A 42,059-nucleotide genomic window follows, 5' to 3' on the forward strand; every position below is an offset into this window, starting at 1 on the left:
AGACATTACTCACCCGTCCGCCACTCGTCACCCAAGGAGCAAGCTCCTCTGTGCTACCGTTCGACTTGCATGTGTTAGGCCTGCCGCCAGCGTTCAATCTGAGCCATGATCAAACTCTTCAATTTAAGTTTGATGCTCGTGAATTAAACTTCGTAATGAATTACGTATGTTCACTCAGAGACTTGGTATTCATTTTTCGTCTTGCGACGTTAAGAATCCGTATCTTCGAGTGCCCACACAGATTGTCTGATAAATTGTTAAAGAGCAGTTGCGATGCGCTTTAGCGCTCTGTCGCGAGGTCCCGTATATTACGTTTTCCTCATTCAGAGTCAAGCATTTATTTTTGCTTTTCTCTACGAGATTCTCAGTGGAACCCCGCTGACCCGGCGGCGTGTAATCCGTTGTTCCGTGTCAGTGGAGGCGCATTATAGGGAGTTATTTCAGGCTGACAAGGGGAAATTTAAAATAATTTTCCGAGTGCGTACTTTTTCACCAAAACAGACTAAATCGCCAGTTTTTCGAGCGTTTTGAAGCCATAGCGCTGCAACACTGGCAATAATTGTTCAGCCTCTGTTGTCATTGCCATGCAGAATGCCACATTCTCATCGGCTGATTTTGCATCTGGCGCTTCGTGTTCCAATAGCCAGGCCGTTCGACGCGCAATCGCTGCACCGGAATCCACCAGTCGCGTCCCTTCCGGGAGAACTTGTAATAGCTCTTCCTGTAATAGAGGGAAGTGGGTGCATCCAAGGACCACCGTATCAGGGGGTTCCGACATCCGCAGCCACGGTCGCAGAATTCGACGTAGCTCTTCCAGCGAGACGGGCTCACCGTGCAGCTTCGCTTCTGCCAGTTCCACCAGCTCAGCGGATCCCAACATCGCTATCTGACACTCGTTAGCAAACCGCGCAATCAATTCGTGTGTGTACGAGCGTTTCACCGTCGCGCGCGTCGCCAGTAGCCCGACAATACCATTCGCGGTGAGCCGCGCCGCGGGTTTAATCGCAGGCACCACACCGACAACCGGAAAAGCGAACTTTTCACGTAATGCGGGGAGTGACACCGTGCTGGCGGTATTGCATGCGATAACCGCAAGTGCGAGGGGATAGCGTTGCTGAACTGCCGTCACAATCTCAACAACACGCTCAACGATAAACTCTTCGCTTTTCTCACCATAAGGAAAAGCGACGTTATCGAAAGCATATATATAGTGGAGATCCGGCAGGAGATTCCGGATCTCATTGTAGACCGACAACCCACCGACGCCGGAATCAAACACCAGCACGGTAGGACGTGAATCAGAAGGTGTAGCTGCCAGACAAGGTGTATTCCCGTCCTGCAGTTGGGTAGCCATAAACTGTCTCGTAATCTTTATCGAACAGGTTGGCGATTTTACCACGAACTGTCAGCTGTGAGGTGATCGGATATGACACTGCCAGATCCCACAAACTCACACCACCCAATTTTACCGGTTGATAAGTAACGTAGTCCGTATCGTATCGCGTCCCCAGATATTGATATGTCAGGCCCCAGTCAAAATCATAGACCTGCCAGTCGAGTTGGTATTTCACCTGCTGTTTAGAACGACGAGCCAGTGGCTCGTTGGTAATCGCATTACGCGAATCTACGTAGTCGTAGCTAAGCGTATGCGCCAACGGCCCGGTGTCGAAGTTTGCAGTCGCTTCGATACCTTTAATACGCGCTTTGCCTTCGTTGTAGTACTTCTGAGTGTGAGTGTTGTAGTCGATCATGTCATCGATATCGTTGCGATACCCTGACACGCGCCAGTTAACACCTGATGTTAACCCTTCAAACGCCCCTTCCCACTGCTTACTCTCTTCGGGGTCAAGGTTTGCATTGCCGTAATAGCCATGCAACTGCCCCAGATTTGGCGCTTTGTAAGATGTGCCATAGGAGGCAATGAAACGATAGCCTTCGATAAACGCCCATCCAGCACTGGTTTGCCATGTACCATGGCGACCAAACTCGGAGTTATCATCACTACGTGCCGCACCTTCGAAGGTGAAGTCACCAAGCTGCTGCAATCCCGTCAAATAGAGGCCAGTATTACGTTGGTCGTAACCGTCCGTAACATACCCAGTGCCAGGCTCCGTGGTTTGCTTTTGCCAGTCCACGCCTGCACCAATGTTACCGTGGCCAACAACTATGCTGTTTGACCACTGAACATTATATTGCTTCATATCATCCAGCGTGGCCGAGGAATCATAGCGGCCATAGTTCGGATCATAGTTGTAGTCTTTACTGTGGCTGTAGCTCGAAACCAGTTGTGACTGAATAAGCTCGCCATTAAAACGTAACCCAGCGTCCCAGCTCTGGCTATAAAGCTGTCGGGTATCAAGTAGTGCAGAGCCAGGAGAATAATACGAGTCATAATCTGTGCGGTTATCATAACCATAACCACGAACGAACCCGCTCCATGTCTCGGAGAAGTTGTGCTCCAGTGCGCCATACAGCGTCTTGCTTAAGAAACCGTCTTTATCCGGTTGAGCCTGTGCACCAGTGCTACCGTAGGCCACGACATCGAAGCCTTTGGTGTAGGCATAATCGCCCATCAACGTGACACGCGTATTTTCGCCAAGCTGTTGCTGGGTTGAGATATCGTAATTCTGATACCCATTGCTTCCCACGCCGGCGGTCAGTTCCGTCCCTGGTTTTTCGCGCGTAGTAATGATATTCACCACACCGCCAATCGCATCCGAACCATATATAGCGGAACGCGGCCCGCGGATATACTCAATACGTTGCACCAGCGATACCGGGAACTGGCTAAGATCGGCCGAGCCGCTAACTCCCGCTAAATTAAGACGCACACCATCTATCAACACCAGAACATGGCTGGCGTTAGTGCCGCGAATAAAAATAGACGAGTTTTGCCCCATACCGCCGCTTTGCGCGATATCAACACCAGGCAAACGACGCAGTACATCGTTTACCGAGGTAGATTGCCAGCGATCAATGTCCTGACGTGTAACGACGGTGATGGGTGCAAGTACTGCGCTTAGGGGCTGCTGAAAACGGTTGGCAGTGACGACGAGAGTATCTGGGCTAGCATCCTGCGCCCAACCAGAAGATGCCGCGACGGAAAGCGCCGTCAACAGCAACGATTTTTTAATCATTGTAAAGCATCCACAATATAAGAAGGATGCCGCAGGTCCACCGATAGTACGCGATAGTGAAAACCAGATGCGACGTTAGCCGGCAGGTCTTCGGGCTTGGAAGGTTATTCAGGATACCGAATAAAAAGAAATGAAGACTTCCCACCCACAGGCAGTGTCTGCTTTACGCTCTCATTTCACCTTTCCTTACCGCTGCGCGTCAGCTCCAGATTCACACTGGATTCCCTTTTAACTCACAGGACCGGAAAACGGATGCTACAGTTTGTTACAACCTACTGTCCAGACCGGATATCACAATATCGGAAATCATCAATAACTGGACATCTGATGAGCAATCCCTACAATCCCCGCGTACTTTTATTTTTCAGGACGCATCATGACCCCCGAACACCTTCCGACAGAACAGTACGACGCACAGTTAGCTGAAAAAGTGGTGCGTCTGCAGAGCTTAATGACGCCATTTTATGCACAGGCTCCGGAAGTGTTCCGCTCACCGGTTAGCCATTACCGTATGCGTGCCGAGTTCCGTCTGTGGCATGACGAGGATGACCTGTACCACATCATGTTCGACAGCCAAACGAAAAAACGTATTCGCGTCGACAGCTTTCCGGCGGCCAGCGAGCTTATCAATACGCTGATGGCGGCAATGATTGAAGGTGTACGCAACAACCACATCCTGCGTCACAAACTGTTCCAGATTGATTACCTCACCACCCTGAGCGATCAGGCGGTGGTATCCATGCTGTACCATAAAAAACTGGATAATGAGTGGCGCCAGGAAGCCGAAGCGCTGCGGGATGCGCTGCGGGCGCAAAACCTGAATGTGCACCTGATCGGCCGGGCGACCAAAACTAAAATCGAGTTGGATCAGGATTATATCGACGAACGTTTACCGGTCGCGGGCAAAGAGATTATCTACCGCCAGGTTGAGAACAGTTTCACGCAACCGAATGCTGCAATGAACATTCAGATGCTGGAATGGGCGATTGATGTCACCAAAGATTCAAAGGGCGATCTGCTGGAGCTGTACTGCGGTAATGGCAACTTTTCATTAGCGCTGGCGCAGAACTTCAACCGCGTACTGGCCACCGAAATCGCCAAGCCGTCCGTTGCTGCAGCCCAGTACAACATCGCCGCTAACCATATTGATAATGTACAAATTATCCGTATGGCAGCCGAAGAGTTTACGCAGGCAATGAACGGTGTTCGCGAATTCAACCGTTTGCAGGGGATTGATCTGAAGAGTTATCAGTGCGAGACCATTTTCGTTGACCCACCGCGCAGCGGTCTGGACAGCGAAACGGAGAAAATGGTGCAGGCGTATCCGCGTATTCTGTACATCTCCTGCAACCCGGAGACACTGTGTAAGAACCTGGAAACATTAAGCCAGACGCACAATGTTTCACGTCTGGCGCTGTTCGATCAGTTCCCGTATACGCACCATATGGAGTGCGGCGTACTGTTAACGAAGAAGTAAGACTGAACGGAGGCCGGATAAGCACTACCGGTTCAGATTGCCGGATGGCGGCTTTGCCTTATCCGGCCTACAGCTACAACGGTTACTCCGCGATTTCCTGCTTACGGTTACGCACTTTAAAGCCGATCCAGAACACCAGAATCACCGACAGTACCGCCGGGAAGAAGTTAGAGCCAATATCCGGATATTCAGCACGTACAACGGTGCTGTACAGCAGAACACCGAGAATAAAACAGGCTGCAGCCAGGCCCGGTAACCCCACAGGCATGGTGCGATTCTGGTAACGTTGATGCAGACAGTAAACCGTCAACACCAGCGAAATAATCGGGAATACAGAGAAAGGCACAATGGAGCTAAACAGCGCCGCGAATGTGCCATTAATCGATAAGCCGGCAACCAGCGCCAGCAGCAGCGTACCTTTATCTTGACCTGACTGTTTCATTGCTCGTCCTTCTCGTTACTCGGAGTGGTGCGTCATCTTCTCTTGTTCACGGCGGTACCAGTAAAATGCGCCTTTGGCGATCATGCGCAGTTGCAACACCAGCCGCTCTTCCAGTTGCCGACGCTGTTCAGCGCCAACATCCAGTGCTTCTGCCCCGGCACTGAACACAATCGTTACCATGGCTTCGGCTTGCGCTTCAGTAAACGCGCGAGGCATATGGTTTTCGAGTTCAAGATAATCCGCAAGTTCCGCAATGAAGTGCTGAATTTCACGCGCAACCGCTGCACGAAACGCTGCGGAGGTGCCCGAACGCTCGCGCAATAATAAACGGAAGGCGTTGGGATTGTTGCCGATGAACTCCATAAATGTTGAGACCGAGGTACGGATCACACTACCGCCTTTGGCGATACGCTGACGAGCCTGACGCATCAACTGGCGCAGCATCAGACCGCTCTCATCCACCATCGTCAGGCCGAGCTCATCCACATCGCGGAAATGGCGATAAAACGAGGTTGGCGCAATGCCCGCTTCACGAGCAACTTCTCGTAAACTTAGGCTGGCAAAACTACGCTCAGCGCTGAGTTGACTAAATGCGGCTTCTACCAGCGAACGCCGGGTTTTCTCTTTTTGTTGCGCTCTAACGCCCATCACGATGTCTGAATCCTTCCACATACCTTGCTGGCACTATACCAGAGATTAGGCGGTTGGCATGGCTTTGTGAATGATTGTTTACGCGCAGTTTGTGCTTCGACTTCGCAAAAAAGCACAACGATAATTGGGTTATCCCAACAACGATGTTACTATTCTGTTGCTTTTATGTATAAGAACAGGTAAGCCTGACCATGTCACATTCCTACGATTACGATGCAATAGTAATAGGTTCCGGTCCCGGCGGCGAAGGCGCTGCGATGGGTCTGGTTAAGCAAGGAGCGCGCGTCGCGGTTATTGAGCGCTATCATAACGTCGGCGGAGGCTGTACCCATTGGGGCACCATCCCGTCGAAAGCGCTCCGCCACGCAGTCAGCCGTATTATCGAATTCAATCAGAACCCACTTTACAGCGACCATTCCCGACTTCTTCGTTCTTCTTTCGCCGATATTCTCAACCATGCTGATAACGTAATTAATCAGCAAACGCGTATGCGGCAAGGTTTTTACGAGCGCAACCACTGTGAAATTCTGCAGGGGAATGCCCGTTTCGTCGACGAACACACCCTTGCTCTGGAATGTCACGACGGTACAGTGGAAACACTCACCGCAGATAAGTTTGTTATTGCCTGCGGCTCACGCCCTTATCATCCAACTGACGTCGATTTTTCGCACCCACGCGTTTACGACAGCGATTCTATCCTCAGCCTGCATCACGAACCTCGCCATGTTCTGATTTATGGCGCAGGTGTGATTGGCTGCGAATATGCGTCTATCTTCCGAGGAATGGACGTAAAAGTTGATTTAATCAACACCCGCGATCGTCTGCTGGCATTCCTCGATCAAGAGATGTCCGATTCACTCTCATACCACTTCTGGAACAGCGGCGTGGTCATTCGCCACAACGAAGAGTATGAGCGGATTGAAGGCCGTGATGACGGCGTCATCATGCACCTGAAATCCGGTAAAAAGCTGAAAGCAGACTGTCTGCTGTACGCCAATGGTCGTACCGGTAATACCGATTCGCTGGCACTCGAAAATATTGGCCTGAAAACGGACAGTCGCGGGCAGCTAAAAGTAAATAGCATGTATCAGACCGCACTGCCGCATGTGTATGCCGTTGGCGATGTGATAGGTTACCCAAGCCTGGCATCTGCAGCCTACGATCAGGGACGTATCGCCGCTCAGGCACTGGTCAAAGGCGAAGCCACCGCACATCTGATCGAAGATATTCCCACCGGGATTTATACCATTCCTGAAATCAGCTCCGTCGGTAAAACCGAACAGCAGCTAACGGCAATGAAAGTCCCATACGAAGTCGGTCGCGCCCAGTTTAAGCATCTGGCACGAGCGCAAATCGTCGGAATGAGTGTCGGAACGCTGAAGATTTTGTTCCATCGCGAGACCAAAGAGATTTTGGGGATCCATTGCTTTGGGGAACGCGCAGCCGAAATTATTCATATCGGTCAGGCGATCATGGAGCAAAAAGGTGGTGGTAACACCATCGAGTACTTCGTTAACACCACCTTTAACTACCCAACCATGGCAGAAGCCTATCGGGTAGCCGCGCTAAACGGCTTAAACCGCCTGTTTTAACGCTTTGTCGAAATGGCCATCCATTGCCCCACGGATGGCCTCTGCCAGCTGTTCATAACGGCTGCGTAACGGCGATCCCGGACGATAGACGAGACCAATAGTACGGCGCGGTTCCGGCTTAATGCACGGCAGATAGACCACACCATCACGCTTACGCTCTGGCGGAACGGCCAGTGCAGGCAGCAAAGTAATGCCACTACCTGCCGCAACCATATTGCGCAGCGTTTCCAGACTGGTTGCCCGGAAATGGGTGTCTTCATCGGCACCTGCTTCAAAGCAGAAGCCCATCGCCTGATCACGCAGACAGTGCCCATCTTCCAGCATTAACAGTTTTTCACCTGCCAAATCTGACATCGGCACACAGTCGCGGTTTGCCCATGGGTGATCTTCATAGATCGCCAGCATCATAGGCTCATCAAACAGTGGCACTTCAATGAACGCCTCACTTTCCTTGACCAACGCCAGGATCACGCAGTCGAGCTTACCGCTATCCAGTTGCGCCAGCAGTTGATGCGTCTGCGCTTCATGCAGATACATTTCCAGTTTCGGGAAGGTCTGGTGCAACATAGGGATAATATGCGGCAACAGGTATGGCCCCACCGTTGGGATCAAACCAATGTGCAGCGGGCCAGACATTGTCTCGCCTTGTTGGCTTGCCATTTCCTTGAGCACTTTGACCTCGCGCAGCACGGTACGCGCCTGATCCACCAGCAGTAAACCTGCCTGAGTGAACAGCACTTTACGACTCGTACGCTCCAGCAGCATAACACCAAGCTCATCTTCCAGTTTGCGGATTTGCCCGCTAAGCGTTGGCTGGCTGACGTGGCAGGAATCCGCCGCTCGCCGGAAGTGACGATGCTCGGCTAGCGCCACCAGGTATTCAAGATCACGAATATTCATTATTCATCCTCCATCGCCACGATAGTTCATGGCGATAGGTAGCATAGCAACGAACGATTATCCCTATCAAGCTTTCTGTTTAATAATGCACCACAGAAACGGAACGGTACCCTTTAACCCTTGAAGCACCTGTCCGTTCTCATACTCGAAATAACTAAAGCCAACGTGAACTTTTGCGGACCTCTGGTCCGCATTTTTTTGCATAAAAAAGCCCGGCTTAATGCCAGGCTCTGATAACTTTTTACCTGATGGCGCTACGCTTATCAGGCAGAACGGCGCACAGTGCCGGATGGCGGCTTCGCCTTATCCGGCCTACAGACGTGCCTTCGCATAGTCGATTGCCTGCGCAACCTGCTGCGGTGATACGCCACCTTTCGCTGCACGTTTGTCCAGACAGGATTGCAGGGAAAGTATCGGATAGACATCATCGCCAATGACGCTGCTGAACTTTTGCAAGTCGGCCAGCGACAATGCTTCCAGCGGTTTACCCTGACGAATCGCCTCAACCACCGTCTCACCTACGATATGGTGTGCTTCGCGGAACGGAACACCTTTGGCAACCAGATAATCCGCCAATTCAGTGGCGTTGGCATAACCCTGCTGCGCCGCTTCCTGACAACGAGGACGTTTCACCTGAATGCCGTCCAGCACCAGCGCGGCCATGTGCAAACAGTCCAGCCAGGTATCGAGCGCATCGAACAGGCCTTCTTTGTCTTCCTGCATGTCTTTGTTGTACGCCAGCGGCAGACCTTTCAGTGTCATCATCATACCGGTCAGCGCACCTTGTACGCGGCCACATTTGCCACGGATCAGCTCTAATGCATCCGGGTTTTTCTTCTGTGGCATCAGGGATGAACCTGAGGTTACACGATCGGATAATTCAACAAAGCCTGCTTCGCCAGTGTTAAAGAAAATCAGATCTTCAGCAAAGCGCGACAGATGCACCATGCCGATAGAGGCATCAGAGAGCAACTCCAGGACATGGTCACGATCAGAAACGCTGTCCAGGCTGTTGCGGGTTGCCGAGGAAAAACCCAACCAGCCAGCCAGTTGCTCACGATCGATTTCGTAGGCGGTACCCGCCAGTGCACCACAGCCTAACGGGCTAACGTCCAGACGCTTAAGCGCATCCTGCAGACGGCTCTCATCACGCGCCAGCATTTCGACATATGCCAGACACCAGTGCGCAAACGTCACCGGCTGTGCACGCTGCAAGTGCGTGTAACCCGGCATAACCGCGTCCTGGTTATTTTGCGCGGTATCGACTAACGCGCTTTGTAACTGACGATTCGCAGACAACAGTTCCATGACCGTGTCTTTGCACCACAGTTTAAGGTCAGTTGCGACCTGGTCATTACGGCTACGCCCGGTGTGCAGTTTTTTACCTAACTGCCCGACTTTATCAATCAGCTTGCCTTCCACCCAGCTGTGAATATCTTCCGCATCACTTTGCAGGATCTGCTGCGGGTCCAGGCGTACCTCTTCCAGCAGATTATTCAGCGCGTCTTCCAGCTGTAGTTGTTCATCCGCAGTCAGTACGCCGACGGTTACCAGCGCTTTGGACCAGGCCACAGAGCCGACAATATCCTGCTCTGCCAGGCGGTAGTCAAAACGCAACGAGTCGTTGAACTGTTTGAACCGCTGATCTGCTGCCTGTGTAAAACGCCCACCCCAAAGTGCCATAACGAATTTCCTTAATATGATATTTTTGCCCGGTGGCGCTGCGCTTACCGGGCCTACAAAACCCATGTAGGCCGGATAAGGCGAAGCCGCCATCCGGCACATTAATAGTTAAGCCAGAATACGCGTACCAATCGGCGTGCCGTTAAACAGCGCCGGGAGTTGCTCAGCATGACGCCAGGAAGCGATATCTACCGGGCGGCCCAGCGTACGCGCAGCATCCAGTGCCGCGTTGACCTTCACGATCATGCCATCGGTAATAATGCCCTGCTCAATCAACTGTTCCGCTTTCGTCGCGGTCATTTCGGCAATACGCTGGCCTTTACCATCCAGAATACCGCTCACATCGGAGAGCAGGATCAGATCAGCACCCAGCGTTGCCGCCAGCGCCGTCGCCGCCTGATCGGCATTGACGTTCATCAACAGCCCATCCTCAGTAACGCCAATGGAACTCACTACCGGCAGAAAGCCCCCTTCCAGCAGCGTGTTAATCAGCTTAGGCGAACCCGGCTGCGCCAGTCCAACGTGACCTAACTCTTTATCGAGTGGCGTCACTTTTACACTGTCGCCATCGCCAAGATACAGACCCACAGAGGCAATTTGGTGTTTTTTCGCCCAGGCCAGTAAGGTTTTATTCGCGGTCCCCGCCAGCGCCCCGGTGATGATGTCGATTTGATCGGCTGGTGTAACACGCAGGCCATTTTTCTTTTTCACCGGCAGATTAAGTTGTTTCATCAGCTCGTCGACGACACAGCCACCACCGTGCACAATGACCAGCGGACGCTGATGCGACTCGCGATAATTTACCAGCGCGGTAAACAGACGCTCCAGCGCCTCTTCACTATCCAGTAAAACGCCGCCCAGCTTGATAATTAATGGATTCATCATTGCACCCTTAAATAAGAGACTGTGTCTCAGCAAAGCCGAAACGGATATTTGCGCACTGCATGGCCTGTGCCGCCGCGCCCTTCAATAAGTTATCTTCAGTCGCTACCACAATCAGATGTTCGCCCTGCACAGCAAATCCGATATCACAGAACGGTAAGCCAACCACATTTTTCAGTGCCGGAACGCCTTTTTCATACAGACGCACCAACGGTTTATCGCTGTATGCCTGTTGCAGCGTCTGCGCGACCTGAGCCTGAGTGACACCCGAATTCAGACGGCAGGTAATAGTTTCCAGGATCCCACGCGGGAAATTACCCAGATGTGGAGTGAAGATCACCTCCGTACCCAGGTGAGTAGCGATTTCCGGCTGATGGCGATGAGTAAACACGCCATACGGTTGCAGGCTCACTTCACAAAAGCTGTTCGAAATAGCGGCCTTACGGCCCGCACCGCTCACCCCACTGGTGGCGTTAATCACCGGCCACTGAGTAAGGTCCAGTAGCCCGGCATCAATAAGTGGTTTCAGCGACAATTGTGCCGCCGTCGGGTAACAACCCGGAACAGCAATCAAATTCGCGTCTTTCAGTCTGTCTACGCTCCACTCAGCCAGACCGTATACCGCCTGTTCCAGCAGTTCAGGATGCTGATGGGTAAAGCCATAGTATTTCTCATAGAATGCGCCGTCGTTTACGCGAAACGCACCCGAGAGGTCAAACACCACACAACCGGCACGCAGAAACTGCGGAGCCAGATCATGACTGACCTCATGAGCCGTCGCGAGGAACACAACGTCCACCCCTGCGCTAAACTCGCTGATATCGGACATTGGCTGTAACGGCAAATCGACAATGCCTTTTAGCTGCGGATGTAAATCGGAGATTAATTTTCCTGCATCATTGCTTTGCGCTGAGACGGTCAAAGCGGTTATGGTCATATCAGGATGGCGATTTACATAGGTCACAAGCTCTGCGCCAGCGTAGCCACTCGCGCCCACAATCAGCGTATTCAACATCGGAGCTGTTCACCTTCTTAGATTCGGTTGCCAGGTATAAGCCTTTATCACCTCACCTTACACTTGGTGGGTTTTATTACGCTCAATGTTATTGTATTTTTATTCACAAATACTGCATGAATATTGATACTATCATGACCCGAGGTGTGTCAACAATGAAAAACAATTTACCGCCATTTATCGAGATTTACCGCGCTCTGATTGCCACACCGTCGATTAGCGCAACCGAAGAAGCGCTCGATCAAAGCAATGCAGGTTTAATCACTCTGCTGGCGGACTGGTTCAAAGATTTAGGTTTCAATGTTGAGGTTCAGCCTGTTCCTGGTACGCGCAATAAATTCAACATGCTGGCGAGTGTCGGGCACGGTGCCGGCGGTCTGTTGTTGGCAGGCCATACCGATACCGTACCTTTTGACGATGGGCGTTGGACGCGCGATCCCTTCACCCTCACCGAGCACGACAATAAGCTCTACGGTCTGGGCACCGCGGATATGAAAGGCTTTTTCGCCTTTATTCTCGATGCACTGCGCGGTGTGGATGTCACAAAACTGAAAAAGCCGCTCTACATTCTGGCCACCGCTGATGAAGAGACCAGCATGGCCGGCGCTCGTTACTTTTCTGAAACGACTTCGCTCCGCCCGGACTGCGCAATCATTGGCGAACCGACATCTCTGCAGCCCGTTCGCGCGCACAAAGGTCATATCTCTAACGCCATTCGAATTTTGGGTCAGTCGGGTCACTCAAGCGATCCGGCACGCGGCGTGAATGCGATTGAACTGATGCATGATGCTATCGGCCATATCATGAAGCTGCGCGATGGCCTGAAAGAACGCTATCACCATAACGCTTTTACCGTGCCGTACCCCACGTTAAATCTGGGCCATATTCATGGCGGCGATGCCGCTAACCGTATCTGCGCCTGCTGCGAACTGCATATGGATATTCGTCCACTACCCGGTATGACGCTTAACGATCTAAATGGGCTACTTAACGATGCGCTGGCCCCGGTCAGTGAGCGTTGGCCGGGTCGCCTGACGGTATCGGAATTGCATCCGCCCATTCCTGGCTATGAGTGTCCGCCGGACCATCAACTGGTCGAGGTGGTTGAGAAACTGCTGGGCGCACAGACTGAAGTGGTGAACTACTGCACCGAAGCGCCATTTATCCAGACGCTGTGTCCGACGCTGGTATTGGGTCCCGGTTCTATTAATCAGGCACATCAGCCGGATGAATATCTGGAAACACGCTTTATTAAGCCAACCCGCGAATTAATCACCCAGGTTGTGCACCATTTCTGCTGGCACTAATGAAACTTGCCCGGTGGCGCTACGCTTACCGGGCCTACCCCGTCTTGTAGGCCGGATAAGCGCAGCGCCATCCGGCATCTCTATGTCACATGTTCATAAGCTTTTCTTATTTGGCACGATGTGAATTAACTTTAATAAATTGCCGCGATTTATTGGTTTGCTGAAGCGATTTCGCAGCAATTGACGTCACGAGTTTTACGTGGCTTTATAAAAGACGGCGAAAAAATTAAGTCCGAGAGATTTCGAGCGCAGCCAACACCGCTGTGGCGCGAAGGATACAGGACACATAAATTAAAGATGGGGTGTCTGGGTTAATATGAACGAACAATATTCCGCGTTGCGTAGTAATGTCAGTATGCTCGGCAAAGTGCTGGGAGAGACCATCAAGGATGCGCTGGGAGAGAACATTCTTGATCGCGTAGAAACAATCCGTAAGCTGTCCAAATCATCTCGCGCTGGCAATGAAGTTAATCGCCAGGAACTGCTCACCACACTGCAAAATCTGTCTAACGACGAGCTGCTGCCCGTTGCCCGCGCATTTAGCCAGTTCCTGAATCTGGCCAATACCGCCGAGCAGTACCACAGTATTTCGCCAAAAGGCGAAGCTGCCAGCAACCCGGAAGTGATTGCTCGTACTTTGCGTAAACTGAAAGACCAGCCCAACCTCGATGAAGCCACCATCAAGAACGCCGTGGAATCGCTGTCTCTGGAGCTGGTACTGACCGCACACCCAACCGAAATCACCCGCCGCACCTTGATTCATAAAATGGGTGAAGTAAACGCATGCCTCAAACAGCTTGATAACAAAGATATCGTTGATTACGAACGCAATCAGCTGATGCGTCGTCTGCGCCAGTTGATTGCTCAGTCCTGGCATACGGATGAAATCCGTAAACTACGACCAAGCCCGGTTGATGAAGCCAAATGGGGCTTCGCAGTGGTTGAAAACAGCCTGTGGGAAGGCGTACCTAACTACCTGCGCGAGCTAAATGAACAGTTGGAAGAACATCTGGGCTATAAGCTACCTGTTGATTTTGTTCCGGTACGTTTTACCTCCTGGATGGGCGGCGACCGTGATGGTAACCCGAATGTCACCGCAGATATCACCCGCCATGTGCTGCTGCTTAGCCGCTGGAAAGCCACTGATCTGTTCCTGAAGGACATCCAGTTCCTGATTTCCGAGCTGTCGATGGTTGAAGCCACGCCGGAACTGATGGCGCTGGTCGGTGAAGAAGGTGCGGCAGAACCTTACCGCTATCTGATGAAAATGCTGCGTTCGCGTCTGATGGCAACTCAGGCCTGGCTGGAAGCGCGTCTGAAAGGCGAAAAACTGCCAAAACCTGCTGGCCTGCTAACCCAAAACGAACAGCTTTGGGAGCCGCTGTACGCGTGTTACCAGTCTCTGCAGGCCTGTGGTATGGGTATCATCGCCAATGGTGAGTTGCTCGACACCCTTAGGCGCGTGAAATGTTTCGGCGTACCGCTGGTACGCATTGATATTCGTCAGGAAAGCACTCGTCATACCGAGGCACTGGGCGAATTGACCCGGTATCTGGGCATTGGTGACTACGAAAACTGGTCAGAAGCGGATAAACAAGCCTTCTTGATCCGTGAACTGAACTCCAAGCGCCCGCTTCTGCCACGTAATTGGGAACCCAGCAACGATACCCGTGAAGTGCTCGATACCTGCCGGGTGATTGCCGAAGCGCCTTATGGCTCCATTGCTGCCTATGTAATCTCAATGGCGAAAACACCGTCTGACGTACTGGCCGTGCATTTGCTGCTGAAGGAAGCCGGCATTGGTTTTGCTATGCCGGTCGCACCGCTGTTTGAGACGCTGGACGACCTGAACAACGCCGATGATGTTATGAGCCAGCTACTGAATATCGACTGGTATCGCGGCTTTATTCAGGGCAAACAGATGGTCATGATTGGCTATTCTGACTCTGCAAAAGACGCCGGCGTGATGGCCGCTTCCTGGGCACAATATCAGGCACAGGACGCGCTGATCAAAACCTGCGAAAAAGCCGGTATTGAACTGACGCTGTTCCACGGTCGCGGCGGCTCTATTGGTCGTGGTGGCGCGCCTGCCCACGCGGCACTGCTCTCTCAACCACCAGGTAGCCTTAAAGGCGGCCTGCGCGTGACAGAACAAGGCGAGATGATCCGCTTCAAATACGGCCTACCGGAAGTCACCATCAGTAGCCTGTCGCTGTACACTGCCGCGATTCTGGAAGCTAACCTGTTACCGCCGCCGGAACCAAAAGATGGCTGGCGTCATATCATGGATGAGCTTTCAGATATCTCCTGCGATCTCTATCGTGGGTATGTTCGTGAAAATAAAGACTTTGTACCTTACTTCCGTTCCGCAACACCAGAGCAGGAACTGGGCAAGTTACCGCTCGGCTCACGTCCGGCAAAACGTCGCCCGACCGGGGGTGTAGAGTCTCTGCGTGCTATTCCGTGGATCTTCGCCTGGACACAGAACCGCCTGATGCTTCCGGCCTGGCTGGGTGCAGGTACTGCGCTGCAAAAAGTAGTTGAAGACGGTAAGCAAAGCGAGCTTGAAGCAATGTGTCGTGACTGGCCATTCTTCTCCACGCGTCTTGGCATGCTGGAGATGGTGTTCTCAAAAGCTGACCTGTGGCTGGCGGAGTACTACGATCAGCGCCTGGTCAAAAAAGAGCTTTGGCCATTGGGTGAAGAACTGCGTCAGCGTCTGGAAGCCGATATCAATGTGGTGTTGGCAATCGCCAATGACTCGCATTTGATGGCCGATCTACCGTGGATTGCCGAGTCTATTCAGTTAAGGAATATTTATACTGACCCACTGAACGTCTTACAGGCCGAATTATTATATCGTTCGCGCCTGGCAGAAGAGCAAGGCCATGCACCAGACCCACGCGTCGAACAGGCGCTAATGGTGACAATTGCTGGCGTTGCTGCCGGTATGCGTAACACCGGCTAATTTTTATGCCTGTCACCCTCGTGCTATTGTGCGAGGGTGACATAAAATACTGCTGTCATAACCACCTCATTTTTAATATATTCCTGTCTGCATTTTATACATCCAATGGATATTTGTTAGCAAAACGCGATATTCGACTCGCATTGCTTCAGATCCTCTTAAGGTTTAGCCGCTAACGTTGGCGCTACGATTAAAGACAGGCTCACACTATGCAATCCTTACAACTCCAGTCTAAACCCAAATTTAGCTGGAAAGCCCTGGGTTGGGCACTCCTCTATTTTTGGTTCTTCTCTACCTTACTCCAGGCCATTATTTATTTTACGGGCTATAGCGGAACTAACGGATTACGCGACTCAATACTGTTCAGCTCATTGTGGTTGATTCCGGTATTCTTATTCCCGAACCGTATTCGCATTATCGCCGCCGTTATTGGTGTGGCACTCTGGGCGGCTTCATTGGCCGCGCTGAGTTATTACGTTATTTACGGACAAGAATTCTCACAAAGCGTTCTGTTCGTTATGTTTGAAACCAACGCCAACGAAGCCCGCGAATATCTGAGCCAATATTTCAGTCTCAAGATCGTACTTATCGCACTGGCCTATACAGCAACCGCAATCCTGCTGTGGACGCGTTTACGCCCGGTCCATATTCCGTCGCCATGGCGTTATCTGGTGTCATTTGCGCTGTTGTACGGTTTAATTCTGCACCCAATGACCGTCAATACGTTTATCAAGCATAAGCCTTTTGAGAAAACGCTGGGCGGCCTTGCATCGCGCATGGAGCCTGCCGCGCCATGGCAGTTCATCTCTGGTTATTATCAATACCGTCAACAATTGACCGCATTAAATAGCCTGCTGAATGAGAACAACGCATTGCCACCACTGGCTAACTTTAAAGACAATTCTGGTGATGCGCCGCGTACGCTGGTGCTGGTGATTGGCGAGTCAACTCAACGTGGCCGCATGAGCCTGTACGGCTACCCACGTGAAACCACGCCGGAACTGGATGCGCTGCATAAATCCGATCCAAACTTCACCGTGTTCAATAATGTCGTGACCTCACGTCCTTACACGATTGAAATCCTGCAACAGGCGCTGACCTTCGCAAACGAGAAGAACCCGGATTTATATCTGACGCAGCCGTCGTTGATGAATATGATGAAACAGGCGGGTTATAAAACGTTCTGGATAACCAACCAGCAAACAATGACCGCCCGTAACACCATGCTGACCGTATTTTCCCGGCAGACAGACAAGCAGTTCTATATGAACCAGCAGCGTACCCAAAGTGCGCGTGAATACGACAGCAACGTGCTGGGACCGTTTAAAGAAGTCATGGCCGACCCGGCACCGAAAAAGTTCATCATCGTTCACTTGCTGGGTACGCACATTAAATACAAATTCCGCTACCCGGAAGGCCAGGGTAAGTTTGACGGTAATACCGAGAACGTACCTGCAGGTCTGAGCAGTGATGAACTGGAGTCATATAACGATTATGACAATGCCAACGTCTATAACGACCATATCATTGCCAGCCTGATCAAAGACTACAAAGCAACTGATCCGAACGGCTTCCTGCTCTACTTCTCTGACCATGGTGAAGAAGTGTATGACACGCCGCCACATAAAACGCAGGGCCGTAATGAAGATAGCCCAACGCGCCATATGTATACGGTACCGTTCCTGCTGTGGACGTCTGAAAAATGGCAGGCTGCGCACCCACGCGACTTCTCACAGGACGTTAATCGTAAGTACAGCAGCTCTGAACTTATCCATACCTGGTCAGATTTGGCAGGCTTTACGTACGATGGTTTCGATCCGACCCGTTCTATTACCAGCCCGGAGTTCAAAGAGACGACCCGCTGGATTGGTAATCCGTACAAGAAAAACGCCCTGATCGATTACGACTCCCTGCCTTACGGCGATCAAATCGGGAATCAGTAACGCTCTCTCAGGCCACTCTTTAAGAGTGGCCTTTTTTTATGATGACGGTTACTGTTTCCCTGTCCACGATCTGTCAGGGATTCACATGTATCACAACATCAGCCACCTACTTTCCCGCCTGATTAACGGCCCCTTACCGCTGCACCAGGTTTACTTCGCCAGCAGTAATGCCGTAACGCCAGAACTGGCGTATAAGGTAGATTTTCCACGACTGGAAATCGTGCTGGAGGGGCAACTTTCGGATACGGGTATCGGGAACATACTTGTTCCCGGGGACGTTCTGTACGTCCCCGCAGGAGGCTGGAATCTTCCGCAATGGCAAACGCCCGTCACTATGCTGACGATTCTGTTCGCTAAGCAGCAGTTAATCTTTAGCGTTATGCAATGGGATGGCCGCCAGTTCCAACATCTCGCCAATCAACATGTGGCACGCCGCGGGCCGCGTATCGGCTCCTTCCTGCTACAGGCGCTCAATGAAATACAAATGCAGCCCCAGGAGCAGCAAACCGCGAAATTAATTATTGCCAGCCTGTTCAGCCATTGCCGTGACCTGCTCGGTAGCCAAATCCAGACAGCATCGCGTAGCCAGGCACTTTTCGACGCCATTCGCGACTACATTGACGAACGCTACGCCTCTCCGTTGACCCGCAAATCCGTCGCCCAGGCCTTTTACATCTCACCGAATTATCTTTCGCATCTGTTTCAGAAAACCGGAGCCATTGGTTTTAACGAATATCTTAACCACACCCGACTTGAACAAGCGAAAACGCTATTGAAGGGCTACGATCTGAAAATTAAAGAAGTTGCACACGCCTGCGGGTTCGTCGACAGCAACTACTTCTGTCGCCTGTTTCGCAAAAATACCGAACGCTCACCGTCTGAGTATCGTCGGCAATATCACAGCCAGTTAACGGAAAAAGAGACGTCCCCACATTAAGGTGAAGTCGCGACAAAACCCACAGAGGACAAAAAACATATTTACTGGATTTTTGTAATATTAAAAAGAAACTCGTATCCCCAGCCATCAGCATAAACTGACCAACCAAGAACATGTGAAGTATCTCCCACTTTCACCGACACATTACATTTGTCCAGCTTTTGACAGATTTGTCAGATAGCGCAGCATGCCGAAACACTCTTATCCTGAGCACAGCAAAGTATCCCGGTAACGGGCTGCTAACGAGAAATTAAGAGGGTGTTTTATATGGAACTGTACCTGGATACCGCTAACGTCGCGGAAGTTGAACGTCTGGCTCGCATCTTCCCCATCGCCGGGGTCACAACCAACCCCAGTATTGTCGCGGCCAGCAAAGAATCCATCTGGGATGTACTACCACGTCTGCAAAACGCCATCGGCGAAGAGGGCATTTTGTTTGCCCAAACCATGAGCCGGGATGCACAAGGCATGGTGGAAGAAGCCAGACGCCTGAGCAACGCCGTCCCCGGTCTGGTGGTGAAGATTCCCGTCACGGCTGAAGGCCTGGCTGCCATCAAAATGCTAAAAAAAGAGGGTATCACCACGCTGGGAACCGCCGTTTACAGTGCTTCTCAGGGTCTGCTGGCCGCACTGGCTGGGGCAAAATATATCGCACCATACGTTAACCGCATTGATGCTCAGGGTGGTGACGGTATCCGCACGGTGCAGGAGCTGCAAACGCTTCTGGAGATACATGCGCCAAACAGCATGGTGTTGGCAGCCAGTTTTAAGACACCGCGCCAGGCGCTGGATTGCTTACTGGCAGGATGTGCCGCAATCACCCTGCCATTAGACGTAGCGCAACAAATGCTCAATACCCCTGCGGTAGAGTCAGCTATAGAGAAGTTTGAGCAGGACTGGAACAACGCATTTGGTCACATCAACCTGTGAGGGAAATAAAGTATGGATCGCATTATTCAATCACCTGGTAAGTACATCCAGGGCGCTGATGTTATTACCCGTCTTGGCAGCTATCTCAAACCACTGGCAGAGCGCTGGCTGGTCGTTGGGGACAAGTTTGTCTTAGGATTTGCCCAGGACGCACTGGAAAAAAGCTTCCATGACGCCGGTCTGGCACTCGAGATTGCACCATTTGGTGGTGAATGTTCACAAAACGAAATCGACCGCCTGCGTGGCGTGGCAGAAAAAGCGCAATGCGGTGCAGTGCTCGGTATCGGCGGGGGTAAAACGCTGGATACCGCCAAAGCGCTGGCGCACTTTATGGGTGTACCGGTTGCCATTGCGCCAACCATCGCCTCTACCGATGCGCCATGTAGTGCGCTGTCCGTCATTTACACCGATGCCGGTGAATTCGATCGCTATTTGCTGCTGCCAAACAACCCGGACAGGGTCATTGTTGATACCAAAATTGTCGCGGGTGCGCCTGCGCGGCTGCTGGCAGCAGGTATCGGCGATGCGCTGGCAACCTGGTTTGAAGCACGCGCCTGCTCACGTAGCGGCGCAACGACCATGGCGGGAGGTCAATGCACTCAGGCCGCGCTGGCACTGGCGGAGCTATGCTTCAATACGCTGATTGAAGAAGGCGAAAAAGCGATGCTGGCCGCCGAGCTACATGTGGTAACGCCTGCGCTGGAGCGCGTCATTGAAGCCAATACCTATCTGAGCGGCGTGGGTTTTGAAAGTGGTGGCCTGGCCGCTGCACACGCGATCCATAACGGTCTGACGGCAATCCCGGATGCACATCACTACTACCACGGTGAGAAGGTGGCTTTCGGTACATTGACGCAACTGGTGCTGGAAAACGCGCCGGTAGACGAAATCGAAACCGTGGCTGCACTGTGCCATTCCGTTGGTCTGCCTATTACGCTGGCACAACTGGACATCAAACAGGATGTTCCCGCGAAGATGCGCATTGTGGCAGAAGCAGCTTGTGCCGAAGGCGAGACTATCCATAACATGCCGGGCGGTGCCACACCAGATCAGGTTTACGCTGCGCTGCTGGTGGCCGATCAGTATGGCCAGCGGTATCTGCAAGAGTGGGAATAAGCACACCATAAAAAATCCCCGCAATGGCGGGGATTTTTCTGTCTGGCAGGCCGGATAAACGCAAAGCTTATCCGGCATTTTCGATTACAGCAGATCGAAACGGTCCAGGTTCATCACTTTCACCCATGCCGCGACAAAGTCCTTCACGAACTTCTCGTGGGCATCGCTGCAGGCATAAACTTCTGCCAGCGCACGCAGTACCGAGTTAGAGCCAAACACCAGGTCGGCGCGGGTTGCGGTGTATTTCACTTCACCGTTCAGACGGTCACGACCTTCAAAGACCTCTTTCGATTCGTCAGTCGCTTTCCATTCGTTACGCATATCCAGCAGGTTGACAAAGAAGTCATTGCTGAGCACGCCTGGACGATCGGTAAAGACGCCATGCTGACTACCATCGAAGTTGGCACCTAGGACGCGCATCCCGCCTACCAGCACGGTCATTTCCGGTGCCGTCAGGGTCAACTGCTGCGCTTTATCGATCAGTAATGACTCGGTGGTCGACACGTCAGGACGGGCACGATAGTTACGGAAACCATCTGCAATAGGCTCCAGCAGCTCAAACATCTCGATATCGGTTTGGTCCTGACGCGCATCTACGCGGCCCGGAACAAAAGGTACAGTGATGTTAACACCCGCCGCGCTTGCCGCTTTCTCAACACCTACCACACCGGCCAGCACGATAATGTCAGCCAACGAGGCGGTATGAGCAGATTTATAAATACCTTCCAGCACAGGCAGAACACGTGCCGCAGTCGCATTCACATCCCAGCCGCGTTGTGGTGCCAGCGCCAGGCGAGCACCGTTAGCGCCACCACGTTTATCACCGCCACGGAAAGTCGATGCGGAGGCCCACGCCACCGATACCAACTCACTGACAGAAAGTCCGGAAGCTGCAATGGTCGCCTTCAGGTTAAGAATGTCTTCTTCGCTTGGGTTGAAGAACGCATGCGGCAGTGGGTCCTGCCAAATCAGATCTTCTTGCGGTACTTCCGGTCCGATGTAGCGCGATTTCGGCCCCATATCACGGTGCGTCAGTTTAAACCACGCACGGGCAAAGGCTTCGTTGAACGCTTGCGGATCGTTAAGGAAACGACGAGAGATCTTCTCGAACTCAGGATCAAAGCGCAAGGTCAGGTCGGTGACCAGCATTGTAGGCTTGCGTTTTTTCGACGGATCAAACGGATCGGGGATAATCTCCGGTGCGTCAACCGCTTCAAACTGAATAGCGCCTGCCGGGCTGCGCGTTTGCACCCACTCATATTTGAACAGGTTCTCGAAGAAATAGTTGCTCCACTGGGTCGGCGTCTGCGTCCAGACGACTTCCAGACCAGAGGTGATGGCATCTGCACCCGAGCCGCTGCCGTAGCTGCTGGCCCAGCCCAGTCCCTGCGCTTCAATTGGTGCTGATTCTGGATCAGGACCAACATGGGATGCTGGTGCGGCACCGTGGGTTTTGCCCAACGTATGACCACCACCAATCAGCGCGACAGTTTCTTCGTCGTTCATCCCCATATTACCGAAGGTCGCACGAATAGCCGCTGCCGCAGAAAGCGGCTCACCACTGTGATCAGGACCTTCCGGGTTAACATAGATAAGACCCATCTCGGTTGCGCCAAGCGGAGCTTTTGCCAGCTCTTCAGGATGACGGTGGGTCAGCCAGGCTTTCTCATCACCCCAGTTTACGTCCAGATCCGGTTCCCAAACATCTTCACGCCCTGCGCCAAAACCGAAGGTGCGGAAGCCTGAGTTTTCCAGCGCCACGTTACCCGCGAGGATAAACAGGTCGGCCCAGGAAATTTTCTGCCCATATTTTTGCTTGATTGGCCACAGCAGACGACGCGCCTTATCAAGGCTAACGTTGTCCGGCCAGGAGTTCAGTGGTGCAAAACGCTGCTGTCCGCGACCCGCGCCACCGCGTCCATCGATGGAGCGATAAGTCCCTGCACCGTGCCATGCCATACGGATGAATAAACCGGCATAGGTACCCCAGTCGGCAGGCCACCACGGTTGAGATTCGGACAGAAGGGCTCTGAGATCCCCTTTCAGGGCAGAATAGTCGAGTTTGCTAAATTCTTTGCGGTAGTTGAAGTCCTCGCCCAGTGGGTTCGAACGGTTGGAATGTTGGTTCAGCAAATCTACACGGAGTTGATTAGGCCACCAGTCGCGGTTGTTCGTTCCTGCTCCCGCGCTCTGATCGTGACCGCCCTGATGAAAAGGACACTTACCGGCAGTTGATGCGTTATGGCTATCGTCGGACATGCTCATCTATATGCTCCCTTTACAGTGTTCTGACTACGATATACACCACCAGAGATAAGATATAGTCGAAATAACCCACAGATTCGATAGCTAATTCCTTTTATATTTTAAGTTACAGAGATGTAGATCAAAATGATCAATAAAAAGCCCTCCGTAGAGGGCTGGGGCATCTGTTTAATTCGGTCTTACACCCAGTGTGTGACAAATAGCGTAGCTCATCTCAGCGCGGTTGAGCGTATAGAAGTGAAAATCTTTCACCCCTTCGCGACTGAGGATCTTCACCATGTCCATGGCGATATTCGCCCCTACCAGCTTGCGGGTTTCGGCATCATCATCCAGACCATCAAACATTGTCGACATCCAGGAAGGGATACGAACATTGGTCATATCGGCAAATTTCTTCGCCTGCTTAAAGTTAGAGACCGGCAGGATACCCGGAATAATTTCCACATCGATGCCTGCTGATACGCAACGGTCGCGAAAACGCAGGTAGCTTTCCACATCAAAGAAGAACTGGGTGATCGCCCGATTTGCGCCGGCATCAACCTTACGTTTCAGGTTAAGCAGGTCTGCCTGGGCACTCTTCGCTTCCGGATGAACTTCCGGATAAGCGGCAACAGAGATATCAAAATCTGCGACGTCTTTCAGCAGGCTCACCAGATCGGCAGCATACATATCTGGTTTACCGCCACCCGGAGGCAGGTCGCCACGCAGGGCAACAATATGACGAATACCGTTATTCCAGTAATCCTGAGCAATGGTGCGCAGTTCATCGCGAGTGGCATCAATACAGGTCAGGTGCGGAGCCGCTTCGAGGCCCGTGCGATCCTTAATCCCTTTAATAATGCTGTGCGTACGGTCGCGTTCACCCGAATTTGCCCCGTAAGTCACGGATACAAACTTCGGTTTCAGGCTGCTCAGGCGATCGATGGAGTTCCACAGGGTTTGCTCCATTTCACTGGTGCGCGGCGGGAAAAACTCAAACGAAACGTTAATCTGACCCTGCACTTCTGCCAGGCTCTGATTCAGGGCTTCCCGCTGGTTGGCGTGAAAAAAGCTCATACCTTACCTCATCAATCTTATGTCGTTATATGTTGTGTTGTGAACTGCTATACGTTTAGACGTCTAGATGTAAAAATGACGGAAAAGCGTGCTGCCGTCAACACAAAAATCATCGATAAAGGTGAGGAATACTCAGCCAACGTGAAAAAAATTCACATCAGCTTGAAATGGTGAGGGATTGCATCATGAGTTCTTGCAACCACTGCAACCGGCTCTCATTCTCAGGCAACATCACTAACCCGGCACGGATACACAGCTCAGCATTGCTCAGTGGATGGAATACCACACCCTGGCGCTGGATAGCGGCAAATGAAGCCGGGAGCAAACTTAGACCATCGCCCTGGGCAATCCGTGCAAGCAGCACATCATGCTCCAGGGGTTCTTCAAGACAGTAAGGAGAGAAACCAGCACGATGGAAAATCTGCCGGGTATAGTCAAAGAAAGCCGGGTTACGTTCCCGCTGGAACCAGAACAACGGTCGGTGGTTGAGTGCCGATAAGGAAAGAGAGGCCGTACAAGCCTCTGACCAAAAGGAGGGTAATGCAGCAATTATCGGCTCTTGCCAGGCTAAAGGGGTGACGGTAAGCCCAGATGCCTCAATAGGCAAGGCTACCAGCGCCGCATCCAGTTTGCCTCGCCTTACCTGACGAACAAGTTCAGGTGAGCCGTGACGCGTGACACGCAGCATTTTTACACGAGCATTTAGCGTTGATTCAAGCGCCACAAAAACACCCTGTTCAAACGCCGTGCTTAATCCTAAACGCAGAGGTTGCACCTCCATCTGCGCTAGCTGGCTCAATGCAAGATAGGTCTTGTCCTGTAGCGCCAGCAGTGGACGCACCATTTCTAATACGTGCTGACCCTCCTCCGTCAACGTCAGCCCACGGGTATGGCGGACAAAAAGCGTCACCCCCAGGCGTTCTTCAAGCTGGCGAATATGACGGCTTAGCGGCGGCTGCGACATAAAAAGACGTTGCGCCGCACGGCTCATGTTGTTCTCTTCGGCCACCACGGTGAAGTAGCGCAGCAGACGGATATCCAGAGAGTGCAGGGGCGATATTGTCATACCAAAAAAGTATCACGGAAACGGTATTATCCCAATCATTCTGCCCGCTCTATCCTCATGGCATACACCGCACTCACGAGGAAGAGATAATGAATTCAGAACGCTTTATTACCGGTCAGTTGATGCTGCAAAAAGTGGATGGTAAAGGGGGCGATGCGGTCGTCGAAAGTCTGCAAGATATTGCGCCAGACTTCGCCCGCTACCTGATTGAATTTCCTTTTGGCGACATCTATTCAAGACCGGGATTGGATTTACGCAGTAGAGAGATTGCTACCGTCGCGGCGTTAACGGCGCTGGGCAATGCCGCCCCGCAATTGAAGGTGCATATTGGCGCGGCATTACACGTGGGCTTAACGCAGGATGAGATCATTGAAGTGATTATGCAAATGGCCGTGTATGCAGGCTTCCCCGCGGCACTCAACGGCTTGTTCGCCGCGAAAGAGGTGTTTGCCTCTCAATAACACTGCCGGATGCGACGCTAACGCATCTTATCCGGCCTACGTTACGCACGAACCGTAGGCCGGAACATCCGGCAACAAAAACTACAGCAGTTGTGCCAGGCGATTGATGTCTGACTGAATAGCACCGGCGGTCACATCACGACCTGCGCCCGGCCCGCGGATCACCAACGGATTATCACGATACCAACGGCTTTCAATGGCGAACACGTTATCGCACGGCAACAGCGCTGCCAGCGGGTGTTCAGCACGGACCGCTTCAACACCCACACGCGCTTTACCATTGGCGTCAAAACGCGCCACGTAGCGCAACACCAGCCCCATTTCACGCGCAGCTTCCAGGCGTTGCACCATCTGTTCGTTCAACTCATCACCATTTTCAAAGAAATGGTCAATGGAGCCTTCTTCACAGTGTGCAGGTACCAGTGACTCAACGCGAACCTGGTCCGGCTCAATATCGTAACCTGCTTCACGCGCCAGGATCACCAGCTTACGCATAACATCTTTGCCAGAAAGATCGACGCGCGGGTCCGGTTCAGTTAGCCCTTGCTGCCAGGCTTGATCCACCAGATCGGTGAATGGGACCGTGCCATCAAATTGCAGAAACAGCCAGGATAACGTGCCGGAGAAGATCCCGCTGATCGACAAAATCGTATCACCGCTATCAATCAGATCGCGCACAGTATGGTTGATCGGCAAACCTGCCCCCACGGTGGCGTTATACAGCCAGTGGCGGCCGGTTTTTTCGAACGCATCATGAATTTGGCGATACTTATCACTGGTACTCGCCCCCGCCAGTTTATTGGCGCTAATGACATGGAAACCATGGCTGGCGAAGTCCAGATACTGATCGGCCAATTGTTCACTGGCCGTCACATCCAGCACCACTAAATCATCATACGGGTGGGCGCGCATCCACAGGAATAGCGCCTCTTCATCCTGCTCTACCGCTTCGTCGTCGAAGAAGGCCAGAGCACGGCTGGCATCCAGTCCTTCATAGTTCAGCAGGCTACGGCGGCTATCCACCACGCCTGCCAGCACGAATTCAAACCCGGTACGTGCGGAAAGCGTTGTTTGTTCGCGGGCGAACAGTTCCAGCCAGCGTGAACCAATATTCCCTTTACCGAATAGCACCAGACCAATACGTTTTTCTGCACGGAAAATAGACTGATGCAGGCCCTGAATCAGGCTTTCGGTCGGGCCGGTACGCAGTACCGCAACCAGACTGATCCCCTCTTCCGACTGCCAGGTAAACTCGACTGGCTGGCCTTTTAACTGCTGCCAGAAACGGTGGCAATGCAGTGGATTGCGCGTTACGCCAGCCCCAACCATCGCCACCAGCGCCAGCCCCTGGCGCAGACGCAGCTCGCCCGGCAAACCGGCTTCATCAAGAATTTTCAGTGCGCCATCAGCCACTTCAGAGGTATAGCAAAATTGCAGCAGCTGACGGTCCGGATGCACGCCAACCGCCAGCGGACGCACCTGCGTGCGTTTTAAAATCTGGTCGATATCTTTGTAAGCCAGCTTAAAGTCCTGGCCAGTGGGAACCTGAAACTCAATCAGACAGACGTCGTCATGGCTGGTCACAATGCGCGCCCCGGTACCAGAAGCCAGTACACGCTCAATCCGCGTTGACCCCTGATCCGGCGTGTAACTGCAGCGCAGCTGGAGGTCGATATCGCTACCCGAAACCGGCTGTAAGGTGCGGGCGTGCAAAACCGGAGCCGCAAGACGCGCCAGCTCGCTGGCTTCATCAAGACGCAGCAGCGGCAGCAGGCAGGCATCTTTGACTTTACGCGGGTCCGCACTATAAACCCCGGCGACATCGCTCCAGATAGTCACGCGGGAAACGCCTGCCAGCGCACCCACCTGCGTAGCTGAATAGTCAGAGCCGTTACGCCCCAGCAGCACCGTTTCACCCGCATTGCTACGGCTGATAAACCCGGTAACCACCAGGCGCTTGCCTGGATGTTGAGCCAGCAGTTGTTGCAGCAACGGATATGACAGACCTTCATCCACCTGCGGCTGGGCACCGCGTTCAGCACGTAAAAACTCACGCGCATCCAGCCAGGCAGACTCCAGTCCCTGCTGGTTAAGGACAGCAGACATCAAACGCGCCGACCACACTTCACCATGCCCCACCACTTCGGCATAGACGGCTTCATTCACACCGCTGTCGAGCAATCCGGCCAGACGCTCCAGATCGTGAATAAACGCACCGATCAGCCCATCAGCCACATCTGGTGGTAACAGGCCACTAATCAGCTCACTTTGATAACGGCGTAACGCCTGCTGAACCTGATGCGCAGAAAGACGATCGGTCTGGCTTAACTTAAGCCAGCTAATCAACTGGTTAGTGGTACTGCCCGCGGCGGAAACAACCATCATGTCGTCAGGCTGCGAGTACTCCGCCATAATACCTGCGACACGCAAATAACATTTCACGTCTGCCAGACTACTACCACCAAATTTGTGCAGTTGACGACCCTTCGCCCCTGCCTGCGCAATCACACTCATGTTTACCCCTTGTTTGCAGCCCGGAAGCCATTTTCCAGGTCGGCAATTAAATCTTCGCCATCTTCAATACCGGTGGAGATACGCAGTAGCGTTTCAGAAATTCCGGCAGCAGCACGCGCTTCTGGCGCCATACCCGCGTGTGTCATGGTCGCGGCGTGGGAGATCAGACTTTCAACGCCCCCTAATGATTCCGCCAACGTAAACAATGACAACCCGCTCAGGAAGCGACGCAATGTTTGCTCGTCGCCATTCAGTTCAAAACTCAACATCGCGCCGAACCCTTTTTGCTGACGCGCGGCAATCTCATGCCCCTGATTATCCGGCAGTGACGGATGATACAGTTTTTTCACCAACGGCTGGGTTTGCAGGTAGTCCACAATAGCCTGAGCGTTACGTTGTGCCACTTCCATACGCGGCGACAGAGTACGTAGGCCACGCAACAGCAGATAGCTATCAAATGCGCCGCCAGTTACGCCAATATTATTCGCCCACCATGCCAGCTCAGTGACCGTCTCCGGATCTTTCGCTATCACCACGCCAGCCACCACATCCGAGTGACCGTTTAAATATTTCGTGCATGAATGCAACACCAGATCGGCGCCCAATGCCAGTGGATTTTGCAGTGCAGGGCTTAAAAAAGTGTTGTCGACAACGCTCACCGCACCCGCCTCACGCGCCAGTTGGCAGATTTTTGCAATATCCACCACACGCAGCAACGGATTGCTTGGACTTTCGATCAGTACCAGCTTTGGTTTTTCCGCCAACGCCGCTTTCAGCGCCTGCTCATCACCCTGATCGACAAACAGCACGCGATAGCAGCCACGTTTTGCCAGACTGTCAAACAGGCGATAGCTACCACCGTAACAGTCGTGCGGTGCGACCAGCAGATCGCCAGGCTTCAGGAACACCGTCGTCACCAGATGAATCGCCGACATGCCGGTATTGGTCAGCACTGCACCAGCGCCACCTTCCAGCTCCGCCAGCGCACGCTGAACCACATCACGCGTCGGGTTGCCACGGCGTGAATAGTCATGAGCGCGCGGCTCATTAAAACCGGTGAAATTATAGGTACTGGAGAGGTGAATCGGTGGGACAACGCAACCGTACTGCTCGTCGTCATTTAATCCGCTACGCACTGCAATGGTGGCCTGTTTACGCGTCATATTGAGGAGATCCTGGCTGAGTCGGTGAAAAGTCAGACACCAGAGTAATCATTGTTACAATAGCCGTCAATACATCTGGACATCTAAACTTCTTTGCGTATAGATTGAGCAAACAGGAAATAGCCGTTAAAATTATATGCATTAGCGTACATTTGCGTCGGCTAACTTCGTGTCAGGGCCGCGCCACTACGATAAACTACGCGCAATTATGGTCCGGGCTCAGGTTCTGGCCTCAATATTAATGACGAAGAGGATTAAGTATCTCATGGCTGAATGGAGCGGCGAATATATCAGCCCATACGCTGAGCACGGTAAGAAGAGTGAGCAAGTCAAAAAAATTACGGTTTCCATTCCTCTGAAGGTGTTAAAAATCCTTACCGATGAACGCACGCGTCGTCAGGTGAATAACCTGCGCCACGCCACCAACAGCGAGTTGCTGTGTGAAGCGTTTCTGCACGCCTTTACCGGGCAACCGTTGCCAAACGACGAGGATCTGCGTAAAGAGCGCAGTGATGAAATCCCGGAAGAAGCGAAGATCATCATGCGTGAACTGGGGATCGACCCGGAAACGTGGGAGTACTGATCGGCTGACGGTTAGAAAAATGAGAAAAGGCGGGATAACCCCGCCGTTTCTCACAACATTATTTTCTAATACCATTGATTTTATTCAATGTTTCTTCCATTTTGAGCGTTTCTTTGCGGTTCAATGGATAGAGATAAATCAGTATGACTGCCGCCAAAAACAGACATAAGGCCGGCAAGAGATTTGCCATCGTATAAATATTTTCCTGCACGATGCTGGTTTGCACAGCGCCGCCCGTTGACGAAGATTGATAACCAATGATGGCCAGCATAAAGCCACCAATCGCCCCTGCGCACGCCTGACCTACCTTGCGGGCAAAGAAGTTTACGCCGTAAACCGTACCATCCTCACGATCGCCGGTGACATACTGATGATAATCACAAACATCGGTCATAAACGCCCAAATCATCAGGTTGAATAACCCTGCCCCCAGCGTCGCCAGGAACAGGAAAACCAAATAGACTTTCGCGTCCGTAATATGGATGAAGTACATAATCAGATACATCGCCACCGCAAAGAGTAATGCGCCGACGCTGGCCTCTTTTTTACCAAACCGCTTCGTCAGCCAGGATGCCGAGGGAGCCAGCAAAACCAGAGAGCCGAAGGTAAACAGCAACGCCACGGACATGGCCTCTTTGTTGTGGAAGTAGTCATTAAACAGGTAAGTCATGTTGGTACCTGACAACCCCTGGTTAATCACAATCAGCAGATCCACCACAACTAAAACGATCAGTGCTTTATTGCGTAACAATCCCTTCAGCAGCACCGATACGGGCATGCTCTCTTTTCTCTCCACGCGCACACGTTCTGTTGTTAACTGACAGGTCAACGTTAAAAAGATAAAGCCCAGTACGGCACAACCAATAGCAATCCAGAAGAAGTGTTGCCCGGAAATCACCTGGCTTCCGTCCACCAGGGTGGTGTACATCAGAATCGGGATAAAAAAGCCGGTTGCGCCGCCGCCGATGGCGGAACCCACGCTTCGCCAGGTTGACAGTGACACTCGGTCTTCCGGATTCGAGCTAATCGCCGCAGACATGGCGCCATACGGAATGCTGACTGTCGATAACAGTGAACCGTAAACAAAATAGGAGAAGCAGATATAGATAATTTTCGCCGTATAAGAAAAATCATTCACAAACGGCAGAAACAGGACCACCGCAACGATACAGAATGGATACTTCATGCGACGCACCCAGGGGTTGAAACGTCCATGTGCCGTCAGTTTAGACGTATCGCATAAGCGACCTACGCCAACATCGACAAACGCATCAAAGAGTTTGGTCACAAAATAGAGCGAGCCGACAATGACACCAGAAATGCCGAGGACGTTCGTGTAATAAATCATTAAAAAACTATTTACCAGACCAAGAATAAAACAGGTTCCCAGGTCACCACACAAATAACCAATCTTATCTCTGAATCCGAAAGGTCTGACGACAATACTTTGATTGCTTCCGCTCACCGTTCCATCATTAGACATGATGTCAACTCCTTAGACATATTATTCACGCAAACTATGCGTATATCCTGGTGCTCAACGTAATAAACCAATACGAAGAGTATTAACAATCAAAAGTTATAACCGAGACCGACACGATAGCGTGTCTGACGATCGTCAGTCGTGGTGGTGTCATAACCCGAGGAGACGTTACCAATCTCAATAAATGGAACCCAGGAATCTATTTTATAAGCAACACGGAAGTTATATTCATAATCGTCTTTTCTGTTGTTGTATAAATCTTCGCTGTCAGCAATTTTATAAATGCCGTTTAGTTCAAACATCCAATTATTGACGTTATAGCCAAGCCACGCTTCAGGACGGTAAACCATACGGTCATCTTTACCATCGGCGTTTCTGCGCATATACTCCTGGCGATAGCGGAATGCCGTCCACCAGCTGTCATTGATATTATATTGCACACGAATATAAGGCTTATAGATCGTGATGTTATCGCCCGTTTCAACCGCAATACCCGGCTGCCAGATAAGGTCCTGCCAGGTAAACTGGTAACTTGCCGTATACTCGTTACCGTTACTTTCCATATTATTCCAAGCATCATTCGATTGCGTATCTTCAGAACGTGAAATGGCCTCTACCGCCACACCAAAACCTGTAGCAAAACGATGAGACATATAAACACGATCGTAATTTCGCCCGTCATCATAATATTCATGACGATAATCGACATAACCCGCCTGCGCGGCCGCAGATAGTAATGGAATAAGTAACAAGGTAGATTTAAATTTCATGACAATCCCTTTTCACACTAAATAAATAAAATTCACCATCACATTCCTGAATGTGAACAGGAAAGTAATAGAGACGTAAGGATAATTTTATATTTCCGCGAAAGTGTATTTTAGAAAGAGGGGATAAACCTTTGAAATTTTGCCAGGAATTGTCATGAGTGGCAAAGAACGGAAGATAAAAATGACGAAGATCACCAGTGGGAATATTTTATCATAAAAAATAAAAACACTGTTTCATTTATTGAATATGAAATATTATTCAATACATCAATATAAATTTTATTATCAAGTACAGATACAAAAAAAGCGCCATAAGGCGCTTTTTTCTGACAGCAGGAACTTATTTGCTGCCCGGGATGTTGAAACGCTTGTTGAAGCGATCAACACGGCCACCGGTAGCAACATCACGCTGCTTGCCAGTATAGAACGGGTGGCACTGACCGCACACGTCCAGGTTCAGATCGTGACCGACGGTAGAGCGGATTTTCATGACGTTACCGCAAGAGCAGTTTGCAGTAATTTCTTCGTATTTCGGGTGAATATCTTTTTTCATGGGAAAACCTCGGTTTAAGGCCGCGTCGCTCTTCCAGCCCTAACGCCAGACACCACGCGATGTTAATTATTCCCCGTCACCTTTCACACTGCATCAACAGCCTGAAATTCTCGGGTAATGGTCATTATTTGACGCAATCAATTTGCATCAAAGGCGGCGAATCATACAGAAATTAACCCGCTCATGCAAACTGATCCGCATTCTACCCTTCACTAATGTGTATACTAACCCGCCAGATTTCAAGTCAGGATGATTCAATGCCCGTTGCGCATGTTGCCTTACCCGTTCCGCTACCTCGTACCTTTGACTATCTCCTGCCGGAAGGTATGAGCGCCAAAGCTGGGTGTCGCGTACGCGTGCCCTTTGGCAAGCAACAGGAGCGCGTCGGTATAGTCCTGTCAGTCAGCGAGCAAAGTGAGTTACCGCTCAACGAATTGAAAGCCGTTCGCGAGGTATTGGACAGCGAACCGGTCTATTCGACCTCCGTCTGGCGTTTACTGCTGTGGGCTGCTGATTACTACCATCATCCCATTGGCGATGTGCTGTTCCATGCCCTGCCGATCCTGTTGCGCCAGGGCAGACCCGCCGCCAACACGCCCATGTGGTACTGGTTCGCCACCGAAGAAGGCCAGGTCATTGACCTCAACAGTCTGAAGCGCTCTCCAAAGCAGCAACAGGCGCTGGCTGCGCTTCGGCAGGGAAAAATCTGGCGCGACCAGGTGGCCGAACTTGAATTTAACGATGCTGCATTGCAGGCGCTACGTAAAAAAGGCCTGTGCTCCCTGGCGAGCGAAACGCCTGGTTTCAGCGACTGGCGTACCCACTACGCCGTCTCTGGTGAACGACTGCGTCTGAACACGGAACAGGCTACCGCCGTTGGGGCCATTCATAGTGCGTCGGACAGTTTTAGCGCCTGGTTGCTCGCAGGTGTGACGGGTTCCGGTAAAACAGAAGTCTATTTAAGCGTGTTGGAAAATGTTCTCGCCCAGGGCAAACAGGCACTGGTAATGGTGCCGGAGATTGGCCTGACGCCACAAACCATTGCCCGCTTTCGCGAACGCTTCAATGCCCCGGTCGAAGTCCTGCACTCGGGTTTAAATGACAGCGAACGTCTTTCGGCATGGCTGAAAGCAAAAAATGGCGAAGCGGCAATAGTCATCGGCACGCGCTCATCGCTGTTTACGCCGTTTAAAAATCTTGGCGTAATTGTCATCGACGAAGAGCATGACAGCTCTTACAAGCAACAGGAAGGCTGGCGGTACCATGCCCGCGATCTGGCGGTTTACCGCGCCCACAGCGAACAGATCCCGATTATTCTCGGTTCAGCAACCCCCGCGCTGGAAACGTTGTGCAACGTGCGGCAGAACAAATACCGCATGCTGCGCCTGACGCGCCGAGCCGGAAACGCACGCCCTGCCACTCAGCACGTGCTGGATTTAAAGGGTCAGCAGGTGCAGGCCGGACTGGCTCCGGCGCTGATCACCCGCATGCGCCAGCATCTGCAAGCAGATAATCAGGTAATTTTGTTTCTTAATCGTCGGGGTTTTGCGCCTGCGCTACTGTGTCACGACTGTGGCTGGATTGCCGAATGCCCACGCTGCGATCACTACTACACGCTGCATCAGGCGCAGCATCACCTGCGCTGCCACCACTGCGATAGCCAGCGCCCGATACCGCGCCAGTGCCCCTCCTGCGGCTCTACGCACATGGTGCCGGTAGGACTCGGCACCGAGCAACTGGAACAAGCTCTGGCACCCTTTTTCCCCGGCGTGCCAATTTCGCGTATCGATCGCGACACCACCAGCCGTAAGGGATCGCTGGAGCAGCACCTGGCAGAAGTCCATCGCGGCGGCGCTCGCATTCTGATCGGTACACAAATGCTGGCGAAAGGACACCATTTTCCGGATGTCACGCTGGTTGCACTGCTGGATGTTGACGGGGCGCTGTTCTCTGCCGATTTCCGTTCGGCTGAACGTTTCGCCCAACTTTATACCCAGGTTTCTGGACGAGCTGGGCGCGCCGGGAAACAAGGCGAAGTGGTGCTGCAAACGCACCATCCTGAACATCCGCTACTGCAAACCTTGCTGTATAAAGGTTATGACGCATTTGCCGAACAGGCGCTGGCCGAACGGCAAACGTTACAGTTACCGCCGTGGACCAGCCACGTGATCGTGCGGGCAGAAGATCATAACAATCAGCATGCGCCGATGTTCTTACAACAGCTGCGAAACCTGATTCAGGCCAGCCCATTAGCTGATGACAAACTCTGGGTACTCGGCCCGGTTCCGGCGCTGGCCCCCAAACGTGGCGGTCGCTATCGCTGGCAAATTTTGTTGCAACATCCGTCACGCATTCGCCTACAGCATATCGTCAGCGGAACGCTGGCGTTGATAAATACGCTACCCGATGCACGTAAGGTGAAATGGGTGTTGGATGTCGATCCCATCGAGGGATAACCCCTCATGATGCGAGGCGGATCGTAAAATTAAAGATCCATCACACTTTTTATGAAAATTCTGTAACCGCTTCCATTAACTATCTGATAAAAATGTTTCAGATGAAGGTTATCCAGGGACAGGTCTGTGCCAGCTGCACCCTGGCGAGGAGAAAGAGTGAAACCGAATAAGCAGGTTGCCGCCGCTACGATGAAAGATGTTGCTCTGAAGGCGAAAGTCTCAACGGCAACCGTATCCCGCGCATTAATGAACCCAGACAAAGTCTCTCAGTCCACCCGTAACCGGGTCGAACAGGCGGCGCTGGAGGTGGGATATTTACCCCAATCAATGGGACGCAACGTTAAACGTAATGAATCACGTACCATTCTGGTGATTGTGCCGGATATCTGCGATCCCTTTTTTAGCGAAGTGATTCGTGGCATAGAAGTCACTGCCGCAGAACAAGGTTATCTGGTACTTATCGGCGATTGCGCGCACCAGAATCAGCAGGAAAAGACCTTTCTTAACCTCATTATTACCAAGCAGATAGATGGCATGGTCCTGCTCAGCTCACGACTGCCATTTGACGCCAGCGTGGAAGAACAGCGCAATTTACCGCCAATGGTCATGTCCAACGAATTTGCGCCAGAGCTGGAACTGCCTACCGTTCACATTGATAACCTCACTGCTGCTTTTAACGCGATGAATTACCTGCTGGAGCTGGGGCATAAGCGCATTGGTTGTATTGCCGGGCCAGAGGATATGCCGCTGTGTCACTACCGCCTGCAAGGCTATGTTCAGGCACTACGCCGCAGTGGAATTACGGTCGATCCACACTTCATCGCGCGCGGTGATTTCACCTATGAAGCGGGCGCTAACGCGTTAAAACAGCTGCTTGAGCTGCCGCAACCTCCGACCGCGGTCTTTTGTCACAGCGATGTGATGGCGCTTGGCGCGCTCTCTTACGCCAAACGTCAGGGCTTAAAAGTACCGGATGATTTATCTATCATTGGCTTCGATAATATTTCACTGACGGAATTTTGTGATCCACCCCTGACAACCGTCGCACAGCCGCGTTTCGATATCGGACGCGAAGCTATGCTGTTACTGCTCGATCAGCTTCAAGGACAGAACGTCAGCAGTGGTTCACGTTTACTGGACTGTGAGCTCATAATTCGGGGCACTACCCGGGCACTGACGTAAAGTAAAGTGCTTTCGGACTCCCCTGTCTGGTCAAAGGCCCGTCGCTTAAGTAACATGGCGGGCTGACGAACGAATAAATACAGCGAAACGATAGTGGCACAACGAGATTATGTACGTCGCGGCCAACCGGCACCTTCGCGGCGCAAAAAGAGCACATCACGGAAAAAGCAACGCAGTACGCCAGCGGTATCCCCCGCTATGGTCGCTATTGCTGCAGCCGTACTCGTGACCTTTATCGGTGGTCTGTACTTCATTACGCATCACAAGAAAGAAGAGTCCGAGACGCTGCAAAGCCAGAAAGTCACCGGTAATGGCATCCCGCCTAAACCGGAAGAACGCTGGCGCTATATCAAAGAGCTGGAAAGCCGTCAGCCAGGCGTGCGTGCGCCTACCGAACCCTCTGCGGGTGGCGAAGTGCTTAACGCCGATCAGTTGACCAATGAGCAGCGTCAGTTGTTGGCGCAAATGCAGGCAGATATGCGTCAACAGCCGACACAGCTCAACGAAGTACCGTGGAACGAACAAACACCTGAACAGCGCCAACAAACGCTGCAGCGTCAGCGTCAGGTGCAACAGCAGCAGTGGAACAACGCGCAGCAGCAGGCTCAGCAACCGCGCCCACGCGCGACGGAACAGCCTTACCAGCAGCCACAAACGCGTACAGCACAAACCGCACCGGTACAACAGCCGAAAGCGCAGCCAAAACCGGCGGCCCAGCAGCCGTACCAGGATCTGTTGCAGACGCCAGCGCACACCACTGCCGCACAGCCTAAAACTCAACCGGCCGCGCCAATAACGAATGAAACACAGCCGCCAAAACAGACGGCAGAGAAAAAAGATGAACGCCGCTGGATGGTTCAGTGCGGGTCATTCAAAGGGGCTGAGCAGGCAGAAACAGTACGTGCTCAACTGGCCTTTGAGGGCTTCAATTCCCGTATTACCACCAATAACGGCTGGAATCGCGTGGTAATTGGCCCGGTGAAAGGCAAAGAAAATGCCGACAACACCATCAGCCGCCTGAAAGTTGCCGGCCATACAAACTGCATTCGACTCGCCACTGGGGGTTGAAACCCCCAAAATCTCCCCCATCTATACTTGCATTACGCCCCGTACACCTGTGCGGGGCCTGTATTCTGCATTTGTAACCAAGGGGTCTGCTCGTGACAACAATAGTAAGCGTACGCCGTAACGGCCATGTGGTAATCGCCGGTGATGGTCAGGCCACACTGGGTAACACCGTAATGAAAGGCAACGTGAAAAAAGTCCGCCGTCTGTACAACGACAAAGTCATTGCGGGCTTTGCGGGTGGTACTGCGGATGCATTCACACTGTTTGAACTGTTTGAACGCAAACTGGAAATGCACCAGGGTCACCTGGTTAAGGCCGCCGTTGAGCTGGCTAAAGACTGGCGTACCGACCGTATGCTGCGCAAACTCGAAGCGTTGCTGGCCGTTGCAGATGAAACGGCATCGCTCATCATCACGGGTAACGGTGACGTCATTCAGCCAGAAAACGATCTGATTGCCATCGGCTCCGGCGGTCCCTACGCCCAGGCTGCAGCACGCGCTCTGCTGGAAAACACCGAGCTTGGCGCACGCGAAATTGCTGAGAAAGCGTTGGATATTGCAGGGGATATCTGCATTTATACCAACCACTTCCATACCATCGAAGAATTGAACTCCAAAGCGTAAGGATCCCCCATGTCTGAAATGACCCCACGCGAAATTGTCAGCGAACTGAACAAGCACATCATCGGCCAGGACAATGCTAAGCGTTCCGTGGCGATTGCACTGCGTAACCGCTGGCGCCGCATGCAGCTCAACGAAGAGCTGCGCCATGAAGTCACACCGAAAAACATTCTGATGATTGGCCCAACCGGTGTCGGTAAAACCGAGATCGCCCGCCGTCTGGCCAAACTGGCCAATGCGCCATTCATCAAAGTTGAAGCAACGAAATTCACTGAAGTCGGCTATGTGGGTAAAGAAGTTGACTCCATCATCCGCGATCTGACCGATGCCGCCATCAAAATGGTTCGCGTTCAGGCGATTGAGAAAAACCGCTTCCGCGCAGAAGAAATGGCAGAAGAACGTATTCTCGATGTACTGATCCCGCCAGCCAAAAATAACTGGGGACAGTCAGAGCAGCCTCAGGAACCTTCTGCTGCGCGTCAGGCATTTCGTAAAAAACTGCGTGAAGGCCAGCTGGATGATAAAGAGATTGAAATCGATCTCGCTGCCGCACCGATGGGCGTAGAAATTATGGCGCCTCCGGGAATGGAAGAGATGACCAGCCAGCTACAGTCCATGTTCCAGAACCTGGGCGGCCAGAAACAAAAACCGCGTAAGCTGAAAATCAAAGACGCGATGAAGCTGCTGATTGAAGAAGAAGCAGCCAAACTGGTCAATCCGGAAGAGCTGAAACAGGAAGCTATCGACGCTGTTGAGCAGCACGGGATCGTGTTTATCGACGAAATCGACAAAATCTGTAAGCGTGGCGAGTCCTCCGGCCCGGATGTTTCCCGTGAAGGCGTGCAGCGCGACCTGCTGCCGCTGGTTGAAGGCTGCACCGTCTCTACCAAGCACGGTATGGTGAAAACCGATCACATCCTGTTTATCGCCTCCGGCGCATTCCAGGTGGCTAAACCGTCTGACCTGATCCCGGAACTGCAGGGTCGTCTGCCGATCCGTGTGGAGCTGCAGGCACTGACTACCAGCGATTTCGAGCGCATTCTGACCGAACCGAATGCCTCTATCACTGTGCAGTACAAAGCGCTGATGGCAACCGAAGGTGTGGACATCAACTTCACCGAATCGGGTATTAAACGCATTGCCGAAGCGGCCTGGCAGGTTAACGAAACCACCGAAAACATCGGTGCGCGTCGTCTGCATACCGTTCTCGAGCGTCTGATGGAAGATATTTCCTATGATGCGAGCGATTTAAACGGTCAAAGCATCACAATTGATGCCGAATATGTGAGCAAACATCTGGATGCGCTGGTCGCAGATGAAGATCTGAGCCGTTTTATCCTATAATCGCGTTCAATGCATTTTCATCACTGTTGATGGGGCTGATAAAGCCCCATTTTTATTGGCGCTAAATATGACTGAACAACAACAAATTAGCCGCTCACAAGCCTGGCTGGAAAGTTTACGACCTAAGACCTTACCGCTCGCCTTCGCGGCGATCATCGTCGGTACGGCATTAGCATGGTGGCAAGGATATTTCGATCCGCTGGTGGCTCTGCTGGCATTAATTACGGCAGGGCTACTGCAAATCCTGTCCAATCTCGCTAACGACTATGGCGATGCTGTTAAAGGCAGCGACAAGCCCGACCGCATCGGACCGCTGCGTGGCATGCAAAAAGGCGTTATTACCCAGCAGGAGATGAAGCGTGCGCTGATCGTCACTGTGGTCTTAATCTGCCTGTCCGGTCTGGCACTGGTAGCGGTGGCATGCCACACACTGGCGGATTTTGTCGGCTTCCTGATTCTCGGTGGCCTGTCGATTATCGCCGCTATCACCTATACCGTCGGTAATCGTCCATACGGGTATATCGGTCTGGGTGATATTTCTGTGCTGGTCTTCTTCGGGTGGCTCAGCGTGATGGGGAGCTGGTACCTGCAGGCGCATACGCTGATTCCGGCGTTAATTCTGCCGGCAACCGCCTGCGGCCTGCTGGCAACTGCCGTACTCAACGTTAACAACCTGCGCGATATCAACAGCGACAGAGAGAATGGCAAAAACACGCTGGTGGTGCGCTTAGGCGCGGTTAATGCCCGCCGCTACCATGCCTGCCTGCTGATGGGCACGCTGGTCTGTCTGGCGCTGTTTAACCTGTTCTCGCTGCAAAGTTTATGGGGATGGCTCTTTATCCTCGCCGCACCGCTGCTGATTAAACAGGCGCGCTACGTGATGCGTGAAATGGACCCGACGGCAATGCGCCCAATGCTGGAACGCACCGTAAAAGCAGCACTGTTGACTAACTTGCTGTTTGTTGTTGGAATTTTCTTAAGTCAGTGGTCTGCATAACTGACAAATATCAATTAATAATTTCAATTTTTAGAATCGCATAACGCCTCGCAACCCTTACAATAGAGGGTCGCGAGGTTTTTTCATGTTTTTTATATTTTCCGGGGTTACCTCGGGGATACCAACGAACGGTAAACACCGTGACCTATAAGTACTAAAATCAGCGTTTCCCAGCTTACTTAACCGATCACGGGGCCTGAAGCCCAACCGTACGAGAGCGTACGCTAAGTGCATTTTTTAATGCAGATTGGGCGAGTAAAGAAAATGAGGGTTTTATTTACTTTTTCCATTAATGCCAGTATCCGTGCGGTTTTCGGCATTAATGGTGTTAATAAACCCGGTAATCAAATCAACGTAAACCTGACCGACAACGCCACGACTTTGTAGATTTAAATTCATAAGGTTACGTTCTTAGCGTACGATCTCGTACGGTTGCTCCCTAAACCAGAGGGCTTAACGGTAGAAGCGGCGTAGCCGCAGTTTGTGACAATTTTGGATATTTCCCGCATTTTTTAACAGGAAAAAATTTACCTTAAGGCGTATTAAGGTATTTTTACCAATGGATGATGTCTCCAATGATAAGGGAAATGAACGATATAGACAGGGGCGGGTTACGGCTGCTAACGCTTGGTGAGATTAACTTGGCCCGTACCCTCTACGCTTTCGCCATCCTCTATAACGAAGTCTGGATCCACCGCAGCAGCTACCTACCTTTCAACCTCCAAAAAAACAACTACGCTATGACGCCCAACGGCGAATTGTACTTTCAGGAAGGTACTTATGAGCCTGGCTTTTCACAGCCGCATGTTAATAACGATCGCGTTGGTGGGCAGCATCTTTTTTTACATGAAATGATGCACGTCTGGCAGCATCAGCGCGGGATGATGGTAAGGATGCGTGGCCTGTTCTCTTGGGCAGTTGATTACTATTACACCTTGGATAAGGCCATACTCTTGGATTACGGCTTAGAGCAGCAGGCTGCAATGGTGGCTGATTATTGGCTGCTTAAAACGTATGGATTCGGCAACCGCTCTGATTTGTATCGCCTCAAGGATTACGATCCATCTGAGCCTGTCCTTAGCCTCATATCCCGCTATGAGAAAGTGTTAGGGAGGTTCCCGCATTGAAACGCTACTTTCTCATTCCTGCCTTTTTTGCGCTGGCTGGGTGTGGCGCTGGCGATAGCGTTCCCCCATGGCGTAGTTTCCCTATTATAAATAATTCGCTTTGCTTCTCTGTTAATAAATCGGACGTTCTGGGCCGATACGGCGTTTATTCTGAGCAGGGAAATGAATACAAGACATTGGCGGAAAATTCGCATGTAGCTCTCTCCTACCCTGAAACGTGCTTAAAAATACCGATAACGCCGGGCTATATCTATGCGGCTTCATACACATTGAACGGAAAGAATTACCGTTACAACTTTTTCATCGACAGAAACGGGAAAATATTAAGCACAAAATATGGAGATCTATAAATGTCATTACCAGCTTATATG

General features: G+C 51.9%; 35 protein-coding genes, 1 rRNA gene and 1 riboswitch. Of the genes, 18 read left to right on the top strand and 18 right to left on the bottom strand.

Annotated elements, in window-relative coordinates:
• From NNO02_RS10685 to btuB, 3 genes are all read right to left on the bottom strand, one after another.
• Positions 1–125, bottom strand: a 16S ribosomal RNA gene (locus tag NNO02_RS10685); the annotation flags it as partial.
• A gap of 377 nt (positions 126–502) precedes the next feature.
• A complete protein-coding gene (murI, locus tag NNO02_RS10690; RefSeq protein ID WP_137381510.1) occupies positions 503–1,354 on the bottom strand; it encodes a glutamate racemase in 852 nt (283 codons plus the stop codon).
• The gene (btuB, locus tag NNO02_RS10695; protein WP_271454792.1) at positions 1,299–3,137 is read right to left on the bottom strand and encodes a TonB-dependent vitamin B12 receptor BtuB; all 1,839 of its coding nucleotides are present in this window, start codon (positions 3,135–3,137) and stop codon (positions 1,299–1,301) included. The genes murI and btuB overlap by 56 nt, the downstream gene beginning before the upstream one ends.
• 64 nt (positions 3,138–3,201) lie before the next feature.
• Positions 3,202–3,398, bottom strand: a riboswitch (cobalamin riboswitch).
• A gap of 115 nt (positions 3,399–3,513) precedes the next feature.
• Between btuB and trmA the strand changes: the two genes are divergently transcribed.
• Positions 3,514–4,614, top strand: a complete 1,101-nt coding sequence (trmA, locus tag NNO02_RS10700; protein ID WP_271454793.1) for a tRNA (uridine(54)-C5)-methyltransferase TrmA — start codon at positions 3,514–3,516, stop codon at positions 4,612–4,614.
• An 82-nt stretch (positions 4,615–4,696) separates the two neighbouring features.
• On the opposite strand, the gene NNO02_RS10705 is transcribed toward trmA, so the two are convergent.
• A complete protein-coding gene (locus NNO02_RS10705) occupies positions 4,697–5,056 on the bottom strand; it encodes a YijD family membrane protein (protein WP_003825114.1) in 360 nt (119 codons plus the stop codon).
• Between the two features lie 15 nt (positions 5,057–5,071).
• Complete coding sequence (gene fabR, locus NNO02_RS10710) at positions 5,072–5,707, bottom strand: HTH-type transcriptional repressor FabR (protein WP_003028862.1); 636 nt, start codon at positions 5,705–5,707, stop codon at positions 5,072–5,074.
• A gap of 191 nt (positions 5,708–5,898) precedes the next feature.
• On the opposite strand from fabR, the gene sthA reads away from it, so the two are divergent.
• Positions 5,899–7,299 carry a Si-specific NAD(P)(+) transhydrogenase gene (gene sthA / locus NNO02_RS10715; RefSeq protein ID WP_271454794.1) on the top strand — a complete coding sequence of 467 codons (1,401 nt, stop codon included), beginning with the start codon at positions 5,899–5,901 and terminating at the stop codon, positions 7,297–7,299.
• Here the strand turns inward: sthA and oxyR are convergent.
• The 4 genes from oxyR to argC all read right to left on the bottom strand — a co-directional run bounded on the left by oxyR (position 7,282) and on the right by argC (position 11,779).
• Positions 7,282–8,199, bottom strand: coding sequence for a DNA-binding transcriptional regulator OxyR (oxyR, locus tag NNO02_RS10720; RefSeq protein ID WP_137381485.1), 918 nt, complete (start codon positions 8,197–8,199; stop codon positions 7,282–7,284). The two genes, sthA and oxyR, sit on opposite strands and share 18 nt — an antisense overlap.
• Before the next feature lie 312 nt (positions 8,200–8,511).
• Complete coding sequence (argH, locus tag NNO02_RS10725) at positions 8,512–9,882, bottom strand: argininosuccinate lyase (protein ID WP_271454795.1); 1,371 nt, start codon at positions 9,880–9,882, stop codon at positions 8,512–8,514.
• 108 nt (positions 9,883–9,990) lie between these two features.
• Positions 9,991–10,767: an acetylglutamate kinase gene (gene argB / locus NNO02_RS10730; RefSeq protein WP_137378532.1), complete on the bottom strand. Its 777-nt coding sequence runs from the start codon at positions 10,765–10,767 to the stop codon at positions 9,991–9,993.
• A 7-nt stretch (positions 10,768–10,774) separates the two neighbouring features.
• The gene (argC, locus tag NNO02_RS10735; protein ID WP_271454796.1) at positions 10,775–11,779 is read right to left on the bottom strand and encodes an N-acetyl-gamma-glutamyl-phosphate reductase; all 1,005 of its coding nucleotides are present in this window, start codon (positions 11,777–11,779) and stop codon (positions 10,775–10,777) included.
• Positions 11,780–11,934: 155 nt separating this feature from the next.
• Here argC and argE point away from each other — a divergent pair, with 155 nt between their 5' ends.
• From argE to gldA, 6 genes are all read left to right on the top strand, one after another.
• Complete coding sequence (gene argE / locus NNO02_RS10740; RefSeq protein WP_271454797.1) at positions 11,935–13,086, top strand: acetylornithine deacetylase; 1,152 nt, start codon at positions 11,935–11,937, stop codon at positions 13,084–13,086.
• Between the two features lie 316 nt (positions 13,087–13,402).
• Positions 13,403–16,054, top strand: a complete 2,652-nt coding sequence (gene ppc / locus NNO02_RS10745) for a phosphoenolpyruvate carboxylase (protein ID WP_202037227.1) — start codon at positions 13,403–13,405, stop codon at positions 16,052–16,054.
• A 209-nt stretch (positions 16,055–16,263) separates the two neighbouring features.
• Positions 16,264–17,997: a phosphoethanolamine transferase CptA gene (locus NNO02_RS10750; protein ID WP_271454798.1), complete on the top strand. Its 1,734-nt coding sequence runs from the start codon at positions 16,264–16,266 to the stop codon at positions 17,995–17,997.
• A gap of 85 nt (positions 17,998–18,082) precedes the next feature.
• Positions 18,083–18,934 carry an AraC family transcriptional regulator gene (locus NNO02_RS10755; RefSeq protein WP_271454799.1) on the top strand — a complete coding sequence of 284 codons (852 nt, stop codon included), beginning with the start codon at positions 18,083–18,085 and terminating at the stop codon, positions 18,932–18,934.
• A 267-nt stretch (positions 18,935–19,201) separates the two neighbouring features.
• A complete protein-coding gene (gene fsa, locus NNO02_RS10760; protein ID WP_271454800.1) occupies positions 19,202–19,864 on the top strand; it encodes a fructose-6-phosphate aldolase in 663 nt (220 codons plus the stop codon).
• 12 nt (positions 19,865–19,876) lie between these two features.
• Positions 19,877–20,980 carry a bifunctional L-1,2-propanediol dehydrogenase/glycerol dehydrogenase gene (gldA, locus tag NNO02_RS10765; protein ID WP_271454801.1) on the top strand — a complete coding sequence of 368 codons (1,104 nt, stop codon included), beginning with the start codon at positions 19,877–19,879 and terminating at the stop codon, positions 20,978–20,980.
• 84 nt (positions 20,981–21,064) lie between these two features.
• Here the strand turns inward: gldA and katG are convergent, their stop codons facing one another.
• From katG to NNO02_RS10780, 3 genes are all read right to left on the bottom strand, one after another.
• A complete protein-coding gene (gene katG / locus NNO02_RS10770) occupies positions 21,065–23,245 on the bottom strand; it encodes a catalase/peroxidase HPI (protein WP_271442186.1) in 2,181 nt (726 codons plus the stop codon).
• A gap of 168 nt (positions 23,246–23,413) precedes the next feature.
• Positions 23,414–24,301 carry a methylenetetrahydrofolate reductase gene (gene metF / locus NNO02_RS10775; protein WP_271442185.1) on the bottom strand — a complete coding sequence of 296 codons (888 nt, stop codon included), beginning with the start codon at positions 24,299–24,301 and terminating at the stop codon, positions 23,414–23,416.
• A 157-nt stretch (positions 24,302–24,458) separates the two neighbouring features.
• Positions 24,459–25,367, bottom strand: coding sequence for a LysR family transcriptional regulator (locus tag NNO02_RS10780; protein ID WP_271454802.1), 909 nt, complete (start codon positions 25,365–25,367; stop codon positions 24,459–24,461).
• An 89-nt stretch (positions 25,368–25,456) separates the two neighbouring features.
• On the opposite strand from NNO02_RS10780, the gene NNO02_RS10785 reads away from it, so the two are divergent.
• Complete coding sequence (locus tag NNO02_RS10785; protein ID WP_271454803.1) at positions 25,457–25,828, top strand: carboxymuconolactone decarboxylase family protein; 372 nt, start codon at positions 25,457–25,459, stop codon at positions 25,826–25,828.
• 81 nt (positions 25,829–25,909) lie between these two features.
• Here NNO02_RS10785 and metL read toward each other — a convergent pair whose 3' ends face one another.
• Both metL and metB read right to left on the bottom strand, forming a co-directional pair.
• Positions 25,910–28,342, bottom strand: a complete 2,433-nt coding sequence (metL, locus tag NNO02_RS10790) for a bifunctional aspartate kinase/homoserine dehydrogenase II (RefSeq protein ID WP_137381471.1) — start codon at positions 28,340–28,342, stop codon at positions 25,910–25,912.
• A 2-nt stretch (positions 28,343–28,344) separates the two neighbouring features.
• Positions 28,345–29,505 carry a cystathionine gamma-synthase gene (gene metB / locus NNO02_RS10795; protein WP_202037237.1) on the bottom strand — a complete coding sequence of 387 codons (1,161 nt, stop codon included), beginning with the start codon at positions 29,503–29,505 and terminating at the stop codon, positions 28,345–28,347.
• Between the two features lie 265 nt (positions 29,506–29,770).
• Here metB and metJ point away from each other — a divergent pair, with 265 nt between their 5' ends.
• Positions 29,771–30,088, top strand: coding sequence for a met regulon transcriptional regulator MetJ (metJ, locus tag NNO02_RS10800; RefSeq protein WP_048213988.1), 318 nt, complete (start codon positions 29,771–29,773; stop codon positions 30,086–30,088).
• 58 nt (positions 30,089–30,146) lie between these two features.
• Here the strand turns inward: metJ and NNO02_RS10805 are convergent, their stop codons facing one another.
• The 3 genes from NNO02_RS10805 to rpmE all read right to left on the bottom strand — a co-directional run bounded on the left by NNO02_RS10805 (position 30,147) and on the right by rpmE (position 32,894).
• The gene (locus NNO02_RS10805) at positions 30,147–31,571 is read right to left on the bottom strand and encodes an MFS transporter (protein WP_271454804.1); all 1,425 of its coding nucleotides are present in this window, start codon (positions 31,569–31,571) and stop codon (positions 30,147–30,149) included.
• 89 nt (positions 31,572–31,660) lie between these two features.
• On the bottom strand, positions 31,661–32,341 hold the full coding sequence (locus NNO02_RS10810) for an oligogalacturonate-specific porin KdgM family protein (protein ID WP_271442178.1): 681 nt from the start codon (positions 32,339–32,341) through the stop codon (positions 31,661–31,663).
• Between the two features lie 340 nt (positions 32,342–32,681).
• On the bottom strand, positions 32,682–32,894 hold the full coding sequence (rpmE, locus tag NNO02_RS10815; protein WP_094761941.1) for a 50S ribosomal protein L31: 213 nt from the start codon (positions 32,892–32,894) through the stop codon (positions 32,682–32,684).
• 257 nt (positions 32,895–33,151) lie between these two features.
• Here rpmE and priA point away from each other — a divergent pair, with 257 nt between their 5' ends.
• From priA to menA, 6 genes are all read left to right on the top strand, one after another.
• Positions 33,152–35,350, top strand: a complete 2,199-nt coding sequence (gene priA / locus NNO02_RS10820; RefSeq protein WP_271442753.1) for a primosomal protein N' — start codon at positions 33,152–33,154, stop codon at positions 35,348–35,350.
• Between the two features lie 156 nt (positions 35,351–35,506).
• Positions 35,507–36,532, top strand: coding sequence for a DNA-binding transcriptional regulator CytR (cytR, locus tag NNO02_RS10825; RefSeq protein ID WP_137381466.1), 1,026 nt, complete (start codon positions 35,507–35,509; stop codon positions 36,530–36,532).
• 93 nt (positions 36,533–36,625) lie between these two features.
• On the top strand, positions 36,626–37,600 hold the full coding sequence (ftsN, locus tag NNO02_RS10830) for a cell division protein FtsN (RefSeq protein WP_137381465.1): 975 nt from the start codon (positions 36,626–36,628) through the stop codon (positions 37,598–37,600).
• 92 nt (positions 37,601–37,692) lie between these two features.
• Positions 37,693–38,223, top strand: coding sequence for an ATP-dependent protease subunit HslV (hslV, locus tag NNO02_RS10835; RefSeq protein ID WP_003028805.1), 531 nt, complete (start codon positions 37,693–37,695; stop codon positions 38,221–38,223).
• Between the two features lie 9 nt (positions 38,224–38,232).
• Complete coding sequence (hslU, locus tag NNO02_RS10840; RefSeq protein WP_003028803.1) at positions 38,233–39,564, top strand: HslU--HslV peptidase ATPase subunit; 1,332 nt, start codon at positions 38,233–38,235, stop codon at positions 39,562–39,564.
• Between the two features lie 67 nt (positions 39,565–39,631).
• Entirely contained in the window at positions 39,632–40,561 is a 930-nt protein-coding gene (menA, locus tag NNO02_RS10845; RefSeq protein ID WP_271442755.1) for a 1,4-dihydroxy-2-naphthoate polyprenyltransferase, read from the top strand.
• 273 nt (positions 40,562–40,834) lie between these two features.
• On the opposite strand, the gene NNO02_RS10850 is transcribed toward menA, so the two are convergent.
• Positions 40,835–40,960, bottom strand: a complete 126-nt coding sequence (locus NNO02_RS10850; RefSeq protein WP_271454805.1) for a hypothetical protein — start codon at positions 40,958–40,960, stop codon at positions 40,835–40,837.
• Positions 40,961–41,136: 176 nt separating this feature from the next.
• Between NNO02_RS10850 and NNO02_RS10855 the strand changes: the two genes are divergently transcribed.
• On the top strand, positions 41,137–41,688 hold the full coding sequence (locus tag NNO02_RS10855) for a type IV secretion protein Rhs (protein WP_271454806.1): 552 nt from the start codon (positions 41,137–41,139) through the stop codon (positions 41,686–41,688).
• Complete coding sequence (locus NNO02_RS23755) at positions 41,685–42,038, top strand: putative T6SS immunity periplasmic lipoprotein (protein ID WP_333908930.1); 354 nt, start codon at positions 41,685–41,687, stop codon at positions 42,036–42,038. The genes NNO02_RS10855 and NNO02_RS23755 overlap by 4 nt, the downstream gene beginning before the upstream one ends.
• The last annotated feature ends 21 nt before the right edge of the window (positions 42,039–42,059 follow it).

The organism is Citrobacter sp. Awk 2 (genome assembly GCF_028069815.1).
Taxonomy (GTDB): domain Bacteria; phylum Pseudomonadota; class Gammaproteobacteria; order Enterobacterales; family Enterobacteriaceae; genus Citrobacter.

Coding starts and splice junctions, on each gene's coding strand:
- murI (WP_137381510.1), bottom strand. CDS start 1,354: ATGGCTACCCAACTGCAGGACGGGAATACACCTTGTCTGGCAGCTACA.
- btuB (WP_271454792.1), bottom strand. CDS start 3,137: ATGATTAAAAAATCGTTGCTGTTGACGGCGCTTTCCGTCGCGGCATCT.
- trmA (WP_271454793.1), top strand. CDS start 3,514: ATGACCCCCGAACACCTTCCGACAGAACAGTACGACGCACAGTTAGCT.
- NNO02_RS10705 (WP_003825114.1), bottom strand. CDS start 5,056: ATGAAACAGTCAGGTCAAGATAAAGGTACGCTGCTGCTGGCGCTGGTT.
- sthA (WP_271454794.1), top strand. CDS start 5,899: ATGTCACATTCCTACGATTACGATGCAATAGTAATAGGTTCCGGTCCC.
- oxyR (WP_137381485.1), bottom strand. CDS start 8,199: ATGAATATTCGTGATCTTGAATACCTGGTGGCGCTAGCCGAGCATCGT.
- argH (WP_271454795.1), bottom strand. CDS start 9,882: ATGGCACTTTGGGGTGGGCGTTTTACACAGGCAGCAGATCAGCGGTTC.
- argB (WP_137378532.1), bottom strand. CDS start 10,767: ATGATGAATCCATTAATTATCAAGCTGGGCGGCGTTTTACTGGATAGT.
- argC (WP_271454796.1), bottom strand. CDS start 11,779: ATGTTGAATACGCTGATTGTGGGCGCGAGTGGCTACGCTGGCGCAGAG.
- argE (WP_271454797.1), top strand. CDS start 11,935: ATGAAAAACAATTTACCGCCATTTATCGAGATTTACCGCGCTCTGATT.
- ppc (WP_202037227.1), top strand. CDS start 13,403: ATGAACGAACAATATTCCGCGTTGCGTAGTAATGTCAGTATGCTCGGC.
- NNO02_RS10750 (WP_271454798.1), top strand. CDS start 16,264: ATGCAATCCTTACAACTCCAGTCTAAACCCAAATTTAGCTGGAAAGCC.
- NNO02_RS10755 (WP_271454799.1), top strand. CDS start 18,083: ATGTATCACAACATCAGCCACCTACTTTCCCGCCTGATTAACGGCCCC.
- fsa (WP_271454800.1), top strand. CDS start 19,202: ATGGAACTGTACCTGGATACCGCTAACGTCGCGGAAGTTGAACGTCTG.
- gldA (WP_271454801.1), top strand. CDS start 19,877: ATGGATCGCATTATTCAATCACCTGGTAAGTACATCCAGGGCGCTGAT.
- katG (WP_271442186.1), bottom strand. CDS start 23,245: ATGAGCATGTCCGACGATAGCCATAACGCATCAACTGCCGGTAAGTGT.
- metF (WP_271442185.1), bottom strand. CDS start 24,301: ATGAGCTTTTTTCACGCCAACCAGCGGGAAGCCCTGAATCAGAGCCTG.
- NNO02_RS10780 (WP_271454802.1), bottom strand. CDS start 25,367: ATGACAATATCGCCCCTGCACTCTCTGGATATCCGTCTGCTGCGCTAC.
- NNO02_RS10785 (WP_271454803.1), top strand. CDS start 25,457: ATGAATTCAGAACGCTTTATTACCGGTCAGTTGATGCTGCAAAAAGTG.
- metL (WP_137381471.1), bottom strand. CDS start 28,342: ATGAGTGTGATTGCGCAGGCAGGGGCGAAGGGTCGTCAACTGCACAAA.
- metB (WP_202037237.1), bottom strand. CDS start 29,505: ATGACGCGTAAACAGGCCACCATTGCAGTGCGTAGCGGATTAAATGAC.
- metJ (WP_048213988.1), top strand. CDS start 29,771: ATGGCTGAATGGAGCGGCGAATATATCAGCCCATACGCTGAGCACGGT.
- NNO02_RS10805 (WP_271454804.1), bottom strand. CDS start 31,571: ATGTCTAATGATGGAACGGTGAGCGGAAGCAATCAAAGTATTGTCGTC.
- NNO02_RS10810 (WP_271442178.1), bottom strand. CDS start 32,341: ATGAAATTTAAATCTACCTTGTTACTTATTCCATTACTATCTGCGGCC.
- rpmE (WP_094761941.1), bottom strand. CDS start 32,894: ATGAAAAAAGATATTCACCCGAAATACGAAGAAATTACTGCAAACTGC.
- priA (WP_271442753.1), top strand. CDS start 33,152: ATGCCCGTTGCGCATGTTGCCTTACCCGTTCCGCTACCTCGTACCTTT.
- hslU (WP_003028803.1), top strand. CDS start 38,233: ATGTCTGAAATGACCCCACGCGAAATTGTCAGCGAACTGAACAAGCAC.
- menA (WP_271442755.1), top strand. CDS start 39,632: ATGACTGAACAACAACAAATTAGCCGCTCACAAGCCTGGCTGGAAAGT.
- NNO02_RS10850 (WP_271454805.1), bottom strand. CDS start 40,960: ATGAATTTAAATCTACAAAGTCGTGGCGTTGTCGGTCAGGTTTACGTT.
- NNO02_RS10855 (WP_271454806.1), top strand. CDS start 41,137: ATGATAAGGGAAATGAACGATATAGACAGGGGCGGGTTACGGCTGCTA.